This window comes from Streptomyces sp. NPDC020898 (genome assembly GCF_044333925.1).
Classification (GTDB): domain Bacteria; phylum Actinomycetota; class Actinomycetes; order Streptomycetales; family Streptomycetaceae; genus Streptomyces.
The window spans coordinates 1-53,636 of record NZ_JBIRRV010000016.1 but is presented as its reverse complement, the minus strand read 5'-3'; the positions used below and the strand labels follow the sequence as shown (position 1 = coordinate 53,636).

The window sequence follows — 53,636 nt, the reverse complement described above, 5'->3', positions numbered from 1 at the left end:
GCACCGGCATCCTCGACGACATCGCCGACAAGGCGACGGCGCAGGGCCAGAAGGCCGTGCAGTTCGCGACGGCCCAGATAGGCAAGCCGTATGTGTGGGGCGCCGAGGGCCCGGACTCGTTCGACTGCTCGGGGATGACCTCGGCGGCCTGGGCGGCGGCCGGAGTCACCATCCCGCGCACCTCGCAGCAGCAGTGGGCCCAGCTGACCCGCGTCGACGTCAAGGACATGCGCCCCGGCGACCTGATCGTCTACTTCGACGACGCGAGCCACATCGCCATGTACGTGGGCGACGGCTCGATGGTCCACGCGCCGCGGCCTGGGCGGACGGTGACGATCGCGGGGGCGGGGTCGATGCCGATACTCGGGGTGGTCCGACCGGGTGCGTGAACCCGGGGCGGGGCAGGAGGGGGCAGGCCAGGAGAGGGCCGGGCAAGGTGGGGCGCGCCAGGGTGGGGCAACTCGCCGCATACGGCGCCTTTCCCGCCGTACGGAACATTCCGCGCCGTACGTGACCCGTCCCACGTGACCCACCGCACCCGGCACCACCGCCCGCACCTCCGGCGGACGTGACATTCGTCATCCCCGGACGGGCAACCCCGTGCCCAAGTGCGTTACGGAACACGGCATATGACGCCGGCGCCGTCCGTCGGACGCGTCGCCACGCCATTCCGCTCCGGGCCCGTGAACCGCTATGGTCCCGGTCGGTGGATCGAGACCCCTCGCCCATCGTGCCCTCGGGGGGAGGGAAGGAACCCACGACGATGCCCGTACCCGTACCGCGGCAGAGAGCGATCCCGGCCGTGGAGAACGGTCAGGCGCAGGCTCCGGCCATCCCTGGAGGCACCTCCGGGGCCACTTCCGGAACCGACGCGGCTCCGCGCAAGCAGACGACGACCGGCGCCGACGCCGCCACCGCCGTCTCCGCCACCGCCACCGGCACCGGCACCGGCACCGGCACCGGCACCGGCACGCAGCTGACCCTGCTGCTGATCCAGGACGACCCGGGCGGTGCGCCCATCGTGCCCGAGCTGCTCGACGCCGCGGGCAAGCCGATCCGTGTCCGTACGGCCCGCAACCTCACCGAGGCCGAGCGGCTGCTCACCGACGACGTCCACTGCATCCTGCTGGACCTCGCGCTGCCCGCGCCGCCGACCCGTGCCGAGGACGAGACCGCCGGGACCGACGGGGGCGGCGAGGAACTGGCCGTGCTCAAGCACGTGCTGCGACTCGCACCCCGGCACGCCGTCCTCGCGCTCACCGCCTCCGGAGACGCCGAGCGCGGCACGGAGGCGGTGCGGGTCGGCGCCCAGGACTACCTCTTCCGCGACGAGCTGGACGGCCGGCTGCTGAGCCGCGCGATCCGCTACGCGGTGGAGCGCAAACGGTCCGACAAGGCCGAACGCCGGCTCACCGAGTCCCGGCTGCGGGCCCAGGAGAACGCCCGCCTGGAGCGCGGGCTCCTCCCCACCCCGCTCCTCGACGGCTCCTCGCTGCGCTTCGCCGCCCGCTACCGCCCCGGCCGCTCCCGCGCGCTGCTCGGCGGCGACTTCTACGACACGGTCCGCACGCCCGACGGCACGGTCCACGCGATGATCGGCGACGTCTGCGGGCACGGCCCCGACGAGGCGGCGCTCGGCGTGGAGCTGCGCATCGCGTGGCGCGCGCTGACCTTGGCGGGCCTGTGCGGCGACAGGCTGCTGGGCACGCTCCAGCAGGTCCTCGAACACGAACGCGAGAACGACGAGATCTTCGCGACGGTCTGTACGGTCGACATCGCGCCGGACGGCCGCAGCGCGGGCCTGTGCCTGGCCGGCCACCCGGCTCCTTTGCTGGTCCGCCCGGCGCCGGTGCTCTCCGGCCACGCCGTCCCCTCCGGCCCCTCCGAGCTTCCGGCGCCCTTGGTGACGGAGCTGCTGCCGTACGACAACAACGGTCCGGCGCTGGGGCTGCTGCCGGGGGCCCGCTGGCCTCGGACGCAGGTGCAGCTCGGGGCCGAGTGGACGCTGATGCTCTACACGGACGGCCTGATCGAGGGCCATGTCGGCGCGGGCCGGGAACGGCTCGGCCAGGACGGCATGGTGGCGATGATCCGCCGCCAGCTGGCACAGGGCCTGCGCGGCGAGAAGCTGCTGCGGGCGGCGGTGAGCGAGGTGCGCGAGCTGAACGGCGGCGAGCTGACGGACGATCTGGCGGTACTGCTGCTGGACCGGGAACCGTAGGTCGCGCGGGGGCGTCCTACGGCACCCATGTGTCCCACGTATCCCGCCCGGTGAACGGGACGGTGGGGGTCAGCGACCGCCGTTGTAGGGCCCGTACGGCCCGTCGCTGCTGGAGCCGCCGCCCTTGCGGCTGCGACCGCCGCCCGGGAGACCGCGCAGTGCCGGTCGTACGTCGACCATGTACACGATCGTCGCGACCAGGCCGATGATCGGCAGGAACGACAGGATGTCGAAGATCAGGTTCACCACGAAGGCGAGCCCGAGGACGATCAGCCAGAACGGTTTGGTCTTCTTGTCCGCCGCCCGGTAGGCGTCCTCGCGGTGGAACATGGCGTCGAACAGCGCGAAGCCGCTGAAAATGATCAGGGCCGCGCTCAACAGCCACAAGAACCCTGCGAACCCCTGCATCAGCACAACGTCCACCACCAAGCTCGGCTAGTACATATCTGCGGTCACCGTACCCGTAACCGCGAACCCGCTACCCGAAGAACGGGTCGGGCACTCATGGAGTGCCCGACCCGTCCCCGTACACACGCTTTCACCTGTTTGGCTCTGCGGTACCGCCGTACCGCTTTACCGCCAACTGCCTACTTGGCGGGCGGAGTCGTCTTCTTGGCGGCGGGCTTGCGGGCCGGAGCCTTCTTGGCGGCGGGCTTCCTGGCCGGGGCGGGCTCGGTCTTGGCCTCGACGGGGGCGGGGGCGGGAGCCTCCTCCTTGACCTCGACCGGCTCGGCCTTCGGCTCGACGGCGACGGCCAGTTCCTCGATCTCCTCGGCGGCCTCGCCACGCCAGGTCTTCACGGCCTGCTCGCCGTGCTCGGCGACCTTCTCGTACGTCTCGCGCGCCTTCACGGCGTACTCGGCGGCGACACCGACACCGCGCAGGGCGATGTCCTGGGCGCTCTCACCGAGCTTCTTGAGGTCGGCGTCGAGCGTGCTGCCGAGCTTCTTCAGGTCGCCGTCCAGCGTGCCGATGAACTCGCCGACCTTGGCCTGGATGGTCTCCTGCGCCTCCTTGGCACGGGTGGTGGCCTTCTCCTGCGCCTCCTTGGCGCGAGCGGCGGCCTTCTCCTGAACCGCCTTCGGGTCGGTGCCGCGTACGGCCTCGATCCGGGCCGGTGCCTCGGCACGCAGCTGCTCGACCAGGCCGGGCACCTTCTTGGCCTGCTGAAGGGCGAGGTCGGCGGTGCCGGCGGCGAAGTAGAGCGGCGTGGGGTCGCTGAAGGTCTTGCGCAGGTCGTCGGTGATGGCCATGGTGATGGTCCTCCCGGGTTGCTTCGAGCTGAGGGTTTGTGGGTTACCGCGAACGTCGGGCCGGTCTCGACTGATGCATCTGATGCGCCTGATGCGTCAACTGGCCGTCTGCTGCGGGTCGGCGTCGCTGCCGTCGGTGGTGCGGGTGCCGTTGCCTATGCGGGTGTCGGTGTCCGTGCCGGTGTCCTGAACCCGGCCGAGGGCATCCGGGACACCCGGAACATCCGGAACGTCCGGCACAGGGACGTCCGTTGCGGCGCTGTCCGGTCCGCCGATCTCGAACCCGTTCTCCTTGCGGAAGGACTCGTAGATCTGGAGCAGCACCTGCTTCTGCCGTTCGTTGAGCGTGGGATCGGCAAGGATGACGGCACGCGTCTCCACCTCATCCCGGTCCCGCTCCGCGTCGAGGATCCCGGCCCGCACATACAACGTCTCGGCGGAGATCCGCAGCGCCTTGGCGACCTGCTGCAACACCTCCGCGCTCGGCTTGCGCAGCCCGCGCTCGATCTGGCTCAGATACGGATTGGACACCCCGGCGGCCTCGGCGAGCTGCCTGAGCGACAGCTGCGCGGTGCGCCGCTGTTCGCGCAGATACTCACCAAGATTGCCGACGTTGAGCGTTGCCATGCCTCTACCTTGCCGCACCCTCGCTAACTATTGCAAGCGCCTGCTTGCAAAAGTGCGCTACGCCACTGGGACGGGGCGCTGAGCTCTGCTGTCCTGTTGTCCTGTCTCTGTGATGTCCGGGCAGTCTCGGTATCTCCGGGCATCTGATCGCCAACTGAGCCGGCTCAGTCACGACGGAACTGTGCACAACGAGCTCAGCGTCCATCCCGACATACAAGATCACGGATGGCAACGGAGACCCGGGACATGGCAGGCACAGCCACTCGATACCTCTACCTCGCTCGGCACGGTGAAGCGTCAGCAGATGAGACGACCCTGACGGAAAGCGGCCGGCGCCAAGCCGTTCTGCTCGGTGAACGGCTCCAGAGCACTCCACTTTCGGCGATACACCACGGGCCACTGCCCCGGGCGCAGCAGACGGCCCAGCTGATCAGCGCACAACTTGACGCCGTCCCACTGCACCAGTCGGAACTGGCCGGCGACTACGTCCCCTACCTGCCTACGAAGGATGAGTTGCCGCCGGATTCCGCCGACGCCATGCTCAGCTTCCTCGCCCAGGTTCCGGAAGAGGAGCGCAACCTTGGTCCAGCACTGGCCCGGGAAGCACTCGCAGAATTCACCGGCCCGGTCGACGGCGAGCGCCCCCGCCATGAACTGGTCGTCACACACAACTTCCTCATCGGATGGCTGATCCGTGCTGCCCTCGACGCACCCGAGTGGCGCTGGATGGGCCTCAACCACGGCAACACAGCTCTGACGGCCATCCGATACGCACCCGGCAGGCCGTCCTCCGTGCTCTTCTACAACGACATGCGGCACCTGCCTGCAGAACTGCGCTGGACCGGCTTCCCGCCCGAACTCCACATCTGACCAAGAAGGCCGTTTGCCCGGGCTTGAGTGAGACGACCTCGCGAAACTGCTCGGCATCTCGCCAGGCACCCTGTACAACCACGTCCCGGATCTACGCGAGCTGCGCGCCGGCGCCGTTCCCCGTCAGCTCGAAGCGCCGACGAAGTAGGCCAGCTCCATCAAGGTCAATCTCAGCGGCATTTTCTGTGCCGCGACTACTCATACCCCGGAACGCTGTCCGCGAGGATCGCGCGGCGGGTGCTGAGAGCGGCGGCCAGAAGGCTTTCGTCCAGTCTCATCTCGGCGTCGCGGGTGGAGTCGTTGACGGGGATGCGGGTACGCCTGTCGATCAGCGCCGTCACGGCCGGCAGCGCGGGGCGTGCGTGGGCGCCCATTCGGGCGAGACCCGTCAGGTAGTACTCGCCGATCGCGTAGTCGGCCAGGTGCGGTGTCATGAGGGCGAGCAGTCGGGACAGTGCGGAAGGGCCGGCGTGCCGTAGCCACAGTGGGGCGCACTCCGCCTGTGAGCGGCCGGGCCGTCGGAAGGTGAGGTTGTACAGCTGGGCCGCCTGCCGGAAGGTCAGCGGGCCGGCGTTCAGCAGGGCCTCGAAGATCTCGGAGGCGTGAGTGAGGCGGGTGATGCCCACCGGTTTGGCGGCGAGGAGCGCGGCGGCGGATGCGCTGTCGTACGCCGTTGCGGAGGACGGCGTACGACAGCCCCTCGGGGAGGGTGTGAAGGGGACTTCGGCGAGGAGGGCTCGGTGGGTCCGTATCGCCGCCTCGGAGATCGAGGCTGTCGTGAGGGCCGAACCAAGAGCCGGGGTGGCCCTCTGGCCGCGGTGCTGGACGAGCAGCGGCAGCAGCCTGACCGGGGCCGCTCGCCAGTCGTGGCACGCCTCGCGGGCCAGGTCGGCACCGAGGTCCCGGGTGGCGGGGTCGGCGAGGAGGCGGGCCACGAGGGCATAGGTATCGTGCTCGCGCCTCAGTCCGTACAGGGCCTGGCCCCAGATGTGTCCGATGTCCGCCAGGTGGTGCGCGGCCTCCCGGACGTCGGCGAGGAGCGCGGCGTCCAGGGAGCGCCATCGCGTGGGCGGCGCTGTCCGCAGCGTCTCCACGTGGGCGAGGAAGCGGACCGACGCGAGGTCATCATCCGTCAGGTGGGCGGCGGTCGGGCCGAGCGCCCTGGCAAGGATGGTGCGTACGACAGGGTCGGCGAGTTCGCGGAGGGCCGCGAGAACCAGGCCGGGCTGCCCGCGGTAGCCGAAAAGGCACGCGGCTCGGCGCCGTACCTCTTCGTCGGGGTCATTGAGCCGCGCCACTGCGGCGTTGACGGCCTCTGGCCAGGGCCGTTCGTGGGCCAGGCTGTTGAGAAGGTCCAAGGCCTCTCGGCGCACGAACGGGGTGTCGGCGTGGGCGAGCCGGAGCAGCCGGGTGGCGACGGGGCCGGTGCGGTCGGCACGTATTGCCTCGAAGAGCGCGATACGGGAAGGATGGGCGGGTGTCGTGGCGGTGCCGTCGGCCACGGCCTCGTCCGGCCACGTCATCGAACGGGGCGGAGGCCGCCCTTCCGTGCTGGAGCTTCGATCATGCGGCCGATCATTCCACACGACACCACAATTCAGGCCTGGGCGTTGCAGCCTGAGCGCGATACGTGGCAAGACTCGCCAACTGCGGTGCTATCCGACCCCGTTCGCGATGAGCCGAAGCAGGATGGCTGCCACAGAGGTGCCCTTGTTGTCACAACGGCGGACGCCTGTCACACACGAGGAGTGTGCTGGTCCAGGATCGCCCGTAGCCGATCGACGCCCTCGGCATCACGCACGCCCCGCTTGGGCAGGACGTCCACGTACATGATGTTGGGGTCCCGGCTGAGCAGGACGAAGTGGTCTGCCGTTTCCCGGTAACCCTGGAATACGGACCACTTCTGGATCAGTGTGCTGTGGTCGGAACGGCAGGTGATCCCGGCCGGAGACACGGTGGTGCGGTACTCGCCCTGCCATCCGACGAGCCGCTGTACCTGGGAGGCTTGCAGTCGCGGGTAACCCCACACCAGCAAGACGACCAACAGGAACACAACCGTCGAGAATACGTCGACACCGCCACGGACGACGGCGGAGAGCAGCCAGTTACCTGCCCCCAGGACGAGGACGGCGCCCCGCAGAAATAGCCCGGTCCGCTTGATCCGGTCACGAACCCGCAGGGCGGCAAGGGTGTCGGCAGACTGGGGCAGGTGCGCCAGTTCGACTATGGTCCGCTCGTCCACGACATTGTCGGAGCTTTCCGCGTTGTTGGTGCCTTGGTCGCTGTGGCCTTCGGCCATGGTCCCTCCCCCTACAAGACATGCGGATCGTAACGAACTGCAGTTGAGACCATCACTCATCCGGTGAGAACCGGCGTGGGCCGTCCTTGGGTCATCGTCGCCCGCCGAACTCCCAGGCGTGGACCTCGATGTCGGCGTACCCGTCCGCCGTCAGGACGGCGCGCGCGGTGTCCGGATCCGGGGCCGTGAGCAGCACCGCCGTACCCAGCCAGGTGGCGCCGTCGTCGGACAGCAGCGGCCCGAACGCGATCAGCTGCTCCCGGTCGGAGGGCACGTCGACGTCGACGGCCGGGCCCGAGCCCAGGCCGAGCACCAGGTACCGGTTGCCGCCGCTCGGGCCACCGGGGAAGTCCCACATGGTGCGCCCCAGCAGATTGCGCCACCGGCGCAGCAGCACGTCCCGGTACGCGCCGGCCTGGTAGTTGGGCTCGTCGAAGGCGAATGCGCGGGCGGCAACAGGATCCGGCAGGTCGACGATGTGCACGCTGCCGGTGGGCGTTTCGCCGTCGTCGGCGAAGGTCGGGCCGCGAGCGATCAGCTCCTTCGCGTACCGGTCCATGTAGGACCAGTGGTCCTCCAGCAACTCTTCGCGCAACGTGACGGATCCGGGCCGATCGCGGTGGTAGCAGAAGTACTCCATGGCCCAGACCCTCCCCAACATGCGGCGGCATCTCAACAGACTTTCGCAACAATGGTCACTGCATATCAATGATCACTGGGTTCGTGCCGACGAAGTCCGAGTGACACGGAGTGCTGGCGCCCGCCAGGGGGCTGAGACAGGAGCGGTGATGGTGGCGATGCGGGCGGTTCCGCTGGTGGGCGGTCCGGTGGAGTTACGGGGTGCGCTGGACCTGGAGATCACGGAAACGGGGGTGATGCCGCGTCGGTTGCCCGCGTGGACCACGGAGCAGTACCAGGACCCGTCGGTCCACGGAGCGACCGTGATGCCTTCGGGCGTGCGGCTGGTGTTCCGCACCGATGCGTGTGAGCTGGAGTTCGAGGTGCTCACCTTCACAGGGCAGCTCGACACCGACCCCGGGCCCCGCCCGACAGGCATGCTGGATCTGCTGGTGAACGGCGCCCTGGTCGAGCGTCGGCAGTCGCCGGTGGGCAACGTGCTGCGGATGGCGGGCCCCGGGGCCGTGCAGCGACTGGTCCCGGGCGAGCCGGGGACCGTGCGGTTCACCGGGCTGCCGGCCGGCATGAAGGATGTCGAGCTGTGGCTGCCGCAGCAGACGCCCACGGAACTGGTGGCGCTGCGCGCTGCCGGTGAGGTGCTGCCGCCGCTGCCGGACGGTCGGCGCCGCTGGGTGCATCACGGCAGTTCCATCAGCCACTGCATCGAGGCCGACGGCCCGACCGGCACCTGGCCGGTGGTGGCGGCCGCGCTCGGTGGAGTGGAGGTGATCAACCTCAGTCAGGCGGGCAACGCGATGCTGGACCCGTATGTCGCCCGGACGATCCGCGACATGCCCGCAGACCTGATCAGTCTCAAGGTGGGCATCAACATCGTGAGCCTCGCTGCCTTTCGGCTGCGGACGTTCGGCCCGGCGGTGCACGGATTCCTGGACACGATCCGGGACGGGCACCCGGACACCCCGCTCGTGCTGACATCCCCGGTGAGCTGTCCGGCACTTGAGGAAACACCCGGCCCGACGGCGATGGGCCCGGACGGGAAGATCACAGCTCTGGGCGACCCGGCAGAAACGGCTCGTGGGGCGTTGTCACTGGCGGTGGTCCGTGCCGAGCTGGAACGGATCGTGACGGCCCGGCAGGCACGCGATCCCCACCTCCACCATCTCGACGGCCGCGAGCTGCTCGGCCCGGACGAGGCGGACGACCTGGCTGACGGCCTTCACCCCACCGCCGCCGCATACCGCCGGATGGGCAACCGCTTCGCCGCCCACGCCTTCGCGGACGACGGCCCCTTCCGCTGAACGACCATGTCCCCGCCCGGCACTGTCCGGTGCTCGGCGTCACCCCGGTGAGGCCGGTTCGTAGAGTCGTTGCCATGAACGATGCGGATCCGCTCATACTCGCCGAACCGGCTGAGCCGGCGGCTTCTGAGGAGGCTGAGGCGCGAGGAGAGCCCTTGGTTGTCCCGGGGAGCGGCGTGGCGCCTCCTGAAGGGGGCTGGCTTCCGTGCCCGTGCTGCGGACACCAGATGTTCGGCGAGCACGGAGGCTGTGAGATCTGCGCCGTCTGCTTCTGGGAGGACGACCTGGCGCAGCTGCGATGGCCATGGACGTACGGCGCCAACAGCGTGGGCCTGGTGGAGGCGCAGCGCAACTACCAGCGATTCGGCGCCATGGAGGAGCGCTTCGTCAAGAACGTGCGGGCGCCGGGGCAGGACGAACCGCTGGACCCCGGGTGGCGTCCGATCGACCTGTCGCGTGACTCCTTCGAGGAGCCGGGCAGCAGCGGCGAGTGGTCCGACGACCTGACGGCCCTCTACTGGTGGCGTCCTGCCTTCTGGCGGCGTGACGAGCGTCCGGCACCCCCGCGCGGTACTGACCTTCCGTGATCGAGAAGCCCGCACCGGGCGAAGAGCCCTCAGTACACGGAAGGCACATCGCCCCTCCGCTCGCAGAATGCGGGCCCCAGCCGCTCTTCAGGCAGGCCGCTCGGCCATGACGACCAGGCCCGGACCGCTGAACTCGTCTGCCGGGAGCCGAAGTTCGGCGACGGGGCGCAGTCCGGCCTGCTCGATCAGGTCTACGAGTTGTTCCGGCCGCCATTTGTGCGTGGTCCAGCGGACGGGCACTCCCCCGTAGGCCTCCGTGCGCACCGCGTCCTCGTCGCCGACGTGTGTTCCGGTGATGAAGTGTCCGCCCGGCTTCAGGGCCCGCGCGAACAGGGCGAGGACCTGAGGAAGGACGTCGCGGGGGAGGTTGAACAGTGACCACCACCCGAGTACGCCGCCGAGGGACGCCTCTTCGAGGCTGAGGTCGGTGGCGGAGGCGACGCTGAAGCGGCAGTGCGGATACAGACGGCGGGCGTTTTCGATCATGCGGGGTGAGAGATCGACTCCGGACACGTCGAGTCCGCGTTCGGCGAGGTAGGCGGTCACCGTTCCGGGTCCGCAGCCGACGTCGAGGACAGGCCCGAGCCCGCTCACCGTGTCAGCGAAGGCGTCGATCGATGCCTTGAGCCAGGGATGGCGACGGATGTCGCCCATGCCCGTCGTCGCCACCATCTCGGCGTAGTTGTCGGCCACCCGGTCGTAGGACTCACGGACCACGTCGAGATCAGCAGGGCGGTCAACGTCAACAGGGTGTGCGCGCATCCGTCGACAGTAGAGGGCGGTCGCGGAAGAGAGCATCTGCACAGCGGTATCGGCGAGAAACGATCACAGTTCGGCTGCTTCGAAGGTGCTGACGGTCAGCCTCGTCCTCAGTCCCTGACGATGCAGAAGGGGTGGCCGGCCGGATCGGTGAGAACCCGCGCCTTGGCTCCGTGGGGCTGGTGATCCGGCCTGCCCGCACCCAGTTCCAGCAGCCGGGCCTCGGCCGCTTCCAAGTCCTCGCCGACCTTGAAACAGAGGTGAAGCTGCTGAGGGACGGTCTGGTCGGGCCACCGCGGAGCCCGGTAGTCGTCGACCCGTTGGAAGCCGATGAAGAGTCCGTTCTCACCGTTGAGACCCGCGAATTCGGCGTCCGACTTCGGGTGGGGTTCGAGGCCGGTGGCCTGCTGGTAGAACGCCGCCAGAGCCGGCGCATCCGGACAGTCGAGGGTGATCGCACTCAACTTCATCTGCAGGGACATGACGCCTCCGGGCCGGGCCAGTGGACTTCGCGATGAACACCCTAGATGCGGCGACCGAACCTCGCCCTGTCCATATTTAGCACCTGATTCAGTGACCCAGGTCACATCTAAATCTGTCAGTAATCGGAGCGCCGTCTCGTTCAAAGCGCACCCGAACGAGACAGGAGCCACGCCATGAAGCACCGCATCGTCGTACTCGGCGCCGGATATGCCGGGGCCTTCGCCGCCGGAAACCTGGCCCGGCGGCTCTCTCCCGCCGATGTCGAGGTCACCGTCGTCAACGCCGTGCCCGAGTTCGTCGAGCGGATGCGGCTCCACCAGCTCGCGAGCGGCCAGGATCTCGCGGTCCGCAAGCTCGCCGACGTGTTCGCCGGCACCGGGGTGCGGCTGCGCCTGGCGCGTGTCACCGGCGTCGACCCCGAGCGCAGGACCGTCGCCGTGACCGGCGAGGACGGCGATGACGAGCTGGCGTACGACACGCTTCTCTACGCGCTCGGCAGCTCCGTGGCCCACCATGGCGTCCCCGGTGTGGCCGAGTACGCCTTCGATGTGACCGGCCGGTCCTCGGCGTTGCGGCTGCGCGAGCGCCTGGAAGGCCTGGGCGAGGGCGGCGCCGTACTGGTCGTCGGTGAGGGACTGACCGGCATCGAGACCGCCACCGAGTTCGCCGAGTCCCGGCCCGAACTGTCGGTCGCGCTCGCCGCCCGGGGCGAGTTGGGCGCCTGGCTCTCCCCGAAGGCCCGCCGTCACCTGCGCCGGGCCTTCGACCGGCTCGGCATCACCGTCCACGAGCACACCGGCGTCGAAGCCGTCGAGGCGACACGGGCGATCGCCACTGACGGTACGTCGATCCCGGCCGACGTGACCGTGTGGGCGGCGGGGTTCGCCGTACACCCCATCGCGGCCGCCAGTGGGCTGGAGGTCGCCGGGACCGGTCAGATCGTCGTCGACCGCACCATGCGCTCGGTCTCGCACCCGGACGTCTACGCCGCCGGTGACTGCGCCTACGCGATCGGCGAGAACGGCCGGCCGCTGCCGATGTCCTGCGCCTCGGCCGGCTTCACCAACATGCAGGCGACCGCCGCGATCATCGCGCGGCTGGCGGGCGGTGAGATCCCGACCGTCGGCCTGAAGTACTACGGCAACCACATCAGTCTCGGGCGGCGGGACGCGATCTTCCAGATGGTGGACGGGGACGTCCGGTCGAAGTCCTGGTACCTGGGGGGCCGAACCGCCGCGCGACTCAAGTCGGGGATACTCAGGGGCGCCTGGTGGGGCATCGCCTACCCGACCTTCGGCATGCCGAAGCGCAGGCGCCGGCTGGCCACAACGCCCACCGCGCCCACCGGGGCCGGGGCGAGGGTCGCTGCATAAGGTGCTGGGCATGGACAGTGCAGCCATCGATCGGTTCGAGGCCGGCCGGGGCCGGCTGGCCTCGCTCGCGTACCGTCTGCTCGGCTCGGCCGCCGACGCCGAGGACGCCGTGCAGGACACGTTCCTGCGCTGGCAGGCCGCCGACCACGAACGGGTCGAGGTGCCGGAGGCGTGGCTGACCAGGGTCGTCACCAACCTCTGCCTCGACCGGCTCCGCTCGGCGCAGATGCGCCACGAGCGAGCGGCCGGTGCCTGGTTGCCCGAGCCGCTCCTTGAGGGCGATCCGATGCTCGGCCCCGCCGACACCTTCGAGCAGCGCGAGTCGGTCTCCTTGGCCGTACTGACCATCCTGGAGCGTCTCTCACCGGTCGAGCGGGCGGTCTACGTCCTGCGTGAGGCGTTCTCGTACAGCCACGCGGAGATCGCCGGGATCCTCGACATCACCGAGTCCGCGAGCCAGCAGCACGTCCACCGGGCCCGGATCCGGGTCGCCGCCGAGCGGCGTCGCGGTGGCCCGGCCGACCCCGCGTCCGCGCGCCGGGTCGTCGAGGAGTTCCTCGCCGCCGCCACGTCGGGACGCACCGAGCGGCTGGTCGCGCTGCTCACCGACGACGTGACGGCGATCTCGGACGGCGCCGGGCTGGCCAGGCAGCTGCTGCGGTACACGACCCCCGAGCGGGTCGCTTCCTACGTACGGGCCGGCTTCAAGGCCACACCGGCGAAGCGGCGGCTGGCCGGCGGCTCGCCCGCGATCCATATCGCGTTGGTCAACGGCTCCCCGGCCGTCCTCGCCGTGGTCGACGACCGGGTCGTGGGCGCCGTGGCGTTCGAGGTCCGCGACGGCAAGGTCGCGTCCCTGCGCGGCATCGCCGCCGCAGACCGCCTCGTGCGCCTCAACGAGGCCTGGCGGCAACACGAACCCGACGCGCCGGTCATCGACGCGTGGTGACCGGCAAGCGCCTGGTGACGCGGGCCGACCGCCGTGTCCCCGGACAGGCCCTGCCTCCGGTACGAGGCCGGCCCGCTCGTTGGATCCGACGGCGACCGCGTCGGAAGAAACCCCGGTGACGGCAAGGGGGGTGCTGACCTAGCGTTCGGCGCATGGTGGTTCGCTGCTTCGACAAGGTCACGACGGTGTACGGCGAGAGCGGCCACCGGGGCAAGTGGGGTGGGCACTTCCCCCGCAGCGAACTCACGGCACTCCGGCGTCTGTGGCGGGCCCGCCGTTCCTCCACCGGTCGTCCGGAATGACGTTCTCGCAGATCAGGCCCGGTTGTCGTGGCCCGGTGGTACCGTCGCGAGATGGACCCGCAGGAGCTCGCCAACCTCGCGCATCTGCGTCGGGCACGGGATCTGATCGACCGGGAGTACGCGCGTCCGCTCGACGTGCCGACGATGGCCCGGCACGCGCTGATGTCGCCGGCGCACTTCTCGCGGCGGTTCCGGGCGGCCTACGGCGAGACTCCGTACAACTACCTCATGACCCGCCGGATCGAGCGGGCGATGACCCTGCTGCGCGGCGGTATGAGCGTGACCGACGCGTGCATGACCGTCGGCTGTACGTCGCTCGGCTCGTTCAGCTCGCGGTTCACCGAGGTCGTCGGGGAGACACCGAGCGCGTACCGCGGGCGGGAGCACGACTCGGTGACGGCGATGCCCGCGTGTGTGGCGAAGGTGTACACGCGGCCGAGCAGAAACGCTCCGAGCACGCTGAACGCTCCCCCGACGAACGCTTCGAGCACCGGCACGCCGGCCGGGAACACACCGAGCAGGATTCGAGAAGCGGGCCGTACGCCCGCCGCCTAGCGTTGACGGCATGGACATCGCACTGCAGTACTGCCACATCACCGTCAACGATCCCGACGAGTCGCTCACCTTCTACCGCGACGCCCTCGGACTCGAGGTCCGCAACGACGTCGCATCCGGCGGATTCCGCTGGGTCACGCTCGGCAGCTCCGCGCAGCCGGACCTCGAACTCGTCCTCTCCGAACCGCACGCCGGTCGCTCCCCGGCCGACGGCGACACCCTTCAGGAACTGCTCACCAAGGGCGTCCTGCCGATGTTCGTCTTCCGTACCGACGACCTCGACGGCATGTTCGAGAAGGTACGGGCATCCGGCGCCGAGGTGCTCCAGGAACCCATGGACCAGCCGTGGGGCCCGCGTGACTGCGCGTTCCGCGACCCCTCCGGCAACCTGGTACGGATCTCGCAGGCGCCGAAAGGTTAGCGCTCCGCGGAATGCGGTTCGTTTACCGCGGGCCGGTGGGGGCTGGTCGCGCCCCGCGGCGGAGCCGCAGATCGATACAGCCCCGCGCCCCTTTGGGGCGCGGGTTGCGCACCCCAGCCCCCAGCCCCCAGCCCCCGGGCCCGGGGGCTGGCCCACGCCCCCACGTCCAGGAACAGCTCCGCCCGACAGATCCCGCCCGACCGATGGAGACACACGATGAGCAGGACCCCGCGGACGGACTCGCAGTCACCCGCACCCGTACCCGCGTCGGCATCCGCATCCGCGCCGCACGGTGCCGACAGTCACGATCTGATCCGTGTGCACGGTGCCCGCGAGAACAACCTCAAGGACGTCAGCATCGAACTGCCGAAGCGCCGGCTGACGGTGTTCACCGGTGTCTCCGGTTCGGGCAAGAGTTCGCTGGTCTTCGACACGATCGCCGCCGAGTCGCAGCGGCTGATCAACGAGACGTACAGCGCGTTCGTCCAGGGGTTCATGCCGACGCTGGCGCGGCCCGAGGTGGACGTACTCGAAGGGCTGACGACCGCGATCATCGTCGACCAGCAGCGGATCGGTGCCGACCCGCGTTCCACGGTCGGCACCGCCACCGACGCCAACGCCATGCTGCGCATCCTCTTCAGCCGGCTCGGCAAGCCGCACATCGGTCCGCCGAGCGCGTACTCCTTCAACACCGCGTCCGTCCGCAGCAGTGGTGCGATCGCCGTCGGCAACAAGAAGGCGGTGAAGGCGACCTACAACCGCACCGGCGGGATGTGCACGCGCTGCGAGGGCCGGGGCGCGGTCTCCGACATCGACCTCACCCAGCTCTACGACGACTCCAAGTCGATCGCCGAGGGCGCGTTCACCATCCCCGGCTGGAAGTCGGACAGCCAGTGGACCGTCGGGCTGTACGCCCAGTCGGGCTTCCTCGACCCGAACAAGCCGATCCGCCGGTTCACCAAGAAGGAGATGCAGGACTTCCTCTACGGCGAGCCGACCAAGGTCAAGGTCAACGGCGTCAACCTCACCTACGAGGGCCTGATCCCCAAGATCCAGAAGTCGTTCCTGTCCAAGGACAAGGAGGCTCTCCAGCCGCACATCCGGGCGTTCGTGGAGCGGGCGGTCACCTTCACCACCTGCCCCGAGTGCGAGGGCACCCGGCTCAGCGAGGGCGCCCGGTCGTCGAAGATCAGGAAGATCGGCATCGGCGACGCCTGCGCGATGGAGATCCGGGACCTGGCCGAGTGGGTCCGCGGCCTCGACGAGCCGTCCGTCGCGCCGCTGCTCACCGCGCTCCAGCACACGCTGGACTCGTTCGTGGAGATCGGCCTTGGCTATCTCGCGCTGGACCGCGCCTCGGGCACCCTGTCCGGCGGCGAGGCGCAGCGCGTCAAGATGATCCGCCACCTCGGCTCGGCGCTCACGGACATCACGTACGTCTTCGACGAGCCGACGATCGGCCTGCACCCGCACGACATCCAGCGCATGAACGACCTACTGCTGCGGCTGCGTGACAAGGGCAACACCGTGCTCGTCGTGGAGCACAAGCCCGAGGTGATCGCCATCGCCGACCACGTCGTCGACCTCGGTCCCGGCGCCGGTACGGCAGGCGGCACCGTCTGTTTCGAGGGCACCGTCGAGGGGCTGCGGACCGGCGGCACGGTCACCGGCCGCCACTTCGACGACCGGGCCACCCTCAAGGAGCCGGCGGCGGTACGGAAGCCCACCGGCACGCTTCCGATCCGCGGCGCGACGAAGCACAACCTCCAGGGCGTCGACGTCGACATCCCGCTCGGCGTGCTGTGTGTCGTCACCGGGGTCGCCGGGTCCGGCAAGAGCTCGCTCGTCCACGGGTCACTGGTCGCCCGTCCGGGCGCCGTCGAGGAGGGTGTCGTGTCGGTCGACCAGACCCCGATCCGTGGCTCCCGGCGGAGCAACCCGGCGACGTACACCGGACTGCTCGACCCGATCCGTACGGCGTTCGCCAAGGCCAACGGGGTGAAGCCGGCCCTGTTCAGCGCCAACTCCGAGGGCGCGTGCCCTACGTGCAACGGCGCCGGTGTCATCTACACCGACCTGGCGATGATGGCCGGCGTCGCCAGTACCTGCGAGGACTGTGAGGGCAAGCGGTTCCAGGCGGCGGTGCTGGAGTACCGCCTCGGCGGCCGTGACATCAGCGAGGTGCTGGCGATGTCGGTGACCGAGGCGGAGGAGTTCTTCGGAGCGGGCGAGGCGCGTACGCCGGCCGCGCACCGCGTCCTCGACCGGCTCGCGGACGTCGGGCTCGGCTACCTCAGCCTCGGCCAGCCCCTCACCACCCTCTCCGGCGGCGAACGCCAACGCCTCAAGCTGGCCACGCACATGGGCGACAAGGGCGGCGTCTACGTCCTCGACGAGCCGACCACGGGCCTGCACCTGGCGGACGTCGAACACCTGCTCGGCCTGCTCGACCGGCTCGTCGACTCCGGCAAGTCGGTGATCGTCGTCGAGCACCACCAGGCGGTCATGGCCCACGCCGACTGGATCATCGACCTCGGCCCCGGCGCCGGTCACGACGGCGGCCGGATCGTCTTCGAGGGCACCCCGGCCGACCTGGTCGCGGCGCGCTCGACGCTCACGGGGGAGCATCTCGCGGGGTACGTCGGCGCCTGAGCGCGGAACTCACGGGGCGGCGCCCACGCCCTCGCCCTCTCCGGCGAGGGCGGGAGTCGCGGGCGCGGGCCCCCTCCCCGGCCGGGCGGAGGTCGAGCGCCTCACCGTCGCGCTCGAAGCCCATCTCCCCTACGAGAAGGTGCAGTTGACTCCTTCGCCCGACCGGGCCGACACCTCCGGCCGAGACGGACCACCGCCTCTTCCGGAACCGCTCAGAACGGCAACGGCCGCCCGTGCACCACCTCCAGCCGGGACACCGCCCGCGTCAGCACCACGTACAGCCGGTGCATCCCACGCCCGGTCGCGCCCTCCCCCTCGACGATCGCGGCCGGCTCCACCACGACCACCTGGTCGTACTCCAGCCCCTTGACCACGTTCGCCGACACCACGCTCAGCCTCCCCCCGTTGGCCCCGATCCCCGCCGCGTCCAGCACCGCCCGTACGCCCGCGACCTCCCCCTCCGCCGCCACGACGCCCACCGATCCCTCCCCGTCGAGGGCCCGGCGCACCGCGGCCACCACCTCCCCGGCGAGGTCGGCCCCGGCGGCCTCCACGACCCTCAACTCGCCGTCGCCGCGCAGGGATCGGGCCGGTGGCACCGGTACCTCCAGTACGGCCAGCAGCCTGTTGGCGAAGTCGACCACCGAGCGCGGTACCCGGAACCCCGTCGTCAGCGGGATCACCGTGGCGTCGGGCTTGCCCAGGTGGGTGAGGAGGGTCCGCCAGGACCGGGCAGCCCACGGTGTGGTGCCCTGCGCCAGGTCGCCCAGGACGGTCAGGGAGCCGTACGGCGCCCGGCGCGCGATCGCCCGGCACTCCATCGGGGAGAGGTCCTGGGCCTCGTCGATCACGACATGGCCGTATCCCTCGGGGTGGTCGATCAGGCCGGCGACCTCGTCGAGGAGGACCAGGTCGGCGGCCGACCACCGTGCCGACTTCCACGACCGCGGCGGTCGCGCCCAGAGCAGCGCCTTCTGCTCGTCCGCGTCGAGGATCCCGTCCGCAGCAGCGGCCATCACCCCACCCTCCGTGAGGAGTTCAGCCACGACCTCTTCCGGGCGCACCCTCGGCCACACCGCGTCCACGTACGCCCCGACCGGCCGCGCACTCCAGATCTTCCGCGCCCAGGTGTTCGTCTGCGGCCCCGCCCGCCGTTCCGCCTCCCGCTGGATGTGGCGCACGACCCGCGTCCGTACGCGCTCGCGCCCCACGGCGTACGGCGGTTCCTCGGCCCGTACGCCGGACACGATCCGCTCCAGCCCCGCCGCCGGGATCCGCCAGCGGTACGAACCGTCGGGCACCTCAAGGGAGTTCACGTGGCCGTGCGTCGCCACGCGCGCGTACAGCGACCGGCGCAGCACCTCCGCCATCCGCGCGTCGTGCTTCACCACGGCGGCCCGTTCGTCGTCCTCGGCCCGCACCGGACGGCCGGGGACCCCGATCTCGTCCATGACCGTCGACTGCCGTACGCCCGTCTCGCCGAGGGCGGGCAGTACCTCCGAGATGTAGGAGAGGAACGTGCGGTTGGGGCCGAGGATCAACAGCCCGCCGCGCTGGACGCGTTGGGGATGGGTGTAGAGGAGGTACGCGGCCCGGTGCAGCCCGACGGCCGTCTTGCCGGTGCCGGGGGCGCCCTGCACACACACGGAGACGCCGAGGTCCGCCCGTACGAGATCGTCCTGCTCGGGCTGGATCGTCGCGGCGATGTCCCGCATCGGTCCGACACGCGGCCGCGCGATCTCCCGGGCGACCAGACCGCCCGCACCGGCCACCAACTCCCCTTCCTCCTGGCCCACTTCCGCGAGGTGCTCGTCGAGGTGCTCGTCCTCCAGGCCGGTCAGGTCGGCGGAGTCGCCGGTGCTGCCGGGCGCCCAGCCGAAGCGGCGCCGTACGGCCACGCCCTGCGGATCGCGGGCGCTCGCCTGGTAGAAGGCCCGGGAGACCGGGGCACGCCAGTCCACGACGAGGGGCGGGCGGGTCGGGTGCTCGGAGATCCGCAGGCGCCCGATGTGATAGCTCTCGCCGCCGTGATCGCCGTGACCACTGCGGCCATCGCCACTGCCGCCGTAGCCAGTGCCACCGAAGTCCAACCGGCCGAAGAACAGCGGCCCTTCGGGGAGTTCGCCCAGTTCCTTCGCCTTGCTGCGCAGCCGGTGTCCGAGCACTTCCGCGTCCGCACCCGAGGCGGAGACGTCCTCGCCGGTGACGACGTGCTCCCGGGCGCCGTCGACCATCGCGGCGAGGGCGGCACGGCAGATGTCGTGGTGGGCGCGTTCGCGGCGCAGGGAGTCGCGGAGTGACGGCGTCATGGCGGCGAGCCTACCGAAATAACGTAACCAAGTTAAATATTTTACCGAGTTTTGCCGCTGCTGCCTCCAGCAACGTTGCCGCCGGCCCTCTCCGCCCCCAGCCGGGGCAGCACCGCCTCCAGCTGCCCGAACGCCCCCTCGGCCGCCGCGACCGCGTCCTCCCGCACCGCCTCCACCGCCTCCCCCGCCGCGATCCGCCGCCAGTTCTCCTGCGCGAGGATCCGCTGGACGGCGATGATCTGGCCGGCCGCGAGCCGGGCCGCCAGGGTGTCGCCGAGGGCGCCGGCGAGAGCCGCCTCCGAGCGCTGCTGGTACTCGTACGCCCGCGCGACCAGCGACGGGGTGCCGTAGAGCAGACGGTGGAAGGCGAGCACCTGGGGGTGAGCGCTGAGGCCGGTGACCGGGTCCTCGCGGGTCAGCCCGTCGAGGAAGTGGCGGCGCAGCGCGCCGATCGGCGACGCACCGGGCACGGCCGTCCGCACCACCCGCGCCGCCTCGTCCTCGTGATCCGCGAAGCGGTGCAGGACGAGGTCCTCCTTGGACGGGAAGTACCGGAACAGCGTCGGCTTCGAGATCCCGGCGGCGGCGGCGACCTCCGCGACGGACACCGCGTCGAACCCCTTCGCGAGGAAGAGCCCGATCGCGATGTCGGACACGTCCTGGTACATCTGCCGCTTCTTGCGCTCACGCAGCCCGATTCCCGCCATACCTGCCATACCCGCCGTTCCTGCCATGAGGGCGAGACTACGCACTCCCGGGACGCCCGCACGGCACGGACCGCTCCCCTACGCCAACGCCCGCGCCAGGTACGGGTTCTCCGTGGAGCGGGCCGGCAGGCCCAGCGCGGCCGTGGCCGACGCCAGGGTCATCGCGTACGAGTCGACCGCCCGGCGGACGTTGGGGGCGTCCAGGCCGACGCCGGTGACCAGGCGGTCCAGGTCGATGTAGGCGGACCGGACGATCTCGATGTCCCGGTACACACGCCAGTCCTGCCGCCACTTGTGCGTGTACTCCGGCGGCAGCAGGCGCTCCCAGCGCCGGAACATACGGTCCCGGATCTCCGACCGGGTCGGCGTGAGGTGCATGTGCCGCACCAGGTCGTAGAGCGGGTCGCCGACGACCGCCATCTCCCAGTCGATGATCGTCAGCACCAGCGCGTCGTCACGGCGGACGAGGTTCCACGGGTTCAGGTCACCGTGCAGCAGCACCGGCCTGCGTTCGTTCACCACGTGCCGGGCCAGGATCTGCCGCAGCCGGTCGGCGTCGGGCAGGCCCAGAACCCGGGCCAGTTGCTGCGACTCCCTCGGCAGATCCCGTACCAGGACGACGAGTTGCTCGCTCAGCCAGCCGTAGAAGTCGCCCTCGCCCGCCGCCGGGTCGAGCTCGTGGTAGTCCACGCCGGTCAGCGCGCAGAGCTGGTCGACGAGCGCGTCCGCCTCGTGCGGCAGCAGCCCGTTCACCGGATGGCTCGGCGGCTGGTCGATGTCCCGCCGACCCGCGTACGTGTGGACGGCGAAGCGTTCCTTCCGGTAGCCGTTTCCCAGGGCGAGGACCTTCGGCGCCGCCACCGCGACGGACGACCGGTCGATGGCCTGGAGCACGGCGTGTTCGCTCAGGAAGCTCGGCTCACGCCGGCACGCCTTCGGCACCTGGCGCCGGACCACCACGGGAAAGTCGACGCCCCCCACCCAGACCACCGAGTTGAGGTGCGCGGTCCCCTTGAAGACCCGGTTGGCCGGCGCCGCGCCCTCCGCGAGCAACGCCCGGTGCACATCGGCACGGGAGAAGTCGGGGTGCTCCAGGACCCGCTCGTCCGGCGTCCAGTGGATGTCGTCGGCGCCCCACCCCCGGCCGCGCTTCCTGCCGACCTCCCGCGAGGCCTGCCAGCGGAAGAGGATGCGCTCGATCTCGTCCGTGCCCGGCACGTTCCGGAGGCCGAGCGGCGCCGCCGCCGCCTTCAGGGCCCTGCGTACCGAGGCCGTCGCCTCGTCCAGGCTCTTCTGGTCGAAGGTGTCCTCCAGGGACTGCGCGGCCCGCATGACGTCCGGGAAGACGGACTGCGCCCGCTCGAAGTCCACGTAGTGGCGCAGGTCCTTGGCCAGGCCCTTGACGGCGGCGGGGCGGACGAGCCGCATGGCGTCCGCCCAGGCACCGATCACGTCGTCCCACTGGTGGTCGGGGTACTGCATGCGCACGAGGTGGGTCGCGAGGTCGTGCAGGGGGTCGCCGTAGGTGGCCAGCTCCCAGTCGACACAGATGAGGGGCGGGTCACCGTCGTAGGAGACGATCAGGTTGTCGCGGTGCAGGTCCGCGTGGAGCAGGCTGTAGGGCCGCCGGGCCATGGCCGGCACCCGGTCGGCCAGCCGGGTCAGGGCGTCTTCCGGGATACCGAGCGCCGCGAACAGCCCGCCGAAGGCAGGCCAGTTGCGCCGGCGGATCTGGCGGTCGGCCAACTGGGCGAGCGCCCGCAGGAAACCCTGGCTGTCCGTGTGGTTGCGCGGCCACACCGCGGGCAGCGGCGGCAAAGCGCTCCGGCGGACCTGGGCCATCTGGGCGAGCAGGTCGGCCAGCGCCTTCATGAGGAGGGTGTCGACGGGCTTGCCGTTTCCGCAGATGCTGGAGAGCGGTACGCCCTCCACATAGCTGTGGACGGTGAAGCCCTCACCCTCCAGCAGGCACTCCGGCACATGCGGCAGCACCGCGTGCACGGCGTCGAGGATGCGTGCCTCGTCCCGCCAGGTACGGATCACCACCGGCAGCGCCGTCTCCCGCCGGATCCGGACGGTGACCGGCGTACCGGCCGCCAGGCCCACCTTCTGGGCCACGTCCTCCGTCAGCGGCAGGACGTAGTTCTGGTTGTGGTGACCGTTGCTCGCCTTGCCCCGCAGCGCGGCGCGCGCCACGAACGCCTCGATGACGTCCGGCGAACCGCCGTCGGCGCGCTCCCCTGTCATGGAACGGGGAACTGGGGGTGCGCCCACTGGCTGCTCCGGGACTCGCGCGTGGATGGATGGTGCGATGTGCGTCAGAACGCTAGTTGCAGGTGAGACTCCGCACGACCGGAGTGACAACGAAGCGGACACGAGGGGTGTTCTGCCGCTCTGTTGCGTCAGGTCGCAGAGGTTGGCCTGTTCGCCATCCATACGTACGTCCAGGAGCTGTTGCTCACACGGTCCGGGCATGCTAACGCACCGTCCCGGACTACTCCGACAGGAGGTCCCAGACCGAGTCGAACCAGTTCTGCATGCTCTCAACAAAGGTGGAACCCGGCGATTTCGGGTCACTGTCCCGTACATGATGCGTCAGCGTGGCACCCAGACCCAGGACGTCGAGGGCCTCGACCGTGATCCGCTTGTCCACCACCACCGGACGCCGGATCACCTCGTACATGCCGTGCAGCGCTTCCACACCATTGATCAGATAGAGCTTGAAGGCGGGGGTCAACGGTGCACGACGGACCTCCAGGCTGATCTCCGGGACCAGCTTCTCGGCCGTCAGTTCCGCCAGTACTCCGCGCAGTGAATCGGTGTGACGACCGGTGATGTCGCGGAGTCGGTTGCGCAGGAGCGGGTCGTCCTTCGCGTCGATTCCCCTCGGGTAGGGCAGGGACTCCGTGTCGGACGGCAGGAGCATCCGCAGGGTGATGCGCTGCGGAACGATGGCCTTGGCCCTGATCCGTTCCGCCTGGAGGCGGATGTGTGTGTCCAGGGTTTCGGACGTCAACGTGTAGACATCCAGGGTGACTTCGGGCTGTTCGAACGCCTCGCTGATGAGCGGCCTCAGCGTCACGGCCTGGCGCGACCGGCTGGCCTTGGGCGCCGTGGACTGGATGCGCTGGGCCTTGACGACCCGGGATCCACTGCCCTGCCGGGACTCGATCCAGCCCTCGTTGCGCAGTTCCCTCAGGACACGCTGCACGGTGTCACGGGACACCCCGAACTCCTGGGCGAGTTTGCGCTGTGCAGGCATCAGGGAGCCCAGCGGGTACACCCCGTCCGCCATACGGTGCCGTAGCTCGTCGGCAACCCGGTCGAACTCCCTGCCGCCGTCAGTGGCCTGCTGCCCTTCCTCATGTCCCACTCTCCGACCGTACCGCTTCCGGTCCATTTCCAAACAGATTCCCGTCAACTGAACCCTCAACTACCAAGCCGGTTAAGGGATCTAGCGGACCGGGCAGACCACATTCACGTCAACCAGTCCAATTGGACGGCCAGTTGAACGCTTCACGCAAAGTGGAAGGGGTTGGTGGGGAGAATGGTTTTGTACCAAGTCGTCTGCGCACTGGGCGAGTTCCTGCTGGGGCGACTGGCCCAGTCACGGCTCGGCGTACTGGGCCTGGTGCTCATGGCAACGGTCGCCGTGGGCATCCGGGCCCGCCACACCGGCCTGGCCGTCGGCGCGGCAGTGGTCTTCACGTTGCTGATGACCCAGGCCTGACCACTGGATCAGCCCTGACCACGAAGCACCTTCAGTACGGGCTCCAGCGAGCCCACGACCGTCTCGGCACCCGCGTCCCGCAGCAGCTTCTCCTTGTGTTCGTTACGCGCGTAGCCGAGGAACGGAACGCCGGCCTCCTGTGCGGCGAGGTAGTCCGAGGGGGTGTCGCCGATCATGAGCGCGGACGACGGCGCCGCCCCCGTCGCGTTCAGCGCGCGGTTGAGGCAGTGCGGGTGGGGCTTGAGGTGGCTCAGTTCCCGCGTACGGCCGTAGATGTGCGGGGCGAAGCAGGAAGCCAGGCCCCGGCTGTCCAGGTACTCGCGGACCACGAGCGGGGAGTTGTTGGTGGCGACCGCGAGCCGGGCGCCCACCGCCCGCCAGGTACGGATCACCGGGTCGGCGTACGGGGTGGGCATCGCCAGGGTCGTGGCCCGGAGCTCTTCCTGGGTGAGACGTTTCTCCAGTTCGTCCACCAGATCGCTGCCGGGATGCCGGCGGTCGACGGCGCGCAACACGACGTGCGGGTCCAGGGACTCACGCTCCGTCGCCGTCAACAGACCGTGCAGGCCCTGCCCTTCGAGCCACTCCACGAGTTCGATCGCCACACGTTGCGCCGAATGGCCCGCGAACAGGGCGCAGATGGGGCCGTCGAAGTCCCAGAGCACGACACGTGCGCGGGCGATCGCTTGCCGCAGGTCATCGGTCACGGAATCGCCCTCGCCGGTCGCCGGTTCGGTCTGGGTCGCAGTCGTATCAGAGGTCACTAGGAGAGTGTCAGGTCCGTCGTGATGGTTTCCCAGAGGGCGTCGAACCACTTCTGCGATTGCTCCACAAAAGCCGTGTCCCGCTCTCCGACGCCCTTCCCGAACGAGAAGAGGAGCGACTCGGTCCCCAGGGTGTCGTACATGTCGAGCACTCCGCTCTCCACCGGCTCCTCCCGCCGGGCGATCATGTAGTAGGCGATGAGCGCCTCCGTCCCGTTGAGGAGGTAGAGCTTCACGGGCGGGGTGAAGGGCAGCGCCCTGAACGTCACCCGTACGTCGATGCCGTGCGAGGAGCGCAGGGCGCGCAGGTTGTGCCGCAGTACGTGCCCCTGGGCGTTGCGCTGGGCAAGCCAGCGCTGGTGGACCGGGTCGTCGTCACCGCGGCCCTCGACGGGCACCGGGAAGGCCAGCGTGATGTCCCGGGACGGCAGCAGGATGCGTACGTCGATCGACTCCGGCCGGATGCGGCCCTCGTGGATCTGCCGGACCGACTCCCCGACGGCCAGCATCAGGCTCTCCGCGGTGAGACAGGCCGCGTCGATACGGACGTGCGGGGCCGCGAACGCCTCCGTCAGGCGGGGCGCCAGGCCCACCATCGTCGGCTGGGGACCTTCCCGGGGCGGCGTCACCTCGGCGACACGCGGCGGGCTGCCCTTGCTGACGTTGCTGAGCAGACCGTCCTCCTGAAGGACGCGCAGGGCCTGGCGGACGGTGCCCCGCTCCACGCCGAACTCCTCCGCCAGCTCGGCCTGGGTGGGCAGCCGGTCGCCCGCCTTCAGGTCGCCGCTGCGGATGCGGTCACGCAGGGCGTCGGCGATCTCCTGGGGCGACTGTCTTCTGCTGCCGTTCACTGCCACGTTCTCCTGGGTCACGACCAAACGCTACAACTCCGATCCATCTATGGGGAGTTGTTTGAAAGTTGTTTATGAGTAGTAGCCAAGTGGGGACAACTTAGTAAGAGTTGGTTGCCAACTTGGTTAAGTTGGCGGAAGTTTTGCCTCCTCTCCACCACCCCGGCGACACCGACCCAGGAATCGCTCCAGGCATCGCCCCAGGTACCGCCCCGAAGGAGGACCCACCATGCCCGCCATCGCTCTCCTCGCCGCCGTCTTCATCAGCGGCTTCCAGCAGCTCGTCAGCTGGAAGTACGGCACCTCCGGCGTCGTCGGCCTGCTGCTGCTCACCATCGGCATCAAGGCCAAGAACGCCACCATCAGCTCCATCGGGGCCGTCGTCCTCGCCCTCCTGGTCACCGGGCCCGCCCTGTGACGGTCGCGGACAACCATGAACGGCTCGTGGGAGACGTCAGGTCGTGAGCACCAGCTCCGAACTGATCGTCTCCCACAGTGCGTTGAACCACAGGTGCGACTGCTCCACGAACGTCGTGTCCCGCAGTCCGGCACCCTGCTCGAACGCGAACAGCATCGATCCGGTGCCCACCGCGTCGTACGTCTCCACCTGCTCGTGGTCGATCTCCGCCTCGCTCCTCGTCAGCGTGTAGTACGCGAAGAGCGCCTCCGCCTCGTTGAGCAGGTACAGCTTCACCGGTGGCGTGAACGGGAGGGCGCGGAAGGAGACGTGCACGTCGATACCGTGCGACGAGCGCAGCGCCAGCAGGTTGTGCCGGAGCACCTGGCCCTGGGCGTTGCGCTGGGCCAGCCAGCGGCGTTGCAGCCGGCCGGTGGCCGACGCCCCGGCCGGGGACCCGTCCGCCGACTCCACCGGCGCCGGAAAGGCGAGGTCGATGTCACGGCTCGGCAGCAGCACCCGGACGTCGATCGTGGCTGGTTTCAGCCGTCCGGCGTGGATCTGGCGCAGCGGCTCCCCGATGGCGAGCGTGAGCGAGACGGACGTCAGACACAGGGCGTCGATCCCGACGTGCGGGGCCGCGAAGGCCGCCGCGATCCGCGGCGCGAGACCGACGGTGGTGGGCAGCGGCGGGGCAGCGGGGCCGGTCAGCGCCGGTCCGGGGTCCGGGGCGACCGTCGCCGGGCTCCCCTTGGACATGTTGGTGAGGCGATGCTCGGCGTGCAGCATGCGCAGCGCCTCGCGTACGACACTTCGCTCGACGCCGAACTCGACAGCCAGCCGGGCCTGGGTGGGCATGCGCTGGCCGGGCCGCAGCTCACCGGACCTGATCCGGGTGCGCAGCGCGTCGGCCACCTCACGGTGTGACCTCTGGGGCTCCACAACCAAACACTACAACTTCTCGCCATCTTTGGGCAGTTCAAGGGAAGGTGGTTATGAGGCGCCCCCAAGTGGAGATAAGTACAGTGAAGTTGGTAGCCAACTTCAGCAACATGGTCAAACCTTCCGAAGGTTGGCTGACCGAACTCTCCTCCGGAGGGGAGCCGGGAGCGCGGCAGCCGACACGACCACAACTGAACAGCAAGAACAGCAACACAGCGCTACGGATGAACAGCCACCGTGTCGTCGAGCGAGAGGAAGCAGAGCAAAGATCAGCCCAGCCCAGCCCAGTTCAGTTCAGCTCAGAAGATGTCCGGGCACCAAGGCTGCCTGGACGTACGCAGCAGGGCGTCGGCCGCACGGGCGGCGCCCGCTCGTTCCTCCCGCACCCGCCCGAGCGCGGCCAGTCGCACCGCCGACTCGTCGCCGAGCCACAGCGCCGCCAACTCCCGCACATCCAGGGTGAGTTCGGCGGCGTCGCGGGTTCCGGGCGCACAGGACGCGGCGCCGTCCACGGACACCTCAAGGCGGTACCGTCCGCCGGCGAACCCCGCCGCGTCGACGACCTCCAGGACGAGACTCCCGCCGCCCGTCCCATCGTAGGGGCGGGCTTCCAGGGCTCGTACGACATCCAGGATCCGCACCCACAGCCAGTCCGCGTGCGTGGTGAGCTTCGCCGCCCGCGGGTCCGGCAGGAAGAAAGGGAGCAGGTCGTCCGGGGCGCGCCAGCCGGTCTTGACCTTCGTGATCCAGTCGATCGAGCAGAGGTACTGCCACAGGGCACGCTCGGCGGCCGGGGTCGCGGCGATCAGCCAGTTCACGTCGGCGGTGTTCTGCGGCTGCTTGGCGTCCCACGTGTCCTCGGCCTCGTACGAGACGAGCCCGTCGACCTCACCCTCCGCCGAACGGTGGACGGCGTAGAAGGGCTCGTCCCAGGATCCCCCCAACAGCACCTCACCGGTGTTGATCTGCCACCAGCGCGCGTCCCGGCTCACGGCACCGGGCTGCTGCCGTGCCAGCCGCGCGTGCAGTTCGGGCCCCAGTTTCCGTACGTCCGCCGCGTCCACGAGGTCGATACGGCCGCCGTCCGTCGGACCCGCCCAGCGGCGGTCCAGGCCTGCGCGCGGTACGTCGATCGTCCACTCGGAGGCCCAGGTGGCGGGCCCGAAGCCGAACCGGCCGTAGATCGGGTACTCGGAGGCGATCAGCGTGGCGACGACATCCCCGCGTTCCTTCGCGGCGGCGAGGTCCCGGGCCATCAGGCGGGAGACGATGCCGCGCCGGCGGTGCGTGGGCGAGGCGGTGACGTTCGAGATCGCGTCGGCGGGGACGGTCGCCCCGCCACCCACGCTCAGCTCCTGCGGAAACGAACGGAACGTCGCCACACACCGCTCACCGTCGTACGCGCCGAACGTCCGCCCCGGCACGAACTGCCCGCGCCGCGCCTCCAGCTCCACATCGGTGACTTCGGGCGACCGAAGAAACCCGGTATGCAGGGCCCGAATCCACTCCCGAAGCCCGTCCTCGTCGACGGGGCGCAGCTCGATGTCGTCGCGGGGCGTCATGGGGCCAGGCTAGGGGGAGGGAGGGGAGAGTGTCGCCCGGATTTCGTCCTCTCAGCCCGTTGCAGGTCCCCCTCTGGGGGAGTTTGAGGACAAGGCCCGTTCAGGGCCGCAGGGGGCCTACACCAACAGGTCCTCCACCTGAGCCTCACCCTCCCGGTACCGCCGCGCGATCTCCCCACTGCAGTCGTCCGCCGTCCGCTGCAACCCCTGCCGCCGCCGCGAAACCTGCTGCTCGTACCGCACCAGCCTCCCCATCGCCGCCGTCAGCTCCAGATCCGTACGCGCGTTCAGATCCGACAGCTCCACCTCGGCGAGCATCTCCGCCGCGAGCCGCCCGTACTCCTCGCTCTGCGGCATCCCCAGCGTCACGTGCCGCGCCGAGGACCGCTGCCGCGCCGGCGCGTCCGTCAGGATCTCCGACAGCCGCTCGACGACCGACCCGGCTCCCACCGCGACCACGGACGTGGGCCCGCGCCGCGCCAGCTCCGCCCGCAGGATGTCGATACGCCCCTGGAGCAGCCGCCGTACGTAACTGAGATCGGCCTCGTCGCGCTGGGCGTCCCGGCGCAGGACGCGCAGCTCGGCCAGGCGCAGCACGGCGAGGTCGTACTCGGGCGGATCGGCGGCCGGCAGCGGGCCGCCCGGACCGGTCCCGCTCGGACTGTCGGTGCGCTGCTCGGGCGGCCTGGCGGCCGTACGAGGCCGCCCGGTACTCGGTGTGCTCATGTGCCTCTACCGTTCCCTCGACAGGCGAATGGGAGCATCGTGCCACCCCAAGTGACCGCTATGTGACCGAGTCCCCCCGAACGGCCCCAGATAGGGGCTTAAGCATCAAAAAGAATCTGAGGATCGACTGCGCGAGGGCACGGCATGATGGGTGCATGCGTGCAGTGGTGCAGAGGGTGGACGGCGCGAGCGTCGTCGTGGAGGGCGAAGTGACCGGGGAGATCACGGGCGAGGGCCTGTGTGTCCTCGTCGGGGTCACCCATGAGGACACGAAGGAGAAGGCGGCCCAACTGGCCCGCAAACTCTGGTCGATCCGCATGCTGACGGACGAGAGGTCCTGCTCCGACATCGACGCCCCGCTCCTCGTCATCAGCCAGTTCACCCTGTACGGCGACGCCCGCAAGGGCCGCCGCCCGACCTGGAACGCGGCTGCCCCCGGCGACGTCGCCGAACCCCTCGTCGACGAGGTGGTCGCCCAACTCCGTTCCCTGGGCGCGACGGTGGCGACGGGCCGCTTCGGCGCCCAGATGCGGGTGACCCTGACGAACGACGGCCCGTTCACGGTCCTCGTGGAGATGTGAACTACGGCTCGACCACGACCTCCTGCGCCGCCGCCGTCTCCCCGGCGACCAGCCGCGCGTCCACCGCCACGTTCCGCTTCACCAGCGCGAGCGCGACCGGCCCCAGCTCGTGATGCCGTACGGCCGTCGTGACGAACCCGATCTTGCGCCCGTCGGGCCCGTCGTCCGCGAGCCGGAGTTCCGTACCGGCCGGCGGCAGGTGGACCTCGCTGCCGTCCAGGTGCAGGAAGACGAGCCGGCGCGGCGGCTTCCCGAGGTTCTGGACCCGGGCGACCGTCTCCTGCCCCCGGTAGCAGCCCTTCTGGAGATGCACCGCCGTGCCGATCCAGCCCAGCTCGTGCGGGATGGTCCGGTGGTCGGTCTCGAATCCGAGCCGCGGCCGGTGCTGCTCGACCCGCAGCGCCTCGTACGCCAGCAGCCCCGCCGCCGGCCCGGCCTTCCCGGCGTACGACTCCAGCTCGCCGCGAGGAAGGAAGAGTTCACGCCCGTACGGCGTCTCGCGCACGACGACACCGGCGGGCACCTCGGCGATGGACCCCGCGGGCAGATGAACGACCGCGAACTCCTCGGTGCGGTCGGCGACTTCGACCCGGTAGAAGAACTTCATCGACTCCAGGTACGCGATCAGCGCCTCCTGGGTTCCCGGCTCCACATGGGCCCAGGTGGTCGTGCCGTCGTCGACGAGGTACAGCGCGTGCTCGATATGACCGTGCGCCGACAGCACGAGCGCCTCGGTGGCCTCGCCCACGGGCAGGTCGCTGACGTGCTGGGTGAGCAGCAGGTGCAGCCAGGTCAGCCGGTCGTCACCGGTGACGGTGAGCACGCCCCGGTGCGAGAGGTCGACGAATCCGGTGCCCTCGGCGAGGGCACGCTGTTCACGGAACAGTTCGCCGTAGTGCGCGGCGACACCTTCGTCCACCCCCTCGGCGGGGACGGCGCCGGACAGGAACAGCAGAGGGCTCTTCATACGTGTAAGCCTACGACTCGGTAGTTGAAACCTTGGCGGTTGCAGCCTTCAGCGAGCAGTCCTTGCAGCGGCCGAAGATCGCGAAGTGCTTCATGTCGGTCTCGAACCCGAAGGTCTCGCGCAACTTCGCGATGAAGTCCGCGGCCACGGAGACATCCGTCTCGATCACGCTGTCGCAGTCGCGGCAGACCAGATGGATGTGGTGATGCCGGTCCGCGAGGTGGTAGGTGGGCGCCCCGTGCCCGAGATGGGCGTGACTGACCAGCGCCAGTTCCTCCAGCAGCTCCAGGGTCCGGTAGACCGTGGAAATATTGACCCCCGACGCCGTCTTCCTCACTTCCACGAGGATGTCGTCAGGGGTCGCGTGCTCAAGGGTGTCCACAGCTTCGAGGACAAGCTGACGCTGCGGCGTCAGCCGGTAACCGCGCTGCCGCAGATCGCTCTTCCAGTCCAGACCTTCAGTGCCTCGGGTGCTCACCACACCTCGAAGTCTAGAACTACTTGAAGAAAGCGATCCCGTCGTCCGGCATGTCGTCCGGCAGGTCCTTCGCCCAGCGTTCGACGTCCTCCGGGGTGACGACCTTCTTCAGGTGCGCCGACATGTACGGGCGCAGCTCGACGTCCGGGGTCTGCTTCTCGCCGACCCACATCAGGTCGCTGTGCACGTACCCGTACAGCCGCTTGCCGCCGCTGTACGGGCCGGAGGCCGCCGTCCGCGCGACGGCGTCGGTCACGATGTCGATCTGCGGCTTCTTGTCGGCCAGCGCGCCGTACCAGACCTCGACGACACCGTCCTGGCGGACCATGACGACCTCGACCTTGCGGTCGGCGCCGATCCGCCAGTAGCCGGACTCCGACTCCAGGGGCCTGACCTTGTTGCCGTCGGCGTCCAGCACCCACGAGTGGGAGTGGTACTCCAGGAAGTCGCGTCCGTCGTGCGTGAAGGTGACCTCCTGCCCGAAGTTGCACTTCTCGGAGCCGGGGAAGTCGTGCACGCCCGCGCCTGCCCAGTTACCGAGCAGGAAGACGAGGGGCACAAGGTCCTTGTGGAGGTCGGACGGGATCTCGATCATGAGCGACGGTTCCTGCGATTCCTGGTGACGGGGGTCAGCGCTGGCCCTGGTACAGCTTCTTGACCGTCAGACCGGCGAAGGCGAGAACGCCGACGGCGACCAGAACCAGCAGGGCTTCGAAGAATGCCTCAAGCACGGGGTGCTCCTCGGACGATCGGTTGTATGCACAAGAGCCGGGCCCAGCTTACGCGGCCGGGGCCCGGCTCTCTCGACCAGGTGGTGCGGTAGGACAGGTAGTACCAAAGGTGTGGTCAGCCGAGCAGCTGGCTCTGCAGAGTCACCGTCTGCTGGAACGGCACGGCCAGGGCCTCGCCCTTCCGGGACTGCATGATCAGCGCGAAGGTGTCCCCGGCAGCGAGGTAGGCGTAGCGGACCTGTTCGGCGCCGTACGGCTTGGACTCGGCGTAGACGGCCGCCTGGGCCGCCTGGGCCGGGAACTCCTCGTCGACCTCGGCCTGGGCGGCGCCGCGCATCAGGTAGTCCTTGCCGCTGAACGCGGCGAAGTCGGCTGCGAACAGGTCGTCCACGACGGCCGCGGTGTCGAAACGGAGCAGATAGATCCGTGTGTGCGTACCGTCCTCGGTGGTCCAGCCGCGTGCCGCGACGTGGCGCAGGCCGACATCGACGAGCTTCTCGTCGAAGTCGTGCCGCTGCTGCGCCTCGGCGAACTCCGACAGGAAGATCCACGGCGTGAGCCACCCGTCCGAGCCGCGCAACGTCTTGTCCTCCGTCGCTCCTTCGGGAGCCGGCAGTACGAGGGCACGCAGATCGGCGTGGTGGGTACCGGCCGTGTTCCCCTCGGCCGAAGGCCCGGGACTGCCGGACGGCAGCGGCGGCAGACTGATCTCCGGGTACACCCACCGCCCGTCCGACGCGGTCGCCAGCCCCGGTACGTCAGTCCGCTCCATCCGCGTGATGCCGTACGCCGCCGACGCCCCGACGGCCGCGAAGACGACCACGGCGGCGGTCCAGCGCAGCGCGGCCCGCAGAACCCGACGGTCCTTCTTCACCGGGGACGGGGACACGACGGACTGGGGCTCGGGCTGAGGTCCGGGCACGGGCTCGGGCTCGGGCTGAGGTTCCGGACGTACGGCGCGCTGCTGCTCGTCGGCGCAGGCGGGCTCGGTGTGCTGCTCGGTCATACCGCCATCCCCGGCTCGGTGATGCGGTCGAGCTGCTCGCTCAGGAGCATCGCGACTCCCTTGGTGTCGAGTGGTGCGGGACCGTCGGCGGTGGCGGTGACCAGGACGTCTCCCTGGTATGCGGAGCAGTACATGGTTTCGAGGCCGGGACCGGTGTCCTCACCGGCCTCGCTGCCCTCGATCTCGTCGTCGTTGGGCGGGAGGAAGCACTTGGCGTTCTTGTGGCCCTCGATCGCCGGGCCCGCGCGGAAGACGTCCAGAGTGTCGAGGAACTCCTGCTGGAACGTTCCGAGGTCCCGTACGGCCGCCGAGCTGCCCATCCTCGCCAACACGACACTCACGGAGTAGGCGCCCTCGTTGTCGCTGAGGCTGCTCGCCTCCTTGCTGAGGTAGCTGCGCATCGCCATGCCCTTGATCCGCTGCCTGTCGATCTGCTTCTCGAGCTGCCTGCGCTGGGAACGGGGCAGCCCGCTCAGGGACTCCTTGCGCAGCGCCGTCGCCTGGGCACCGCTCAGTTGGGTGTCGTACCCGAACTCGCCGAGGTCGGGCCCCCGGTACCAGCCGCTCTCCCCGTACGGCACGAGCACCCCGGCAAGCCCGGACGCCGACGCAGCCTTGACCTCATCGCCGCCGGCAGCCGCCTGCGGGAACTTGAAGACGGGCGCGCCGGCCTCCCGGTCGGCCCCGGCCACGGTCACGACGGTGTGGCCGACCCCGGCGACGACGACCCCGGCCAGCAGGACGGACCCGATGACGGTGGCCACACGGCGCGGGCGCAGACGCTTCTTCGGCAGTACGGGCGCGGGCGTGACGTCCGGGTTCTCGTCGACCTGCGGACTCTGGGGATTCTCCGTCACAGCTGCTCCATCTGGCGCTTGGCGAGGTCCACGATCTTCTCCAGGGAGATCGGCTTGGAGTCGTAGACCCAGACCTCAAGGGCGATGTCACCCCGCCAGGCGTGCGCCTCGGCGCTGTACCCCGACACCGAATCCAGTTCGATGACCGGCTCCGTGTGGACGTACGCCTTCCCGTCCCCAGTACCGGGAACGGGAAAGCTCCGGGTGCCCTCCTCCTGCTCGGCCCAGTACTGGCCGCTCTCGGCGGACTCGGCAGCGGCGACGGTCTCCTCCTGCCGGAACTGGACCAGCCGGATCTCCACGCTGGAGTCGCCGTCCAGCCAGCCGGTGACGGCGGCCCGCCGGAACTCGGAGCCCAGAAGGGTTCCGAACATGGCGCCCGGCTCGTCGTAGTCGCCCGCGTAGTCGGACAGGTCCATCCAGCCGTCCTCGCCCGTCAGGTACTCGGCCTCCTTCGCACCCTTGGGCTTCTTCAGCAGCAGCTTGCGCAGGTCGCCGTCGGTCTTCACCCGCCGGTCCTGCGCCGCGGACAGCGGCTCGGGCCCCTCCCCCTCGGCCTGCGCGAGCGCGACCTGCGAGAGCGGGGGCAGTGTGGTGGGCTCGCGGTCGGCCTGGACGAGATACCCGGCGCAGGTCCCGGCGACGAGGCCCAGCAGGGCGGCCGTGGCGATCAGCAGAGGCGTACGCCCGCGCCGACGGGCAGGTGCTTCCGGCGCTTTTGGCGCTTCCTGCGCCTCCGGTACTTCCGGTATTTCCGGCACTTCCAAGACATCCCCCACGCAACGCGAAGCACGGATTCTGTATCCGTGCGCACAGGAGACTCACCGTCAACACTCAGAGTTGTAAGGGAGTTGATTACGATTCGGACTACCGTCCGGCCTACCATTCGGGCATGGCGAAGAAGCTCGTGATCAAGGTGACCGCGGGGGCCGACGCCCCCGAGCGCTGTTCCCAGGCGTTCACCGTCGCGGCGGTGGCCGTGGCCAGTGGGGTCGACGTGTCGCTGTGGCTGACCGGGGAGTCGGCGTGGTTCGCGCTGCCGGGACGGGCCGCCGAGTTCGAGCTGCCGCACGCCGCCCCGCTGCCCGACCTGATCGACTCGGTCCTCGCGGCCGGGCAGCTCACCCTGTGCACGCAGTGCGCGGCCCGGCGGGACATCACGGAGAAGGACGTCATCGAGGGCGTACGGATCGCCGGCGCGCAGGTCTTCGTCCAGGAGGCGATGGCCGACGGGACGCAGGCCCTCGTCTACTGACCCTCGTCCACTTGAGCGGGCTCTCCCTCGATCCACAGGCAGAACGGGTGGCCCGAGGGGTCCAGCAGCACGCGTACGTCGTCCTGGGGCTGGTACCCGGCGAGCCGGGCGCCCTCGGCCACCGCCCGGGCGGTCTCCCCCTCCAGGTCGTCGACCTCGATGTCCAGGTGCAGCATCATCTGCTGGTCGCCGGGGTTCCGGGTGGGCCAGACGGGCGGGACGTACGCGCGTTCCGTCTCGAAGGCGAGGGCGATGCCGTCGTCGCCGGGCGGCGGGCCGATCAGGACCCAGCCGGGTTCCTCGCGGCGGATCTCGTAGCCGAGGAGACGGACGTAGAAGCCGGCCAGTTCGTGCGCGTCATGCGCGTCCAGCACGACGGTGGACACTTTCGTACGCCCCACGGGTCCTCCCACAGGTCCCTTTTCCCTTGCCCGCTACTGCTGTCGCCGTTTCCTGCCGTCCAGCTCGTCCCACCACTCGTCGGACTTCGGGTCGCCGGACGGGTCGTCCCACCAGCGGTCGTCCGGGCCGCGGCGGTTGGCGACGATCGCCGCCAGGGGCGGGATCAGCATCGCCACCACGCACATACCGACCGCCACCGGCATCGACCAGAGGCGTACGACCGACCAGGCCAGGACGAAGAGGCCTATGCAGGTGCCCATCATGGCGAAGTACACGTGACGGCGTCGTGCGTACATACGTCCAGCGTAGGTCCCCGTCCGGGCATGGCGAAGGGCCGCGCCCCCGGTACACCGGGAGTGCGGCCCCTCGAAGAACCCTGCTACAAGAACCCAGCTGCCGTCAGACGGCGATCGCGACCTCTGCGAGGCCGCCCGTCTGGGCGACGACCGTGCGGTCCGCGGTGCCGCCCGGGACGAGGGCACGGACGGTCCAGGTGCCCTCGGCCGCGTAGAAGCGGAACTGTCCGGTCGCCGAGGTCGGGACCTCGGCGGTGAACTCGCCCGTCGAGTCCAGGAGGCGGACGTATCCGACCACCGGCTCTCCGTCGCGGGTCACCTGGCCCTGGATCGTGGTCTCACCGGGCTTGATCGTCGAGGCGTCGGGACCGCCGGCCTTCGCTCCACACATGTTCGTTTCCGTCCTTCGGTACGTACGGCAGGCTTCGAGGGTTACTTGTTGGCGCCGAGCTCGATCGGAACGCCGACCAGGGAGCCGTACTCGGTCCAGGAGCCGTCGTAGTTCTTGACGTTCTCCACACCGAGCAGCTCGTGCAGGACGAACCAGGTGAGCGCGGAACGCTCACCGATACGGCAGTACGCGATGGTGTCCTTGGCGAGGTCGACCTGCTCGTCGGCGTAGAGCTCCTTGAGCTCGTCGTCCGACTTGAAGGTGCCGTCGTCGTTCGCGTTCTTCGACCACGGGATGTTGCGGGCGGACGGGACGTGGCCCGGACGCTGCGACTGCTCCTGCGGAAGGTGGGCCGGCGCGAGCAGCTTGCCGCTGAACTCGTCGGGCGAACGCACGTCGACCAGGTTCTGCGCGCCGATCGCGGCGACGACGTCGTCACGGAAGGCACGGATCGACTTGTCCTGCGGCTTGGCCTTGTAGACGGTGGCCGTGCGCTCGGGGACGTCCTCGACCAGCTCGCGGGCGTCCAGCTCCCACTTCTTGCGGCCGCCGTCGAGCAGCTTGACGCTCTCGTGGCCGTACAGCTTGAAGTACCAGTAGGCGTACGAGGCGAACCAGTTGTTGTTGCCGCCGTAGAGGACGACGAGGGTGTCGTTGCCGATGCCCTTCGCCGACAGGAGCTTCTCGAAGCCCTCCTCGTCGATGAAGTCGCGGCGTACCGGGTCCTGGAGGTCCTTCGTCCAGTCGATCCGGATGGCGTTGCGGATGTGGTTCTTCTCGTAGGCGGACGTGTCCTCGTCCACCTCGACGATGGCGATGTCGGCGTTGTCGAGGTTGGCCTCGACCCAGTCGGCATCGACCAGGACGTCGCTGCGGCTCATGCTGTTTCTCCTCCGGGGCAGTTGCGGCGGGGTGGTGCGTAAGCAGAGGGGTTCGCGGTCAGGCCTGGGGCGACTCGCGCACGAGGGCCCTTCAGGGAAGGGCACCGGGGATGCGGAAGGTGGTGCGCCGCTGACGCCGCGCGCTCCCGCTCAGAAAGGGCGACAGAGCATGGCGGCGACGCGGCACAGGTCTACTGCCCGCCGCTTCGTGAGATCCGCCTGTCGCTGCATAGCGTCGATCGTAGGGACGGAATGCCGGGGATGTCACCGGCGTGTCGCATCGTGAGACGCGATCGTCCGCGATGTGAGATGCGTGGGGTGAAGGATGCAGTGAGGGTGCGGTGATTACGGGCGGGTGGGCGGCGGGGCGCCGGGTGCGTCCGCCGTCACATCTGCGGTACGGACGGCGGCGTCTCGCCAGTTGGACGCCCGTCCCGTCCCGCTCCGCTCGATCCCGTCCCGTACGTGGTCGAGTGGTCGGCCTGACGCGTCCTACCCAGCCAGGCTGACGTTCGAACCCTTCACCGTGATGTCCACCCCGGTCTTCGCCGCCTCGACCGAGTCCAGCTTGATACCGCCGGGCAGGCCGTCGATCTTCTGCTCGAAGTCCGTCACCGCGCGCATCCGGTTGTCGGCGAGGTCGATGCCCAGGTTGGGCAGGGAGTCCGCCTTCACCTTCACCGTGTCGCCCTCGACCGTGACCGTGCTGAGCACGGAGACCGGCTGCGGCAGTTTCGTGCCGGCGACCGTCGCCTCGACCTCGACCTTGATCTTGCCGTTGCCGCCGTCCGACAGCCCCACGACCGTGGCGGTCACACCGGGGATCACCTGGGTGGGCTCCGACCCGGCCGACTGGGCCGCCTTCAGCAGCTCGGCGTACGTGATGGTGGCGCTGCCGGTCGCGGTGGCCGCGGTGGCGGAGCTGTAGTCGCCACTGAACGCGACGTCGCGCATCTGGGCGTTGAGGTCGTCGATGCGGATGTTCTGGCCGGAGACGCCGGTGGCGGCCTCGTAGTCCTTGATGCCGACCTCGACGTCGTCCAGTTCGCCGCCGGCGACCTGGGTGAGGAAGGGGAAGCCCTTGATCGACACGTCCGGGGTGGTGGCCAAACCCTCGCTGGTCCTGAGGCGGTCCGCGACCTCGTCCTCCGCGAATCCGACGGCGACGCGGTCGGCGATCACGAAGAGGCCGCCGAGGATCACGGCGACGATGAGGAGTATTCGGAGTGCGCGCATGGTCGCGACGGTACCTGGCGGGGCCTCGACGGGGGCCGGGGTGCGGGTAGTTGTGGATCAGTTGTAACAGGAACGGTTCTCGCCCCCGCCGCCCCTACCCGTCCCATCCCTGGGGGCTGCCCGCCCCCAGACCCCCGCTGTCGGCCCTGAACGGGCCTTGTCCTCAAACGCCGGACGGGCTGAAAGACCGGTCCGGCAGAAAGTGCCCGTCGGCACCGAGAGGTTCAAGGGCGCCCGCCAAACGGACCGAGACGGGCGGGTGGGTGGGCAAAAACCCTCAGGCCAACGCCCGCCCCACCAGATACACCGCCGGTGCAGCCGCCGCCAGCGGCAGCGCCACGCCCGCCGTGAAGTGGACGAACCTCGACGGGTAGTCGTAGGAGGCCACCCGGTGTCCGATCAGTGCACAGCCCCCGGCCGCCACCCCCAGCAACGCACCCCCGCTGCCCAGCCCCGTCATCCCCCCGACCGCGATCCCGGCCCCCGCGGCCGCCAGCAGGGCGACGACCACCGAGGCCGGCGTCGGAAGCGGCAGCGCGCGGGCCAGTACGGCCACGGCGACCGCAGCCGCGCCGACGGTGACCGCGTCCGGGTCCGCCGCGAGGTGACCGGTCGCGATGATCGCCAGCGCCGCTGAGGCGACCGTCGCCATCAGGCCGTACATCCGGGTGTCCGGGTCCGCGTGGGAGCGGAGTTGCAGGACCAGGGTCAGCAGGACCCAGACGCCGAGCGTGCCGAAGATCGCCGCCGGCCCGTTCTCGCGGCCGGCGGCAAGCAGCGCCACGTCGGCCGTCACGCCGCCCGCGAAGGCGAGGGCGATGCCCTGGCGGGCGGGCCACATGCCGTTCAGCCGGAACCAGCCCGCGGCCGTGACCGCCTGGAGGACGACGAGGGGCACGACCAGGGCGTACGAGCCGATGGCCGCCGTACCGGAGAGCAGGAGCCCCAGGAGTGCCGTGAGACCGGCGGGCTGGATGCCCGGTTCGATGATCGGCGAACGTCCTTCGAGGCGGGCCCGCTGCGCGTCGGTGACCCGCGCGTTGCCCGCGATCGTGGCGGGCCCGTACCCGGCACCGGCCGCACCCTCGTTCGCCTGCGGCGGCACGTGCGGAGCCTCCGCGACCGGGGCCGGAGCGGCCACGACCGGGGCCTGCATCTGCGTCTCCCAGGTCTGGCCCTGCCACTGCTGCGTGTACTGCTGCGCCTGCGCCTCGTCGTACCCCTGCCCCTGCTGCTGCCCGGGCCACTCCTGGGCCTGGGGCTGCTGCTGTTGCGGGTACGGCTCCTGTTGCTGGTTCTGCTGCTGATACGGGTCGTACCCCTCGTACGAATCCCCGTACTGCCCGTTGTGCTGCTGCCCATACGGCTGGTTGGTCATAGCGCTGCGCTCACCCTCCTGCGAACGGCGGGAGCACCTCGACCGTGCCGCCCTCGGCCAGCCGTACCGTCTCATGGTCGCGGGTGCCCACGGGGTCACCGTCGATGAGGAACGAGCATCGTTGCAGGACGCGGACGAGTTCGCCGGGGTGTCGCTCGCGGGCCGCGTCGAGTGCCTCGGCGAGGGTGGCCGCGTCGTACGGCTCCTCGGCGATCCCGGCCGCGGCCTTCGCGGCGGCCCAATAGCGCACCGTGACCTTGGGCATCTGCCTGTTCTCTGCTTCCTCGATCACTCGATCAATCGGCTGTGACACCGCCCAGGCTAGCCCGCGCGTACGACAGCCCAGTCCCCGATCCGCCGCAGCAGCTCGTCGCCCGCCGCGTGTTCCGCGTGGCCCATGCCCGGTTCGAGCCACAGTTCGCCCGCGTCCCCCGCCGCTGCCGCTAGCATCCGCGGGTGGTCCACCGGGAAGTAGCCGTCCCGGTCGCCGTGCACGATCAGAAGCGGGGTCGGCGCTATCCGCGCCGCCGCCTCCACCGGGGACAGGGGTACGGGGTTCCAGTCGCGGTCGTGGATCCTCGTACGGAGTCCGTAGCGGCTGACCAGGCGCCCCCCGGGGCGGGTGACCAGCCAGTGCACGCGCCGCATGGGGGCCGTGCCCCGGTAGTACCAACGGGCCGGCGCACTCACCGAAACCACCACGTCCGAAGCCGCCTCCGTGCGCCCCTCGTGCTCCGGTCCGTACAGGGCCGCGTGCCGCAGGACCACGGAGCCGCCCATCGAGAAACCGACCGTGGCGACCCTGGTGTGCCCGAGCTCACGTGCCCAGCGGACCGCGGCGGCCAGATCGAGGACCTCGCGGTCACCGACGGTCGAGCGCCCGCCCGACGCCCCGTGCCCCCGGAAGGAGAACGTCAGCACGGCCCCGTACTGCGCGAACGCCTCCGCCACCCGACGGACGTGCGGCCGGTCCGCATCCCCCGTGAAACCGTGCGCGACGACGAACACGAGATGTTCGGAAGATGGCGCCGAGGCGTCGTATACAACGCCTCCCGGCTCGTATACAGCATCGATCGTCACCCCGTCGTCGGTGCTCAGAAACCTCCGCAGCGGGGTGCGAACGGCCGTCTCAGAGTTCGGGACGGCGAAAGATCGCGTCACATGACCTGCCGGACCAGTGCTCATGTGGGCTATTCTGCTGTGAAGAGGACTCGGGCAGCGCAGCCCCCGGGTCCTTTTGTGCTTTGGCCGGGGCTGTATACGAAGCGGGAACGTTGTACGAAACCGCAGGTGTACGCCGGGTAGATCGCATAACGCAGGACGTCATGACCGCGCCGCGCAGCGGAACCCAAGGGCGTGGGAGCCGCACAGGACGAGCAGTGCCGCAAACGTCCTCGCAGGGACCGAGGAGGAACCAGACGTTATGGGCGAGCGAACCGAGCACGACCGTACCGACCGAACGACGACGACGAACCGGGTAGGTGGGACGCGATGAGTTCTCTTCTCCTCCTGACCAATGCCCTCCAGCCGTCGACGGAGGTACTTCCCGCCCTCGGCCTGCTGCTGCACAACGTGCGCGTGGCTCCGGCCGAGGGACCCGCTCTCGTCGACACCCCTGGTGCCGACGTCATCCTGATCGACGGCCGGCGGGACCTCCCGCAGGTGCGCAGCCTGTGCCAGCTGCTGCGCTCCACCGGCCCCGGCTGTCCTCTCATCCTCGTCGTCACCGAGGGCGGCCTCGCGGCCGTCACCGCCGACTGGGGTATCGACGACGTCCTGCTGGACACCGCCGGTCCGGCGGAGGTCGAGGCACGACTGCGGCTCGCCATGGGGCGCCAGCAGATCGTCAACGACGACTCCCCCATGGAGATCCGCAACGGCGACCTCTCGGTCGACGAGGCGACGTACAGCGCGAAGCTGAAGGGCCGGGTCCTCGACCTCACCTTCAAGGAGTTCGAGCTCCTGAAGTACCTCGCCCAGCACCCCGGTCGCGTCTTCACCCGCGCCCAGCTCCTCCAGGAGGTCTGGGGCTACGACTACTTCGGTGGCACCCGGACCGTCGACGTGCACGTACGGCGGCTGCGCGCGAAGCTCGGCCCCGAGCACGAGGCGCTGATCGGGACCGTCCGGAACGTCGGTTATCGATTCGTTACGCCGGAGAAGGGCGACCGTTCCGGCGACGAGGCGAAGGCCAAGGCAGCGGCCCTCGCGAAGTCGGACGAAGCGGGCGCCGCAGGCGATACGGCGGCCCTGGACGCCGTCGAGACGACAGCCGAGGTCAGCGCCGAGGCGTGAGCGCGGTGGGCGCCTGACGGCGCACGGCATGGTCCGCGCTCCGGGCGGGTGTAACGAAGTCCTTACGCCCTGCCCAGAGCGGGTCCATCCGCGTAGACTCCGCAGGTGGCCAAGGTGACTAGGGATGACGTAGCTCGGCTGGCGGGGACCTCCACCGCCGTCGTCAGCTATGTCATCAACAACGGACCCCGGCCGGTTGCCCCGGCCACGCGCGAGCGTGTCCTCGCCGCGATCAAGGAACTGAGCTACCGGCCCGACCGCGTCGCCCAGGCGATGGCGTCGCGGCGCACGGACCTCATAGGCCTGATCGTGCCGGACGCCCGCCAGCCCTTCTTCGGGGAGATGGCGCACGCGGTCGAACAGGCCGCGTCCGAGCGCGGAAAAATGGTGCTGGTCGGCAACTCCGACTACGTCGCCGAGCGCGAGGTCCACTATCTGCGGGCTTTTCTGGGGATGCGGGTCTCGGGCCTCATCCTCGTCAGCCATGCCCTGAACGACAACGCGGCTGCGGAGATCGAGGCCTGGGACGCCCGGGTCGTCCTCCTCCACGAACGCCCCGAGGCGATAGACGACGTCGCCGTCGTCACCGACGACCTCGGCGGCGCCCACCTCGCCGTCCGCCATCTGCTGGAGCACGGCTACGAGTACGTGGCGTGCATCGGCGGCATCGCCGAGACCCCGGCGGTCGGCGACCCGGTCTCCGACCACGTCCAGGGCTGGCGGCGCGCGATGGACGAGGCCGGCGTCTCCACGGAGGGCCGCCTGTTCGAGGTCCTCTACAACCGGTACGACGCCTACAAGGCCGCCCTGGAGATCCTCGCCGACCCGACCACCCGCCCCCCGGCCGTCTTCTGCTCCACCGACGACCAGGCGATCGGCCTGCTGCGTGCGGCGCGCGAGCTGCGTATCGACGTCCCGGGCGAGCTGGCGGTGGCCGGCTTCGACGACATCAAGGAAGCGGCCCTGGCGGACCCGCCCCTCACCACCGTCGCCTCCGACCGCCCGGGCATGGCCCGAGCGGCCGTCGACATGGTCCTCGACGACGGGGTACGGGTGGCGGGCGCGCGGCGCGAACGGCTGAAGCTGTTCCCGTCGCGGTTGGTCGTCCGGCGTTCCTGCGGCTGCGAGTAGCGACCTGTACAGCCCGTAGAGCCCGTGTAGAGCCCCGTACAGCAGGCCCCCTCCGGCCTTTATTTCGGGCATACGAGCTTCTGTCGGGCTTCTCAGGGAGCACTCAGCCAGCTCTCATGCTGGCGGGCGAAGCTCTGTTCCATGACCGAGAGCTTCCGCCGCAGCGGCGAGTACGAGAACTCCCCCGAGAACTCCTACGAGTCCTCCACCCAGAGCTCCCCCGTGAACCCGGAGTGGCCGCCCCCGCCGGCGTACGAGCCGCCGACGGTCCAGCAGCCCGCGTACCAGGAACCGGTGGCGCCCCAGGCCCCGTACGGGCAGCCCGCAGCCGCCCCCGCGGCCACCGCCACGCTCCTCACGGAGGCTCCGGCGCCGGAGAGTGCGCCCCCCGCCGGCCGCAAGAGGCGCGCGAAGGGCCCCTTCGCTCTCCTCGCCGCCGTGGCGATCGTCGCCGCGGCGATAGGCGGCGGTACGGCGTACGGCATCCAGGAACTGACCAACTCGGGCTCCACCGTCACCTCCAGCAGCACCAGCACGAACGTGGTGCCGTCGAGCGCGAAGGGCACGGTCTCCGGGGTCGCCGCGGCGGTCAGCCCGAGCATCGTCGAGATCAACGCGACCTCGAACGCGGGTTCGTCGACCGGTTCCGGCGTGATCATCACGTCCGACGGCGAGATCATCACCAACAACCACGTCATCTCCGGCGCCTCGTCGATCAAGGTGTCGACGAGCGACGGCAAGACGTACACCGCGAAGATCGTCGGCACCGACAGCAAGAAGGACCTGGCCCTCATCAAGCTGGAGAACGCCTCCGGCCTGAAGACGGCGACCCTCGGCGACTCCGCCGGCGTCCAGGTCGGCGACCAGGTCGTGGCGATCGGCTCCCCCGAGGGCCTGACCGGCACGGTCACCAGCGGCATCGTGTCCGCCCTCAACCGTGACGTCACCGTCGCCACGGAGGAGAGCCAGGGCCAGCAGCAACAGCAGGGTGGTGGCAGCGGTGGCGGCTGGCCGTTCGAGTTCGGCGGCCAGGAGTTCAACGGCGACACCGGCTCGTCCACGACGACGTACAAGGCCCTCCAGACGGACGCGTCCCTCAACCCGGGCAACTCCGGCGGCGCGCTCATCGACATGAACGGCAACATCATCGGCATCAACTCCGCGATGTACTCGGCGAGTTCGTCCTCGGCGGACGCGGGCAGCGCGGGTCTGGGCTTCGCCATCCCGATCAACACCGTCAAGACCGACCTGGCGACACTGCGCTCCGGCTCCACCACCTGACGAACGACGAGACGCACGAGAACAAGAGGATGAGGGGCACGTCATGACGATCAAGCAGGTTTCCCACAAGCTGACCGCAGGCACCGCGGCCACCGGCCCGGCCGCCCTGGGCTTCGCCCTCGGCGTGGCCTTCGCCCTGCACCCGCCGACGGCGACGCCCCGGGCCACGGAGGTCGCGACGGTCGCGCACACGACGGCCACCCGGCGGGCGAAGGCGCGCGGCCGGCGTACCGCGCGCAGCTGATCCTTCCCGTGCCTCTTCTTCTCCGCAGCAGACCGGAAACGTGCGAGGCTGAAGGCTCCCCGCACGTCCCACCGCACCCGAGGAATCCACGACCATGAGCCCCGCCGAAGGCGACCGTGACACCCAGCGCATCCTGATCGTCGACGACGAGCCGGCCGTGCGTGAAGCACTCCAGCGCAGCCTCGCCTTCGAGGGGTACGACACGGAGGTCGCGGTCGACGGCGCGGACGCCCTGGAGAAGGCGACCGCGTACCAGCCCGACCTGGTCGTCCTGGACATCCAGATGCCGAGGATGGACGGCCTCACGGCGGCCCGCAGGATGCGCGGCGCGGGCACGACGACCCCGATCCTGATGCTGACGGCCCGGGACACCGTCGGGGACCGGGTGACGGGCCTGGACGCCGGCGCGGACGACTACCTGGTCAAGCCCTTCGAACTGGACGAACTGTTCGCCCGGGTACGAGCCCTCCTGCGCCGCAGCTCCTACGCGGCGGCGGCCGTCGCGGGCACCCTCCCGGAGGACGAGGCGCTGACCTTCGCCGACCTGCGCATGGACCTCGCGACGCGCGAGGTCACGCGCGGCGACCGGGCGGTGGAACTGACCCGCACGGAGTTCACCCTCCTGGAGATGTTCCTGGCCCACCCGCGTCAGGTCCTCACCCGGGAGCAGATCCTGAAAGCGGTCTGGGGCTTCGACTTCGAGCCGTCCTCCAACTCCCTCGACGTGTACGTCATGTACCTGCGCCGCAAGACGGAGGCGGGCGGCGAGCCGCGCCTCGTCCACACGGTGCGGGGCGTGGGGTATGTGCTGCGACAGGGCGGCGCGGAATGAGCAGACTGGTACGCCGGTTCCGTACTCTGCCGATCCGGTCGCGGCTGGCGTTGCTGGTCGCTGCGGCGGTGGCGTTCGCTGTGGCGGCGGTTTCGGTGACGTGCTGGTTCCTCGTGCAGGGGAAGTTGTACGAGCAGCTGAACGACGACCTGAAGAAGGCCATGTTCATGCAGGGGCCGCTGGACCGGCAGATCAACAACGCGTACAACAACTGCACCCAGGCCCCGCAGAACGGTTTCCGGAACACCTACTCCCAGGTGGTGAAGGCGGACGGCACCGCCTGTGTCCTCGGTGACTCCGTAGGCACGGTGAAGGTCACCAACTCCGACCACGACGTGATCAAGAACGCGTCGAACAGCAACAGTGGCGGTATCCTCCGCAACGGCACCGACGCGGACGGCAACGAGGTACGCGTCCTGACCCTCCCCCTGCCCCTCAGGGACCAGAGCACCGGGGCCACGATCAACGCCGCTTTCCTGGTCGCCGTACCCCTGAAGGGCACTCAGGACACCCTCAACGACCTCGCCCTGATCCTTCTCCTCGTCTCCGGTATCGGAGTCATCGGCGCCGGAGCCGCCGGCCTGGCAGTCGCCCGAGCCGGCCTGCGCCCGGTCGACAAGCTCACCGAAGCCGTCGAACAGGTCGCCCGCACCGAGGACCTGAGCGTCCGTATCCCGGTGGAGGAGGACAGCGACGACGAGATCGCCCGCCTCTCCCGCTCCTTCAACTCGATGACTTCGGCCCTCGCCAACTCCCATGAGCTGCAACAGCAGTTGATCGCCGACGCCGGTCACGAACTCCGCACCCCCCTGACCTCCCTCCGTACGAACATCGAACTCCTCACCCGCAGCGAGGAGACGGGCCGCCCGATCCCGGAGGCGGACCGCAAGGCTCTGCTCGCCTCGGTGAAGGCCCAGATGACCGAACTGGCCGCCCTGATAGGCGACTTGCAGGAGCTGTCCCGCTCGGAGGGCCAGCGAGGCGAGCGCGTCCAGGTGGTCGCCCTGGAGGACACCGTGGAGTCGGCGCTGCGCCGAGCCCGCCTGCGTGGGCCCGAGTTGACGATCACGGCAGACGTCCAGCCCTGGTTCGTCCGAGCGGAGCCCTCCGCCCTGGAGCGCGCGGTGGTCAACATCCTGGACAACGCCGTGAAGTTCAGCCCCGAGGGCGGCACGATCGAGGTCCAGCTGAGCGCCGGTGTCCTCACCGTCCGCGACCACGGCCCCGGTATCCCCGCCGACGAGATCCCCCACGTCTTCGACCGCTTCTGGCGCTCCCCGAGCGCACGGGCGTTGCCCGGCTCCGGCCTGGGCCTGTCGATCGTTGCCCGTACGGTCCAACAGGCGGGCGGCGAGGTCACGTTGGCCCGCGCGGCAGGCGGCGGAACGGTGGCCACCATACGTCTCCCGGGGGCGCCGGTACCGCCGCCGGAGACGACCGACGAGGGCTGAGTTCCGCTCCAGGTTTCTCCCGCTTCGGCCGCGAGCCGTGGCGTGGTGCCTCGGCAGCTTTGCGGGCCAGGAAACTGCCGGATATTGCACATGCGGGCGCGGCACGGCCGATGGCAGGGTTCCGGTCATGACCGATACGCGGGAAGTCACCTGTTTTCCCTTCCAGACGCGCGCCCTGTGGGTGTTCGTCTGGCTCGGGGCGGGCGGGGCGAGCCTGGCCGCGGTGCGCGTGGCGTACTGGGGCAAGCTCCTGGACGTGTGGCTGGGCATCGGCCTGCTGCTCACGCTGCTGGGCATCGCGGGGCTCCACGGCCTGACCCTCCGGGTGCGCGCCGACGCGTACGGTCTGCACGTGCGGACGCTGTTGCGTCGCCGGAGCGTGCCGTGGCGCGACATCGCCGACCTGCGCGTGTACGTGCAGTACGGGCGCCACCAGAATTTCCGCCGCGTCAGTCTGGTGCGGCGCGACGGGCACAAGCGGCTCCTGCCGCTGCCGGTGGACGGCAGGCACGGCCACCCGGACTTCGACGCGGAACTGGACGCGCTCCGCGCGCTGCACCGCCGTTACGGAGCCCCGGAGTCGAGCCATCTCCCCGTCATCTCGTACCGCACCGCCGGGCGCGGCACGACCGTGTGGCTGATCCTCTGCGTGCTGCTGCTCGCGGGCGCGGGCGGGGCCGCGTGGTCCGTACCGGGCACCGCGTCGTACGAACAGGAGTGGCAGGCGGCCACCCCGTGCACCGCCGAGACGCCCGCCACCGAGCGCCGGGAGTGCCTGACCACCCTGCGTGGTGTGATCGCGCGGACCGAGGCCGGCAAGAACAAGAAGCCGAGCCGGCTGTACTTCACCGATGGCCGGCCGCTGGCGCGCCTCGGAGTCTCCCGGGAGGCCGCCCTGGAGTTCCAGCCCGGCGACAGCGTCGAACTGACCGTCTGGCGTCGCGACGTGATGGAGGTCGCCGGAGAGCGCCACGTGTGGCGCAAACACGTCCCCACCCCCGGGAGCCAGGCCGTCATCGCGGCCCTGTGCGCCCTCGCCGCGGGCTACCCCGGCGCCCGTGTGATGCTGCGCCTGCGCGGGCGGCGGCTGCCCGACGACGAGATCCTCCCGTCAGCCCTTCCGTTCGTCGGCGCGCTCGTGGGTACGGCCCTGTGGCTGCTGCCGTTCTCCTACCGCCACCCCGCGGCCCTGCCCGTCTCACCCGGGGCGATCACGTGGGCGGCTGCGGGCTCGCTGGCCACGGTGGGCCTCTTCGCCTGGGCCTGGCGCGCCACCCGCGTCCGTACGCCCGGAGCGCCCGGAGCGGCCGGAGCGGCCGAAGCGTCTTCCGAGGAGGACAAGGAGGTGTTCCTGGCCGCGCGGTTCCTGGAGCACACCGACTACAACCCGCATGGTTTCGGCACCCACATCGTCCTCGGAGGCGGCCCGCCCGCGGTGACTCCGCACCCCGGCCCGGGCCAGTTCGCGGCGCAACCGATCCCGGTGGAACGGCTCACCGTTCGGGACGTGCGGCGCGCCCGGGGCAGCGACGGCGACACCGTCCCCAGAAGCTGGCACATCGCCGAACTCGACGACGCAGGCAACCCGGTCCGCCTCGCGGCCTCCCCGGCCGACCTGACCCGCATCATCCGCGAGCTGCGCGCGGGGGCATCGGCCGTGCGACTGGCCGACGAGCCGACCTGACGGGAGCGGCCGACATCACCTTTTTGTCCGAACTCGGCGGTCTCGACCGCCAGTTCAACCCTTGCGCCTAGGCTTGACGGCATGGCGCTGCAACTTTTCCAGGTGAATTTCAAAGCCGGGGACGACTCGGTGCTGGGCCGGTTCTGGGCGGAGGCGCTCGGCTGGCGGGTGGCCGACGCGGAACCCGGTGCGACCAGCGTCAAGCCCGTGGACGCCACCTGGCCGGACCCCGCCGCCGTCCGCATGGATGTCATCGCCGTCCCGGACCCCGGAACAGTGAAATACCGCGCGCACATCGAACTCGCCACCACCTCCGAGTCCCACCACGCGGAGTTGGTCGCGCGCCTGAAGGAACTCGGCGCGACGCCCGCCGGTACGACCCAGGGCGCCCTCCCACGGACGGCCCTGGCCGACCCGGAGGGCAACGTGTTCTGCGTCCTGGAGCCTAGGGAGATCTACCGGGACACCGGCCCGATCGCCGCAGTGGTCGTCGACTGCGCGGACCCTCGGGCCCTGGCCCGTTTCTGGTGCGAGGCGCTGGACTGGACCCCGCACGAGGTGACCGACGACCACGCGCTACTGCGCTCCACCAAGGCTGTCGGCCCGTTCCTGGAGTTCGTCCGCGCGCCCCACCTGGCGGACACGCGGCACCGCCTCCACCTCGACCTGGTGCCCCACCCCTACGACAGTGACAGCCAGTCGGCGGAGGTGGCCCGCCTCAAGACCCTCGGCGCGACGCCCACCGACGCGGGCCGGGACGACTTCCCGTGGAAGATCCTGGCCGACCCGGAAGGCAACGAGTTCTGCGTCCTCGGCCCGGCCTGAGCTTGATCTCTAACTTCCGTCGGCAGCAGCTTCGACCAGCTTCACGAGGGGTGCCAGGATCCGTGGCAGGTCGTTCTCTGACGTGAGTATTGGTTGGTCCTGCCAGGTGTGCTCGGTGCCGGAGTCGACGAAGAGCAGTGAAGTGACACCCGGTTCCCATAGGAAAACCGTCCCGGTGCGCTCGTCTGATTCCAGTGTGAGACTCACTGCCGTGGCCTTCGGCCGCCCTCGGGACGGGGTTCCTGGGACCGGCCGCTTCACCGCAGAGCTGATCCCACGAGAGCGAAGTTCGTGTTCATGCGCGGTATGCCAGTCCTTGAGCCACTGAGCGATCTCCGACCAAGGCGGCCCCATGAACCCATCAGTCACTCGCCGGGCTCCAGTCCTCGGACCCGGTAATGAATCTTGGCAGCTTCTTCCAGGAGTGCCTTGGCTTCGGCAATGTCGGTGCACTCGTACGCGGCTCGGTGTTCGAGATCGCGCACGTACGCATCCAACTTGGGGTCACGGGCGATGGCGTACTCACCCCACCAAAGGGCAATGAAAGCCGGCACAGGACCGAGGTCGTACGCGTCAGCGATCGCCCACTTCCAGTGCGCGTCGAAATCCGGGAGAAGTTCGGGAGCATGCTCGGCGATGGCCCCGCGCAGCGCCTTCGGGGTCCGCTCGGGCAAGGGAGGGACGAACACACCGGGTTCCGCAGCCTGAGCAGCCATGATCGATGTCCTCCTTCAACACCTCGTGTCTACGACCATAGCCGCGCCCACCGTCCCCACGCGGTCTGTCCGCGCAGTGGCACGTCGGTGAGCGACTGCGTCGCCAAAGGGTCGGTGATCGAGTTCTCTCTCATGACGTCACCGTGACCGGACCGCACCCCTTCCCGTCCGGGTTTCCCGCCCGGTTCACCCGACGGTGTGCACACTCACCTGGTCCTTGACGACCCCCAACTCCAACCCGCCCCGGGTCTGTCGACCGTTGCCCATGCGGTCCAGGCGGCGTCCTGACCGGGTTCTCCGGGCGGTTACAGACAGCGCAGCCGCTCCAGTGCCCCGCGGAGTTCGCCGACCCAGCGGTCGTAGGCGGGGATCTGTTGAAGCACCGGCAGGGACACTCGTTGCCCCAGCCGGTCGAAGTCGTACTCGGGACGGTGCCGTGGGCCGAACGCCTGCCCAAGGGCCTTCTTCGGATCGGCTACCTTCTCGACCTCGCGCGGTGACCTGATCAGGTCCCGTACCACCGCTGCCGGGCCGTCCGGCAGCGCGGCCGGGTCGGCGAGCATCCAGGCCTCCGTCTCCCGTACGGGGACGATTCCGATGACGCGTTCCGCAGACTGAGGGGCGCTCAGCCCGGCCCGTAAGGCGTCGATCTTGCCCCGCTCGTTGTGGTCGTGATGGACGATCACGAGGTCCATGTGCTCCAGGAGCAGTTCGACCTCTTGGACGACGCGTTCACGGGGTGCGACGGTGAAGCAGCTGCCGGGTGCCGTGCCCGCGAAGTCGAACCCGATCTCGGACTCCGATTCCAGTGCCTCCACCTGGCGGTCGATGAGGGGCAGGTAGAACCACTGGTCGCTCAGCCCCTCCGTGAGCAGCGCGATGCTCAGGTACCTACGCGCCATGGGCGTACCCCACGGGGTCGAGGTACTGGCGTACCTCCATGGGCGTCACATAGGTGCCCCGCTCACCGCCATCGGCGACTTTGCGCGCCCGGGTCAGGCGGGCCGGGGACTTGCCTCCGCCGAGTCGGGTGACCGTATCGAGGAAGACGATGTCGTGGGGGGCGTCGTCGAGGAGGGAGGCGAGGACTACTGGGGAGTGGGAGGTCACGAGGATCTGGCGGAGGTTGTCGGGATCATCGTTCGAAGGCCTGTAAGAGCCAAGATCGGTAGCTCGTCCTCGCAGCCGTTCCAAGAGTCTTGGTACGCGGCTCGGATGCAGCCCGTTCTCGGGTTCCTCGAACATCAGCACACCGGGGTGAGCCGGGTCATGTGCCGCCGCCAGCAGGGCGAGAATGCGGAGAGTTCCACCGGAGACGACACGCGGCGCCATTCTCGGCTCATGCTTGTACTGGACCCAGACGTCCCACTGAGCCCGGTCGTGGTCCCGGACCACGTCGATCTCCCGGATATCGGGAAGGACTGCGGACACATCCGCCTGGAAGGCCCACTTCCGTTCCGGGTCGCCCTCCCACAGACGCCCCAGGACGGCCCCGAGGTTGCCTCCGTCTTCGGCCAGCCGATCGGAGTCGTACGCGTCGGCGGGCTGCCGCATCGCCTCGGGCACCGGATCGAGGATCCACCATTGGGCGGCAGCAGATTTCAGTGCGTACGGTCCATCTCTGATGTCCTTGCCGCTGACACCTCGGAACAGAGGGGACGTATTGGAGTCAATCTGTGCGGCCGTTTCAGGTGACACCCCCAGCCCGTTGCTGCCGACTGCACGAATCGACACGTCGACAGCCAGTGGCTCCGGCGCCTCGCGATAGCCAATGCTCACGTCCACACGCATGTGCACGACTCCGGAGTAGAGAGACTGCACCAAGACCGTCGCGCTCATCCGGATCTCGTCGACCAGCTCACCGTCCGGCCTACGCCGGAAAAGCTCCCGGGGCCCACCCCGCCTGGCATACCGGACCAGCGTCTGGCTGCTGGGCTCCCTCACCAGCTGTCCGAGCAACGCGACCGCTTCCAGCAGGTTGGACTTGCCCGAGCCGTTCGCGCCCAGCAGGACCAGGAACGGCGGCAGGTCGAGCGAGAAGTCGTCGAACGTCTTGAAGCCGTCGATCTCGATCCGGGTGATCACCGCTGCTCCTCACACACCGCAGGTATACGAAACGGATGCAGCGCCACACTAACCGTCCGACCTGGACCCGCTCGCGCTACGCGCTCCTGATGGCCCCGACGAACACCTGCCACGGCTCCGACCCGAAGAGCAGCGAGCGATCGTCCGGGGCCTTGCTGTCCCGGACCGGGACCAGGCCGGCGTAGCCGTCGGCGACCTCGACGCAGTCGTTGGCACCCCCTCCGCTGTAGGACGACTTGCGCCACACAGCCGTGCCGAGGTCGAGGGTGTGCGTCATGATCTCTGCTCCTCCAGTAGGCCCCTGATGAACGCGAGCGAGTCCGACGGGGACAACGCCAGGTCGCGAAGCCGATCGTAGGACAGTCGGAGCCGTAGGACGCCTTCTGAATCCTCCATCAACTCACTGCACTCATTGCCTTCCTTGTAGGCAACGGTGCTTCCGTCCTTCTGCCAGAGCACTGTCAGCGACCCGTTCATGTGATGGTGAACTCCTGCGGAGAACGGCAGCACTTGGAGTGTCACGTTGGACCACTGGGCAACGCCCTCAAGGTGAACCAGTTGTTCGCTCCACGTCTTGGCGCTGGCGGCCGGGCGTCGAAACGCGACCTCGTCGATGATCACGCGGACGTCCGACAAGGGCTTCTGCCGCAATAGGTACTGCCGGCCAAGGCGCGCCGCGACCAGTTCCTCGATCGACGCGTCGCTGTCCTCCGTGGTCTGGCCGCCAGACAACACCTCACGGGCGAAGTCCTCGGTCTGAAACAGGCCGGGCACCGACGGAGCGAACAGCCACATCACCCGAGCCGTCCCTTCCAGCCCCATGAACGCTTTGTACTGATCCTTGAACGCGTCCAGTCGAGCCACCCGCCAGTGACTCACCAGCAGGTCACCGGCCCCGTAGTACGTGTCCAGGTCCTCCATCACCGTCACCTTGGACAGCCGCTCGCCCGACTCCAGCCGGGACAGGTAGCTCTTGTCGTACCCGGTGTCCTCTGCCAGTTGGCCGAGCGACTTGCCCGCCTTCTCGCGCAGGAACTTGAGTGTGCGCCCCAGTACGGCCCGCCCCGACTCGCCTTCCCCGTCAACCTGTTCGGTCATCTCACTCCTCGCCGTTGCCTGGGCGCCCCGGCAACGGCCACCCCCTTCCGCAGCGTACGTCGAAACAGTGACGATCTGAATGCGAACGGTAATCGCCGCTCGTCACGGCCTCCCCCACCGAAGGGCCCCCGCCCATGCGCCTCCTCCCCTGGACCACCCCCGAAGGGTCGAGTAGCCGAGGGGAATCGCACCCCTCGGCTCTCACGGAACCGTGCGTAACAGTCTCCCGTTACACGGCTCTTGTCGTTCTGATCGTCAG

General features: G+C 69.6%; 60 protein-coding genes (1 of these 60 running past the window's edge). 23 read left to right on the top strand and 37 right to left on the bottom strand.

What is annotated here, in order from left to right; genetic code table 11:
- Window positions 1-389: the 3' portion of an NlpC/P60 family protein gene (locus ACH4TV_RS37090; RefSeq protein WP_398405692.1), read on the top strand. 691 nt of this gene lie to the left of the window's left edge; 389 of the gene's 1,080 nt are visible here — the last part of the coding sequence; its start codon lies off the left edge, out of view; it ends in the stop codon at window positions 387-389.
- A 374-nt stretch (window positions 390-763) separates the two neighbouring features.
- On the top strand, window positions 764-2,221 hold the full coding sequence (locus ACH4TV_RS37085) for a PP2C family protein-serine/threonine phosphatase (protein WP_398405691.1): 1,458 nt from the start codon (window positions 764-766) through the stop codon (window positions 2,219-2,221).
- Between the two features lie 69 nt (window positions 2,222-2,290).
- Here ACH4TV_RS37085 and ACH4TV_RS37080 read toward each other — a convergent pair whose 3' ends face one another.
- From ACH4TV_RS37080 to ACH4TV_RS37070, 3 genes are all read right to left on the bottom strand, one after another.
- Window positions 2,291-2,629: a DUF2516 family protein gene (locus tag ACH4TV_RS37080; RefSeq protein ID WP_398405690.1), complete on the bottom strand. Its 339-nt coding sequence runs from the start codon at window positions 2,627-2,629 to the stop codon at window positions 2,291-2,293.
- 179 nt (window positions 2,630-2,808) lie between these two features.
- A complete protein-coding gene (locus ACH4TV_RS37075; protein WP_398405689.1) occupies window positions 2,809-3,474 on the bottom strand; it encodes a hypothetical protein in 666 nt (221 codons plus the stop codon).
- Window positions 3,475-3,570: 96 nt separating this feature from the next.
- Window positions 3,571-4,101, bottom strand: a complete 531-nt coding sequence (locus ACH4TV_RS37070) for a helix-turn-helix domain-containing protein (protein ID WP_398405688.1) — start codon at window positions 4,099-4,101, stop codon at window positions 3,571-3,573.
- 246 nt (window positions 4,102-4,347) lie between these two features.
- Here ACH4TV_RS37070 and ACH4TV_RS37065 point away from each other — a divergent pair, with 246 nt between their 5' ends.
- Window positions 4,348-4,971, top strand: a complete 624-nt coding sequence (locus ACH4TV_RS37065; RefSeq protein WP_398405687.1) for a histidine phosphatase family protein — start codon at window positions 4,348-4,350, stop codon at window positions 4,969-4,971.
- Between the two features lie 194 nt (window positions 4,972-5,165).
- Here ACH4TV_RS37065 and ACH4TV_RS37060 read toward each other — a convergent pair whose 3' ends face one another.
- The 3 genes from ACH4TV_RS37060 to ACH4TV_RS37050 all read right to left on the bottom strand — a co-directional run bounded on the left by ACH4TV_RS37060 (window position 5,166) and on the right by ACH4TV_RS37050 (window position 7,910).
- Window positions 5,166-6,494, bottom strand: a complete 1,329-nt coding sequence (locus tag ACH4TV_RS37060; RefSeq protein ID WP_398405686.1) for a HEAT repeat domain-containing protein — start codon at window positions 6,492-6,494, stop codon at window positions 5,166-5,168.
- A 212-nt stretch (window positions 6,495-6,706) separates the two neighbouring features.
- Window positions 6,707-7,270 (bottom strand): YcxB family protein, encoded by a 564-nt coding sequence (locus tag ACH4TV_RS37055; RefSeq protein WP_398405685.1) that lies wholly within the window; start codon window positions 7,268-7,270, stop codon window positions 6,707-6,709.
- A gap of 91 nt (window positions 7,271-7,361) precedes the next feature.
- Window positions 7,362-7,910: a YciI family protein gene (locus ACH4TV_RS37050; RefSeq protein ID WP_398405842.1), complete on the bottom strand. Its 549-nt coding sequence runs from the start codon at window positions 7,908-7,910 to the stop codon at window positions 7,362-7,364.
- A 157-nt stretch (window positions 7,911-8,067) separates the two neighbouring features.
- Between ACH4TV_RS37050 and ACH4TV_RS37045 the strand changes: the two genes are divergently transcribed.
- The gene (locus ACH4TV_RS37045; RefSeq protein ID WP_398405841.1) at window positions 8,068-9,207 is read left to right on the top strand and encodes a GDSL-type esterase/lipase family protein; all 1,140 of its coding nucleotides are present in this window, start codon (window positions 8,068-8,070) and stop codon (window positions 9,205-9,207) included.
- Window positions 9,208-9,383: 176 nt separating this feature from the next.
- Complete coding sequence (locus ACH4TV_RS37040) at window positions 9,384-9,794, top strand: CPCC family cysteine-rich protein (RefSeq protein ID WP_398405684.1); 411 nt, start codon at window positions 9,384-9,386, stop codon at window positions 9,792-9,794.
- Between the two features lie 87 nt (window positions 9,795-9,881).
- On the opposite strand, the gene ACH4TV_RS37035 is transcribed toward ACH4TV_RS37040, so the two are convergent.
- A complete protein-coding gene (locus ACH4TV_RS37035; RefSeq protein WP_398405683.1) occupies window positions 9,882-10,556 on the bottom strand; it encodes a class I SAM-dependent methyltransferase in 675 nt (224 codons plus the stop codon).
- Between the two features lie 107 nt (window positions 10,557-10,663).
- Window positions 10,664-11,035 carry a VOC family protein gene (locus tag ACH4TV_RS37030; RefSeq protein ID WP_398405682.1) on the bottom strand — a complete coding sequence of 124 codons (372 nt, stop codon included), beginning with the start codon at window positions 11,033-11,035 and terminating at the stop codon, window positions 10,664-10,666.
- Between the two features lie 174 nt (window positions 11,036-11,209).
- Here ACH4TV_RS37030 and ACH4TV_RS37025 point away from each other — a divergent pair, with 174 nt between their 5' ends.
- The 6 genes from ACH4TV_RS37025 (at window position 11,210) to ACH4TV_RS37000 (ending at window position 17,288) form a co-directional block, all read left to right on the top strand.
- Window positions 11,210-12,409 carry an NAD(P)/FAD-dependent oxidoreductase gene (locus ACH4TV_RS37025; RefSeq protein WP_398405681.1) on the top strand — a complete coding sequence of 400 codons (1,200 nt, stop codon included), beginning with the start codon at window positions 11,210-11,212 and terminating at the stop codon, window positions 12,407-12,409.
- Between the two features lie 10 nt (window positions 12,410-12,419).
- Window positions 12,420-13,358: a sigma-70 family RNA polymerase sigma factor gene (locus ACH4TV_RS37020; protein ID WP_398405680.1), complete on the top strand. Its 939-nt coding sequence runs from the start codon at window positions 12,420-12,422 to the stop codon at window positions 13,356-13,358.
- A gap of 152 nt (window positions 13,359-13,510) precedes the next feature.
- Complete coding sequence (locus ACH4TV_RS37015) at window positions 13,511-13,660, top strand: hypothetical protein (protein ID WP_398405679.1); 150 nt, start codon at window positions 13,511-13,513, stop codon at window positions 13,658-13,660.
- 51 nt (window positions 13,661-13,711) lie between these two features.
- On the top strand, window positions 13,712-14,215 hold the full coding sequence (locus ACH4TV_RS37010; RefSeq protein ID WP_398405678.1) for a helix-turn-helix transcriptional regulator: 504 nt from the start codon (window positions 13,712-13,714) through the stop codon (window positions 14,213-14,215).
- Between the two features lie 10 nt (window positions 14,216-14,225).
- Window positions 14,226-14,636 (top strand): VOC family protein, encoded by a 411-nt coding sequence (locus ACH4TV_RS37005; RefSeq protein WP_398405677.1) that lies wholly within the window; start codon window positions 14,226-14,228, stop codon window positions 14,634-14,636.
- A 216-nt stretch (window positions 14,637-14,852) separates the two neighbouring features.
- On the top strand, window positions 14,853-17,288 hold the full coding sequence (locus tag ACH4TV_RS37000) for an ATP-binding cassette domain-containing protein (protein WP_398405676.1): 2,436 nt from the start codon (window positions 14,853-14,855) through the stop codon (window positions 17,286-17,288).
- 212 nt (window positions 17,289-17,500) lie between these two features.
- Here the strand turns inward: ACH4TV_RS37000 and ACH4TV_RS36995 are convergent, their stop codons facing one another.
- The 4 genes from ACH4TV_RS36995 to ACH4TV_RS36980 all read right to left on the bottom strand — a co-directional run bounded on the left by ACH4TV_RS36995 (window position 17,501) and on the right by ACH4TV_RS36980 (window position 23,677).
- Complete coding sequence (locus tag ACH4TV_RS36995; RefSeq protein ID WP_398405675.1) at window positions 17,501-19,597, bottom strand: HelD family protein; 2,097 nt, start codon at window positions 19,595-19,597, stop codon at window positions 17,501-17,503.
- A gap of 41 nt (window positions 19,598-19,638) precedes the next feature.
- The gene (locus ACH4TV_RS36990; RefSeq protein WP_398405839.1) at window positions 19,639-20,304 is read right to left on the bottom strand and encodes a TetR family transcriptional regulator; all 666 of its coding nucleotides are present in this window, start codon (window positions 20,302-20,304) and stop codon (window positions 19,639-19,641) included.
- A gap of 78 nt (window positions 20,305-20,382) precedes the next feature.
- Window positions 20,383-22,551: a phosphotransferase gene (locus ACH4TV_RS36985; protein WP_398405674.1), complete on the bottom strand. Its 2,169-nt coding sequence runs from the start codon at window positions 22,549-22,551 to the stop codon at window positions 20,383-20,385.
- A gap of 247 nt (window positions 22,552-22,798) precedes the next feature.
- Window positions 22,799-23,677: a GntR family transcriptional regulator gene (locus ACH4TV_RS36980; RefSeq protein WP_398405673.1), complete on the bottom strand. Its 879-nt coding sequence runs from the start codon at window positions 23,675-23,677 to the stop codon at window positions 22,799-22,801.
- Between the two features lie 174 nt (window positions 23,678-23,851).
- Here ACH4TV_RS36980 and ACH4TV_RS36975 point away from each other — a divergent pair, with 174 nt between their 5' ends.
- Window positions 23,852-24,034, top strand: a complete 183-nt coding sequence (locus ACH4TV_RS36975; RefSeq protein ID WP_398405672.1) for a hypothetical protein — start codon at window positions 23,852-23,854, stop codon at window positions 24,032-24,034.
- An 8-nt stretch (window positions 24,035-24,042) separates the two neighbouring features.
- On the opposite strand, the gene ACH4TV_RS36970 is transcribed toward ACH4TV_RS36975, so the two are convergent.
- Window positions 24,043-24,741, bottom strand: a complete 699-nt coding sequence (locus tag ACH4TV_RS36970; protein ID WP_398405671.1) for an HAD family hydrolase — start codon at window positions 24,739-24,741, stop codon at window positions 24,043-24,045.
- A 56-nt stretch (window positions 24,742-24,797) separates the two neighbouring features.
- A complete protein-coding gene (locus ACH4TV_RS36965) occupies window positions 24,798-25,676 on the bottom strand; it encodes a GntR family transcriptional regulator (RefSeq protein WP_398405670.1) in 879 nt (292 codons plus the stop codon).
- A 202-nt stretch (window positions 25,677-25,878) separates the two neighbouring features.
- Here ACH4TV_RS36965 and ACH4TV_RS36960 point away from each other — a divergent pair, with 202 nt between their 5' ends.
- Window positions 25,879-26,067, top strand: coding sequence for a hypothetical protein (locus ACH4TV_RS36960; RefSeq protein ID WP_398405669.1), 189 nt, complete (start codon window positions 25,879-25,881; stop codon window positions 26,065-26,067).
- Between the two features lie 36 nt (window positions 26,068-26,103).
- Here the strand turns inward: ACH4TV_RS36960 and ACH4TV_RS36955 are convergent, their stop codons facing one another.
- The 3 genes from ACH4TV_RS36955 to ACH4TV_RS36945 form a co-directional block, all read right to left on the bottom strand.
- Complete coding sequence (locus ACH4TV_RS36955; RefSeq protein ID WP_398405668.1) at window positions 26,104-26,988, bottom strand: FadR/GntR family transcriptional regulator; 885 nt, start codon at window positions 26,986-26,988, stop codon at window positions 26,104-26,106.
- Between the two features lie 299 nt (window positions 26,989-27,287).
- A complete protein-coding gene (locus ACH4TV_RS36950; RefSeq protein ID WP_398405667.1) occupies window positions 27,288-28,550 on the bottom strand; it encodes a GNAT family N-acetyltransferase in 1,263 nt (420 codons plus the stop codon).
- A 117-nt stretch (window positions 28,551-28,667) separates the two neighbouring features.
- The gene (locus tag ACH4TV_RS36945) at window positions 28,668-29,276 is read right to left on the bottom strand and encodes an aerial mycelium formation protein (RefSeq protein ID WP_398405666.1); all 609 of its coding nucleotides are present in this window, start codon (window positions 29,274-29,276) and stop codon (window positions 28,668-28,670) included.
- 155 nt (window positions 29,277-29,431) lie between these two features.
- On the opposite strand from ACH4TV_RS36945, the gene dtd reads away from it, so the two are divergent.
- Window positions 29,432-29,857, top strand: coding sequence for a D-aminoacyl-tRNA deacylase (gene dtd, locus ACH4TV_RS36940; RefSeq protein ID WP_398405665.1), 426 nt, complete (start codon window positions 29,432-29,434; stop codon window positions 29,855-29,857).
- A gap of 1 nt (window position 29,858) precedes the next feature.
- Here dtd and ACH4TV_RS36935 read toward each other — a convergent pair whose 3' ends face one another.
- From ACH4TV_RS36935 to ACH4TV_RS36910, 6 genes are all read right to left on the bottom strand, one after another.
- Window positions 29,859-30,824, bottom strand: a complete 966-nt coding sequence (locus ACH4TV_RS36935; RefSeq protein WP_398405664.1) for a YgfZ/GcvT domain-containing protein — start codon at window positions 30,822-30,824, stop codon at window positions 29,859-29,861.
- Between the two features lie 10 nt (window positions 30,825-30,834).
- Complete coding sequence (locus ACH4TV_RS36930; protein ID WP_398405663.1) at window positions 30,835-31,305, bottom strand: Fur family transcriptional regulator; 471 nt, start codon at window positions 31,303-31,305, stop codon at window positions 30,835-30,837.
- Window positions 31,306-31,321: 16 nt separating this feature from the next.
- Window positions 31,322-31,897, bottom strand: coding sequence for an FABP family protein (locus ACH4TV_RS36925; RefSeq protein WP_398405662.1), 576 nt, complete (start codon window positions 31,895-31,897; stop codon window positions 31,322-31,324).
- Window positions 31,898-32,148: 251 nt separating this feature from the next.
- On the bottom strand, window positions 32,149-33,039 hold the full coding sequence (locus tag ACH4TV_RS36920; RefSeq protein WP_398405661.1) for a hypothetical protein: 891 nt from the start codon (window positions 33,037-33,039) through the stop codon (window positions 32,149-32,151).
- Window positions 33,036-33,896: a hypothetical protein gene (locus ACH4TV_RS36915; protein WP_398405660.1), complete on the bottom strand. Its 861-nt coding sequence runs from the start codon at window positions 33,894-33,896 to the stop codon at window positions 33,036-33,038. The genes ACH4TV_RS36920 and ACH4TV_RS36915 overlap by 4 nt, the downstream gene beginning before the upstream one ends.
- Window positions 33,893-34,657 carry a hypothetical protein gene (locus tag ACH4TV_RS36910; RefSeq protein ID WP_398405659.1) on the bottom strand — a complete coding sequence of 255 codons (765 nt, stop codon included), beginning with the start codon at window positions 34,655-34,657 and terminating at the stop codon, window positions 33,893-33,895. Before ACH4TV_RS36910 ends, ACH4TV_RS36915 begins: the two co-directional genes overlap by 4 nt.
- Before the next feature lie 131 nt (window positions 34,658-34,788).
- Between ACH4TV_RS36910 and ACH4TV_RS36905 the strand changes: the two genes are divergently transcribed.
- Window positions 34,789-35,151: a DsrE family protein gene (locus ACH4TV_RS36905; protein ID WP_398405658.1), complete on the top strand. Its 363-nt coding sequence runs from the start codon at window positions 34,789-34,791 to the stop codon at window positions 35,149-35,151.
- On the opposite strand, the gene ACH4TV_RS36900 is transcribed toward ACH4TV_RS36905, so the two are convergent.
- The 9 genes from ACH4TV_RS36900 to ACH4TV_RS36860 form a co-directional block, all read right to left on the bottom strand.
- A complete protein-coding gene (locus ACH4TV_RS36900) occupies window positions 35,145-35,552 on the bottom strand; it encodes a VOC family protein (RefSeq protein WP_398405657.1) in 408 nt (135 codons plus the stop codon). The two genes, ACH4TV_RS36905 and ACH4TV_RS36900, sit on opposite strands and share 7 nt — an antisense overlap.
- Before the next feature lie 33 nt (window positions 35,553-35,585).
- A complete protein-coding gene (locus tag ACH4TV_RS36895; RefSeq protein ID WP_398405656.1) occupies window positions 35,586-35,849 on the bottom strand; it encodes a DUF3099 domain-containing protein in 264 nt (87 codons plus the stop codon).
- Window positions 35,850-35,952: 103 nt separating this feature from the next.
- On the bottom strand, window positions 35,953-36,240 hold the full coding sequence (locus ACH4TV_RS36890) for a DUF1416 domain-containing protein (protein WP_093780197.1): 288 nt from the start codon (window positions 36,238-36,240) through the stop codon (window positions 35,953-35,955).
- Window positions 36,241-36,281: 41 nt separating this feature from the next.
- The gene (locus tag ACH4TV_RS36885) at window positions 36,282-37,121 is read right to left on the bottom strand and encodes a sulfurtransferase (RefSeq protein ID WP_398405655.1); all 840 of its coding nucleotides are present in this window, start codon (window positions 37,119-37,121) and stop codon (window positions 36,282-36,284) included.
- Between the two features lie 150 nt (window positions 37,122-37,271).
- Window positions 37,272-37,352: an Ms5788A family Cys-rich leader peptide gene (locus ACH4TV_RS36880; RefSeq protein ID WP_351335063.1), complete on the bottom strand. Its 81-nt coding sequence runs from the start codon at window positions 37,350-37,352 to the stop codon at window positions 37,272-37,274.
- A 261-nt stretch (window positions 37,353-37,613) separates the two neighbouring features.
- Window positions 37,614-38,357: a DUF2993 domain-containing protein gene (locus ACH4TV_RS36875; RefSeq protein ID WP_398405654.1), complete on the bottom strand. Its 744-nt coding sequence runs from the start codon at window positions 38,355-38,357 to the stop codon at window positions 37,614-37,616.
- A gap of 277 nt (window positions 38,358-38,634) precedes the next feature.
- Entirely contained in the window at window positions 38,635-39,735 is a 1,101-nt protein-coding gene (locus ACH4TV_RS36870; protein WP_398405653.1) for a hypothetical protein, read from the bottom strand.
- Between the two features lie 10 nt (window positions 39,736-39,745).
- Complete coding sequence (locus ACH4TV_RS36865; RefSeq protein WP_398405838.1) at window positions 39,746-40,000, bottom strand: MoaD/ThiS family protein; 255 nt, start codon at window positions 39,998-40,000, stop codon at window positions 39,746-39,748.
- Between the two features lie 56 nt (window positions 40,001-40,056).
- A complete protein-coding gene (locus ACH4TV_RS36860) occupies window positions 40,057-40,920 on the bottom strand; it encodes an alpha/beta hydrolase (protein WP_398405652.1) in 864 nt (287 codons plus the stop codon).
- Window positions 40,921-41,226: 306 nt separating this feature from the next.
- Here ACH4TV_RS36860 and ACH4TV_RS36855 point away from each other — a divergent pair, with 306 nt between their 5' ends.
- The 8 genes from ACH4TV_RS36855 (at window position 41,227) to ACH4TV_RS36820 (ending at window position 49,478) form a co-directional block, all read left to right on the top strand.
- The gene (locus ACH4TV_RS36855; protein WP_398405651.1) at window positions 41,227-42,030 is read left to right on the top strand and encodes a response regulator transcription factor; all 804 of its coding nucleotides are present in this window, start codon (window positions 41,227-41,229) and stop codon (window positions 42,028-42,030) included.
- 105 nt (window positions 42,031-42,135) lie between these two features.
- On the top strand, window positions 42,136-43,161 hold the full coding sequence (locus tag ACH4TV_RS36850; RefSeq protein ID WP_398405650.1) for a LacI family DNA-binding transcriptional regulator: 1,026 nt from the start codon (window positions 42,136-42,138) through the stop codon (window positions 43,159-43,161).
- A 141-nt stretch (window positions 43,162-43,302) separates the two neighbouring features.
- Window positions 43,303-44,442, top strand: a complete 1,140-nt coding sequence (locus tag ACH4TV_RS36845; RefSeq protein WP_398405649.1) for a S1C family serine protease — start codon at window positions 43,303-43,305, stop codon at window positions 44,440-44,442.
- Between the two features lie 43 nt (window positions 44,443-44,485).
- The gene (locus tag ACH4TV_RS36840; protein ID WP_398405648.1) at window positions 44,486-44,686 is read left to right on the top strand and encodes a hypothetical protein; all 201 of its coding nucleotides are present in this window, start codon (window positions 44,486-44,488) and stop codon (window positions 44,684-44,686) included.
- A 94-nt stretch (window positions 44,687-44,780) separates the two neighbouring features.
- Window positions 44,781-45,518, top strand: coding sequence for a response regulator transcription factor (locus tag ACH4TV_RS36835; protein ID WP_398405647.1), 738 nt, complete (start codon window positions 44,781-44,783; stop codon window positions 45,516-45,518).
- Window positions 45,515-46,969 (top strand): ATP-binding protein, encoded by a 1,455-nt coding sequence (locus tag ACH4TV_RS36830; RefSeq protein WP_398405646.1) that lies wholly within the window; start codon window positions 45,515-45,517, stop codon window positions 46,967-46,969. The genes ACH4TV_RS36835 and ACH4TV_RS36830 overlap by 4 nt, the downstream gene beginning before the upstream one ends.
- Window positions 46,970-47,096: 127 nt before the next feature.
- Window positions 47,097-48,653 carry a PH domain-containing protein gene (locus ACH4TV_RS36825; protein ID WP_398405645.1) on the top strand — a complete coding sequence of 519 codons (1,557 nt, stop codon included), beginning with the start codon at window positions 47,097-47,099 and terminating at the stop codon, window positions 48,651-48,653.
- 81 nt (window positions 48,654-48,734) lie between these two features.
- On the top strand, window positions 48,735-49,478 hold the full coding sequence (locus ACH4TV_RS36820; protein ID WP_398405644.1) for a VOC family protein: 744 nt from the start codon (window positions 48,735-48,737) through the stop codon (window positions 49,476-49,478).
- 365 nt (window positions 49,479-49,843) lie between these two features.
- Here ACH4TV_RS36820 and ACH4TV_RS36815 read toward each other — a convergent pair whose 3' ends face one another.
- From ACH4TV_RS36815 to ACH4TV_RS36795, 5 genes are all read right to left on the bottom strand, one after another.
- Window positions 49,844-50,194 (bottom strand): DUF6247 family protein, encoded by a 351-nt coding sequence (locus ACH4TV_RS36815; protein WP_398405643.1) that lies wholly within the window; start codon window positions 50,192-50,194, stop codon window positions 49,844-49,846.
- A gap of 305 nt (window positions 50,195-50,499) precedes the next feature.
- On the bottom strand, window positions 50,500-51,096 hold the full coding sequence (locus ACH4TV_RS36810; RefSeq protein ID WP_398405642.1) for a hypothetical protein: 597 nt from the start codon (window positions 51,094-51,096) through the stop codon (window positions 50,500-50,502).
- Window positions 51,086-52,279 (bottom strand): AAA family ATPase, encoded by a 1,194-nt coding sequence (locus ACH4TV_RS36805; protein WP_398405640.1) that lies wholly within the window; start codon window positions 52,277-52,279, stop codon window positions 51,086-51,088. The genes ACH4TV_RS36810 and ACH4TV_RS36805 overlap by 11 nt, the downstream gene beginning before the upstream one ends.
- A gap of 76 nt (window positions 52,280-52,355) precedes the next feature.
- The gene (locus tag ACH4TV_RS36800) at window positions 52,356-52,556 is read right to left on the bottom strand and encodes a DUF397 domain-containing protein (protein ID WP_398405639.1); all 201 of its coding nucleotides are present in this window, start codon (window positions 52,554-52,556) and stop codon (window positions 52,356-52,358) included.
- Window positions 52,553-53,377, bottom strand: coding sequence for a helix-turn-helix domain-containing protein (locus ACH4TV_RS36795; RefSeq protein WP_398405638.1), 825 nt, complete (start codon window positions 53,375-53,377; stop codon window positions 52,553-52,555). The genes ACH4TV_RS36800 and ACH4TV_RS36795 overlap by 4 nt, the downstream gene beginning before the upstream one ends.
- Window positions 53,378-53,636 lie beyond the last annotated feature (259 nt).

What these genes read in the sequence shown, in the direction of transcription:
- ACH4TV_RS37085 (WP_398405691.1), top strand. Translation starts at nt 764, where the DNA reads ATGCCCGTACCCGTACCGCGGCAGAGAGCGATCCCGGCCGTGGAGAAC.
- ACH4TV_RS37080 (WP_398405690.1), bottom strand. Translation starts at nt 2,629, where the DNA reads ATGCAGGGGTTCGCAGGGTTCTTGTGGCTGTTGAGCGCGGCCCTGATC.
- ACH4TV_RS37075 (WP_398405689.1), bottom strand. Translation starts at nt 3,474, where the DNA reads ATGGCCATCACCGACGACCTGCGCAAGACCTTCAGCGACCCCACGCCG.
- ACH4TV_RS37070 (WP_398405688.1), bottom strand. Translation starts at nt 4,101, where the DNA reads ATGGCAACGCTCAACGTCGGCAATCTTGGTGAGTATCTGCGCGAACAG.
- ACH4TV_RS37065 (WP_398405687.1), top strand. Translation starts at nt 4,348, where the DNA reads ATGGCAGGCACAGCCACTCGATACCTCTACCTCGCTCGGCACGGTGAA.
- ACH4TV_RS37060 (WP_398405686.1), bottom strand. Translation starts at nt 6,494, where the DNA reads ATGACGTGGCCGGACGAGGCCGTGGCCGACGGCACCGCCACGACACCC.
- ACH4TV_RS37055 (WP_398405685.1), bottom strand. Translation starts at nt 7,270, where the DNA reads ATGGCCGAAGGCCACAGCGACCAAGGCACCAACAACGCGGAAAGCTCC.
- ACH4TV_RS37050 (WP_398405842.1), bottom strand. Translation starts at nt 7,910, where the DNA reads ATGGAGTACTTCTGCTACCACCGCGATCGGCCCGGATCCGTCACGTTG.
- ACH4TV_RS37045 (WP_398405841.1), top strand. Translation starts at nt 8,068, where the DNA reads ATGCGGGCGGTTCCGCTGGTGGGCGGTCCGGTGGAGTTACGGGGTGCG.
- ACH4TV_RS37035 (WP_398405683.1), bottom strand. Translation starts at nt 10,556, where the DNA reads ATGCGCGCACACCCTGTTGACGTTGACCGCCCTGCTGATCTCGACGTG.
- ACH4TV_RS37030 (WP_398405682.1), bottom strand. Translation starts at nt 11,035, where the DNA reads ATGTCCCTGCAGATGAAGTTGAGTGCGATCACCCTCGACTGTCCGGAT.
- ACH4TV_RS37025 (WP_398405681.1), top strand. Translation starts at nt 11,210, where the DNA reads ATGAAGCACCGCATCGTCGTACTCGGCGCCGGATATGCCGGGGCCTTC.
- ACH4TV_RS37020 (WP_398405680.1), top strand. Translation starts at nt 12,420, where the DNA reads ATGGACAGTGCAGCCATCGATCGGTTCGAGGCCGGCCGGGGCCGGCTG.
- ACH4TV_RS37015 (WP_398405679.1), top strand. Translation starts at nt 13,511, where the DNA reads ATGGTGGTTCGCTGCTTCGACAAGGTCACGACGGTGTACGGCGAGAGC.
- ACH4TV_RS37010 (WP_398405678.1), top strand. Translation starts at nt 13,712, where the DNA reads ATGGACCCGCAGGAGCTCGCCAACCTCGCGCATCTGCGTCGGGCACGG.
- ACH4TV_RS37005 (WP_398405677.1), top strand. Translation starts at nt 14,226, where the DNA reads ATGGACATCGCACTGCAGTACTGCCACATCACCGTCAACGATCCCGAC.
- ACH4TV_RS37000 (WP_398405676.1), top strand. Translation starts at nt 14,853, where the DNA reads ATGAGCAGGACCCCGCGGACGGACTCGCAGTCACCCGCACCCGTACCC.
- ACH4TV_RS36995 (WP_398405675.1), bottom strand. Translation starts at nt 19,597, where the DNA reads ATGACGCCGTCACTCCGCGACTCCCTGCGCCGCGAACGCGCCCACCAC.
- ACH4TV_RS36990 (WP_398405839.1), bottom strand. Translation starts at nt 20,304, where the DNA reads ATGGCGGGAATCGGGCTGCGTGAGCGCAAGAAGCGGCAGATGTACCAG.
- ACH4TV_RS36985 (WP_398405674.1), bottom strand. Translation starts at nt 22,551, where the DNA reads ATGACAGGGGAGCGCGCCGACGGCGGTTCGCCGGACGTCATCGAGGCG.
- ACH4TV_RS36975 (WP_398405672.1), top strand. Translation starts at nt 23,852, where the DNA reads ATGGTTTTGTACCAAGTCGTCTGCGCACTGGGCGAGTTCCTGCTGGGG.
- ACH4TV_RS36960 (WP_398405669.1), top strand. Translation starts at nt 25,879, where the DNA reads ATGCCCGCCATCGCTCTCCTCGCCGCCGTCTTCATCAGCGGCTTCCAG.
- ACH4TV_RS36950 (WP_398405667.1), bottom strand. Translation starts at nt 28,550, where the DNA reads ATGACGCCCCGCGACGACATCGAGCTGCGCCCCGTCGACGAGGACGGG.
- ACH4TV_RS36945 (WP_398405666.1), bottom strand. Translation starts at nt 29,276, where the DNA reads ATGAGCACACCGAGTACCGGGCGGCCTCGTACGGCCGCCAGGCCGCCC.
- dtd (WP_398405665.1), top strand. Translation starts at nt 29,432, where the DNA reads ATGCGTGCAGTGGTGCAGAGGGTGGACGGCGCGAGCGTCGTCGTGGAG.
- ACH4TV_RS36935 (WP_398405664.1), bottom strand. Translation starts at nt 30,824, where the DNA reads ATGAAGAGCCCTCTGCTGTTCCTGTCCGGCGCCGTCCCCGCCGAGGGG.
- ACH4TV_RS36925 (WP_398405662.1), bottom strand. Translation starts at nt 31,897, where the DNA reads ATGATCGAGATCCCGTCCGACCTCCACAAGGACCTTGTGCCCCTCGTC.
- ACH4TV_RS36920 (WP_398405661.1), bottom strand. Translation starts at nt 33,039, where the DNA reads ATGACCGAGCAGCACACCGAGCCCGCCTGCGCCGACGAGCAGCAGCGC.
- ACH4TV_RS36905 (WP_398405658.1), top strand. Translation starts at nt 34,789, where the DNA reads ATGGCGAAGAAGCTCGTGATCAAGGTGACCGCGGGGGCCGACGCCCCC.
- ACH4TV_RS36895 (WP_398405656.1), bottom strand. Translation starts at nt 35,849, where the DNA reads ATGTACGCACGACGCCGTCACGTGTACTTCGCCATGATGGGCACCTGC.
- ACH4TV_RS36890 (WP_093780197.1), bottom strand. Translation starts at nt 36,240, where the DNA reads ATGTGTGGAGCGAAGGCCGGCGGTCCCGACGCCTCGACGATCAAGCCC.
- ACH4TV_RS36885 (WP_398405655.1), bottom strand. Translation starts at nt 37,121, where the DNA reads ATGAGCCGCAGCGACGTCCTGGTCGATGCCGACTGGGTCGAGGCCAAC.
- ACH4TV_RS36880 (WP_351335063.1), bottom strand. Translation starts at nt 37,352, where the DNA reads ATGCAGCGACAGGCGGATCTCACGAAGCGGCGGGCAGTAGACCTGTGC.
- ACH4TV_RS36875 (WP_398405654.1), bottom strand. Translation starts at nt 38,357, where the DNA reads ATGCGCGCACTCCGAATACTCCTCATCGTCGCCGTGATCCTCGGCGGC.
- ACH4TV_RS36870 (WP_398405653.1), bottom strand. Translation starts at nt 39,735, where the DNA reads ATGACCAACCAGCCGTATGGGCAGCAGCACAACGGGCAGTACGGGGAT.
- ACH4TV_RS36865 (WP_398405838.1), bottom strand. Translation starts at nt 40,000, where the DNA reads ATGCCCAAGGTCACGGTGCGCTATTGGGCCGCCGCGAAGGCCGCGGCC.
- ACH4TV_RS36860 (WP_398405652.1), bottom strand. Translation starts at nt 40,920, where the DNA reads ATGAGCACTGGTCCGGCAGGTCATGTGACGCGATCTTTCGCCGTCCCG.
- ACH4TV_RS36855 (WP_398405651.1), top strand. Translation starts at nt 41,227, where the DNA reads ATGAGTTCTCTTCTCCTCCTGACCAATGCCCTCCAGCCGTCGACGGAG.
- ACH4TV_RS36845 (WP_398405649.1), top strand. Translation starts at nt 43,303, where the DNA reads ATGACCGAGAGCTTCCGCCGCAGCGGCGAGTACGAGAACTCCCCCGAG.
- ACH4TV_RS36840 (WP_398405648.1), top strand. Translation starts at nt 44,486, where the DNA reads ATGACGATCAAGCAGGTTTCCCACAAGCTGACCGCAGGCACCGCGGCC.
- ACH4TV_RS36835 (WP_398405647.1), top strand. Translation starts at nt 44,781, where the DNA reads ATGAGCCCCGCCGAAGGCGACCGTGACACCCAGCGCATCCTGATCGTC.
- ACH4TV_RS36830 (WP_398405646.1), top strand. Translation starts at nt 45,515, where the DNA reads ATGAGCAGACTGGTACGCCGGTTCCGTACTCTGCCGATCCGGTCGCGG.
- ACH4TV_RS36825 (WP_398405645.1), top strand. Translation starts at nt 47,097, where the DNA reads ATGACCGATACGCGGGAAGTCACCTGTTTTCCCTTCCAGACGCGCGCC.
- ACH4TV_RS36820 (WP_398405644.1), top strand. Translation starts at nt 48,735, where the DNA reads ATGGCGCTGCAACTTTTCCAGGTGAATTTCAAAGCCGGGGACGACTCG.
- ACH4TV_RS36815 (WP_398405643.1), bottom strand. Translation starts at nt 50,194, where the DNA reads ATGGCTGCTCAGGCTGCGGAACCCGGTGTGTTCGTCCCTCCCTTGCCC.
- ACH4TV_RS36810 (WP_398405642.1), bottom strand. Translation starts at nt 51,096, where the DNA reads ATGGCGCGTAGGTACCTGAGCATCGCGCTGCTCACGGAGGGGCTGAGC.
- ACH4TV_RS36800 (WP_398405639.1), bottom strand. Translation starts at nt 52,556, where the DNA reads ATGACGCACACCCTCGACCTCGGCACGGCTGTGTGGCGCAAGTCGTCC.
- ACH4TV_RS36795 (WP_398405638.1), bottom strand. Translation starts at nt 53,377, where the DNA reads ATGACCGAACAGGTTGACGGGGAAGGCGAGTCGGGGCGGGCCGTACTG.